Below are 57671 nucleotides of genomic sequence, written 5' to 3'. Positions count from 1 at the left end.
AGCGTGTGACGGACCGTGCGGCCGGCCGGTACCGGAGGGAGGGTGCGGTCGACGGTGTTCAGCGCCGCATGCGCCTGCGTCTTGACCGTCAGCCTCCCCACCCCGTGGGTGGCATCCGCAGGGCGCGCTCCGGCAGACTGAGCCGCCTTGATACCGGCAGCGAGGTCGCCGCCCGGGGGCACGTTGGCGTACCCGGCGTACACGGTGGTCATGTCGGGTACGTTTCCGCGTACCTTGAAGTCGAAGAACATGAACGGCGCCGAGGGGCTGTACTCACAGGTGTAGACAGCCGTGAGACCCGGTACCGCCTTGCAGTTGCCCAGCGCGAATTCTTCGACGAGGGCAGCAGGGTCGCCCACGGGTGAGGCGCCGTCCAGGACACGGGTGGACAGCGCGAAGACCATCGTTCCGCGGACCAGGTCGCCCTGGACCACGTCGGGGTACGGATACCAGTACCCTCCGGGAGGCGCGACCTCGTCGCGCGCCACGACCTCCAACGGCTCGTCGGCGGAAACCGCGCCCGCGGCAGGGACAGCACTCGCCGCTCCCACGACCAGCGCGACAACGGCCGCGGCCGACAAGCGGCGCAGTGAATTCAACAAGAGAGACCCCCTCCAAGACGGCCCCCGGACGGAAGTCCTGCCGGGGGCCGTCAGTGACATGCGTTTCGAAAAGGTGGCGTCAGAAGATGCCGGTGATCACACTGCTCCACGCACCTGTACCGACCAGCCGCGGCTGCCGGTGGGTCGTGGCTGCACCCGGGTAGAACAGTAGGCAGCCCGTCGGGCAGGTACGCGTGGCGGGGTTGCCCGCACCATCGAGGTAGCTCACGGTGAGATCCGGGTCGGCCGGTGTGGTGGCCCACAGGTCACCGAGCTGCTCCCCGCTGGTCGGATGGAACTGCAGGGCCGACTTCGTGATGCCGTCCTCCGGGTACGGCGTGGGCTCTACCTTCCCCTGAGCGTTGCCTGCTGAGGTGACCAGGGGGCGGTTGCCGGGGTTCCAGCCGGGGTTGCCGTAGACCTTCGGCGAGCCGTGCTTGTACTGGCCGGACCCGTCGATGACACCGGGGTACAGGTAGAGCTTGCCGGAGCCGTCTCGGGCGAGGAAGTCGATGACGCCGTCGGGGGCATTCTCACTGGCTTCCGACCCGGTCTGGTCGCCGACCGCGAGGAGGTCGAAGTCCTTCCACCCCCCTGAACCGATTTCCTTCCTGGCGCCCGTGTCGAACGGTCGGATCTGGTTGGCGTGGATCCCCGCCCCTGTTCCCTCGGTTCGGCCGGGGTACAGCCACAGCTTGGCGTTGGTGCAGTTCTCCTCGACATCAAGGGCTGAGCATTCGATGGTGATGAGGTCGTCGCCGCGCTCGTAGCCGCTGTCGGTGCGCTTGTCCACGTCGCCGGGCAGGATCATCTGGCGCAGGTTCTTCCAGCCGCCCGGGAGGGTGCTGGAGGGGGGCGTGATTTCCTCCCTGGACCAGGTCCAGGGGTCTCCGAGTCCGTTGCCGGGATACTTGTAGAGCTTGTTGTCGGCGAGCCTGACGAGCATGTCCTCGTAGCGGTCTGCGATGGCACCGCGGGCGGCGAAGCCGGTGAAGTCGCCGCCGTGGGCGATCAGGGCGTCCTTCCAGCCGGCGGTTCCGACCATCCGGCCGCCAGCGAGGGATCCGGTGCCTCCGCCGGCGTAGAAGTGGAGCTTGCCGGTAGTGTCGGTGGCCAGGATGTCGGGGTGGCCGTCGCCGTTCAGGTCGCCTCGGCGGTCGTGCGGCGCGACGGGGGTGAGGGGGTTCTCACCGGGGTTGTAGACGACTGCCGCGGCCGAGAGGCTGAGGTTGGTGCGGAAATCGATGCTGTGGTTTCCGGCCAGGTCGTAGGCCTGGACACGGAGGTAGCTGGAGTTGACGCCGGTGGCGGTGACGTCGAACGTCGCCGCGGTTGCGCCCCTCGGCACGGGCACCCAGGTACCGTTCGAGCAGCGGGTGCTGGAGACGGAGAACTCACGGTCGACGATCCAGCAGAACCCTGCCAGGTCGGCGGCGCCGTGGGTGGCCTTGACCGGGAACTCGGTCCGCGCCTGATGGGTGTTCAGCCCGTCCGGGAACGTGATGGCCGGTGCGCCGCTGGGGCCCTGGCGGTCGATGCTGAACGAGCAGGGTGTGGTGGCCGGGCTGCTTGTGCCTTCGTCAGTTCCGATGTCCTTGGCCGTAACGGACCATTTGTGGGTGCCTGTGGCTGTGTCGGGCAGGTCGATCTTGACGCTCGCCGTGCCTTCGCTGTCGACTTCGTCACTGTCCCTGGCAACCACGGTGCCGGCGGCATTGGTGACGGAGAAGTTTGCCTGGACCTTGCCGCCGTCACGGTCGCGGACACGTGCGGTGAGGACGAGAGTGTTGTTGCCGATCACACCCGTGGTGCAGGGCACGGGCTTGTTGCCGTCGCCGCCGGGGACGTAGTTGCCCTCATAGGCGTCGGAATCGAGAACCTCGGGCTTGTAGTTGTACGTGACCTCAAGAGCGGGGGTGTTCCTGAAGCGCTTGAAGCTGTTGACGTTACCAAGGTAGGAGTCGGGGACTCGAAGGCCGAAGACCAGCGGGTCCCAGCCACCATTGGCGGCGTCCTGGACGTACTTGGTCAGGGCAGCCGACTTGAAGTCGACTCCCTCAGTCGCGCGGCAGTTGGGGTGGCCGCTGGCGAACGACTTCGAGGCGAGTTTGGTGGACCCCCAGTAGTTGTTGCGGGTGGCCCAGGTCGGGGTGGTGCTGATGTCCTTGGAGGTCCACAGCTCTGTGGGGCCTGCCAGGTCCGCGTCGCATCCCCAGGAGTATGTCGGCTCGACGGCGAAGGTGGCATCGAGGATGGTGGCGCCGTGGATACCGGCGGTGTTCATGGCGAAGAAGGACTGCGTGTTGCCGGTGCCGTTGAAGCCCACGCGCGGCTCGTCGGCGGGAGTGTCGGAGTTCCAGCCGGAGCCGTTGGGGTAGTCGGCGGTCGGGGTCGCCGAGTAGACGACGGCCCACTTCTCCCGCTCGCCGCCCGCGAAGTCCGGGTCGATGACCAGCGGGAACTGGTCGGCCGAGGCAAGAAGCTTGGCGTCGGGAGTGAGCGTGAGGGTGCCACCTGCGACATCGGCCGCAACGGGGGCACTTTCAGGCCGGGTGGCGGTGGTCGATCCCGTGGCCACGGCTCCGGAGGTCTGGAGCCTGCTCGCCGTGCTGGTCTTCTGTGCGGCCGGCGCCGGGGCAGCGGAGGCGGCTTCGCCGGCGGTGGGGTGCTCCCACATCTTCGGCCTCGGAGACCGGAAGACGACGGCTCCGGCTGCATCCTTGGCGACGAGCTCGTCGGCTGCTGTGTCGTCCAGGGTGACGCCTTCGGCGGCGACGCCGAGCTTGATGCTCTTGATCGCAGGGTTGGCCGCGGCTTCGGGCGTGTTGACGATGAGGTGTTCGGCGAAGCCGTCGACCTTCGCGATAAGCTTGAGGTCGACGCCGGGCAGGACGGACTTGTAGAGCGCGGTGTTCCCCTCCACCACCGGCTCGGGAAGTGCGTCGGGCCATCTCAGCGTGAGCTTCTTGCCGTACTTCTCCAACGTGGCCAGCGGGACCGTGCCACCGGTGGAGAAGCTGACGCCGTACGTTGCCGCCTTCGGGCCGAGCGAGCCGTCGGCGCGCCGCACGACCGTCGGGTCCGTCTTGCGCCACGTCTGGTCGTAGCGCGTCCACACGGGCTGGACGTACTGCTTGCGGCTCAGGGAGCCGTCGGGGTTGGCGAAGGTCTCGGTGTACTCGGTCCGGCGGTCGAGGATCTCGACGCGCTTGCCGGTCTCGGCCGCCAGGGCGAAGGCGTCGATCTCCGACGCCTCCAGGCTTTCACCGGCGCTAACGTCCGGAACCGGGTTTGCTTGGGCGTCCTCGGCGGGAGCGACGGCGACGAGCGCGGCCACCGGGAAGGCGAGGGCGAGCAGCGTCGCCAGCGACTGCCTGGCACGGCTGCCGCGTGGCCTCATTTTTTTCATGTGGGTGCTTTCTCAGAACGGCAGAATTGCCATCAGGGTCGACAGAGTATGCACAGGAAGATCACTGCTTGGCGAGGGCCGATCCTGTTATTTGCACCACGGAGAACAATGTCCGCTTAAGCAGGCTTTGAAGTGGGAAGTGATCTTTGCTGGCGAATGGTTCAGACCTGCCACTTCCGTGCACAGCCTGGGCGTTTCGGCTGGTCACGGCGTTACCAAACCGAGTCTTGCTCTTGCGATCTTGAGCAGGTTGCATGTGGAACGTTCTACGTAAATTTGCACTCGTATCATGGGGTGGGGCATGCAACCCGGCCATTCGGCTGCGCCTTTTTCCAGTCCGCATAAACCAGAGAAAGCGCGCAGACGCAGACTGCGCACATCTCTCATCGGCGCCGTCTCCGGCGCGCTCACCGTTTCCCTGCTGTCCGTTCCGGCGCGGGCTGCCGCGAAGCCGGACTTCAAGCTGCGCGAGACGCAGAAGACCCGTTCCGTCGACGGCCATGACCTCAAGCCGGCAGGTAGGGCCGCGCAGCGCGGCTCCACGCCGAAGTGGAAGCCTGCGAAGGTAGTCTGGCCGGCGGCAGGCGCGGCCGACGTCGCCCTGAACTCGCCGGCCGCTCTGGCTTCGTCATCGGGCAAGAGCGCGTCTTCTGCGCGGCAGGCCGGCACGCTGCCGGTCCGGGTGGCTGCATCCGGCAAGGCCGGCTCCGCGCCCTCGAAGGTCCGTGTCGCCCTGGCCGACCGCAAGACGGCTCGTACCGCGGGCATCGACGGTCTGCTGTTCTCGGTCCGCCGGACCGACGGTTCGGCCGCGGCCGGCTCGGCCCGGGTCGAGGTGGACTACTCCTCGATCCGCGGTGCGTACGGCGGCGGCTGGGCCTCCTCGCTGCGCCTGGTCGCCCTGCCCGGCTGTGCGCTGACCACGCCGGGCAAGCCCGGCTGCCTGACGCCCACACCTCTGCCCACGCAGAACAACCCGGCGAAGGGCACGCTCACCGCCACGGTCCCGCTGCCCAAGGCGAACCAGGTCTCGACGGCCAAGGCCGCCCCCTCGCCGTTCCTGGCCCAGGCAGGCGGGATGACCGCCCTGGCCGCCACCGCGGCCGCGGACGGCTCCGAGGGCGACTTCAAGGCCACCTCGCTCGCGCCGTCCGGGTCCTGGTCGGCCGGCGGCAACTCCGGCAGCTTCGGCTGGAGCATCCCCATCAGCGTCCCCCCGGTGCCGGGCGGCCTGGCACCGAAGATCAACTTCTCGTACAGCTCCTCCTCGATCGACGGGCGCACCTCCGGCACCAACAACCAGTCCTCGTGGATCGGTGAGGGCTGGGAGTACTCCCCCGGCTTCGTGGAGCGCAAGTACGCGGCCTGTGAGAACGACAAGCAGGGCGGGAACAACACCGAGAAGGTCGGCGACCTCTGCTGGAAGTCCGACAACGCGACCCTGTCGCTGAACGGCTCCAGCAACGAGCTCGTCTGGGACGCCGGCAAGAAGGTCTGGAAGCTGTCGAACGACGACGGCTCCCGCGTCGAGCACCTGAACGGCACCGCCGCGAACACCGGCAACGGCGACAACGACAACGAGTACTGGAAGGTGACCACGGCCGACGGCACCCAGTACTGGTTCGGCAAGAACCGCCTGCCCGGCTGGACCACCGGCAAGCCCGAGACCAACTCCGTCAACCGCGTCCCCGTCTTCGGCAACCACCCCGGCGAGGACGGCTACAAGGCCGGCGACTTCGCCGGATCCTCCGTGGACCAGGCTTGGCGCTGGAACCTCGACTACGTCGTGGACCCGCACGGCAACGCCATGACGCTGACGTACGCCAAGACCGGTGGCTACTACGCGAAGAACATGAAGATCGATTCGCCGGTCATCTACACCCGCGACGGCATCCTCGACCAGATCGACTACGGCCTGCGTGACGGCAAGGTCTACGACACCGCGCTGCCGGCCGGCCGCGTCGACTTCATTGCCGGCGACCGCTGCGATGCGGCCACCTGCGTCTTCGACAAGGAACACGCCGCCGACTGGCCCGATGTCCCGATGCACCTGCGGTGCGAAGCCGGCAAGCAGTGCCTGCAGGCCTCGCCGAGCTTCTGGTCCGCCAAGCGCCTGACGAAGATCGTCACCTACGCCCTCAAGGGCACGGCGCTCAAGTACGTCGACAAGTGGGAGCTGAAGCAGTCCTATCTGCCCACGGGCGACACCGCTGCGCCGACCGTGAACCTGGACGCGATCAGCCGCACGGCCCTCGCCGACGGCCTCAAGGACAGTGAGCCGCTGACGACGTCGTTCGAGGGCATCCTGCTGCCCAACCGCGTCGATGCCGCCGAGGGCCGCCCGCCGCTGTTCAAGCGCCGCATCTCCAAGGTCACCAACGAGACCGGCGGCGAGACCCTGGTCTCGTACAGCGCAGAGGAGTGCACTCCCGCCAGCGTCGCCACGCTGGCACCGGACACGAACACCAAGCGCTGCTATCCGCTGTGGTGGACCCCGCAAGGCGCGATCGATCCGGTGAAGGACTGGTGGCACAAGTACGCCGTCACCAAGATCATCGAAGATGACACGAAGGCGGGCTCCGGCTCCACCTCCAAGACCACGAGCTACGAGTACGTGGGCGGCACGAACTGGCGCCGCGACACCGGCGAGTTCACCCTCGACAAGCACCGCACCTGGAGCAACTTCCACGGCTGGAAGACAGTCCGCACCCTCGTAGGCAGCACCAACCGGACCAAGTCCGAGACCGACTACTACCTCGGCATGGCCGGCGACACCCTCGCGGGCGGCACCGCCCGCACTGTAGCGAAGATCAACGGTGTCACCGACCGCGAGGACTTCGCAGGCCAGGTCGCCCAGAGACGCACCTACGACAAGGACGGCACCGGCAGCAAGACCGTCCTGCGCACCTACGAAGTGCCGTGGATCTCTCCAGAAACCGCATCCCAATCGGTGAAGGGCATCACCGACCCGGATCCCGGTCCCGACGGGAAGCCCGTCCCGGCGCCCGTCCTGCCGAACAAGACGGCGCACCTGTCGGGCACGGCCCAGACCTGGGACGAGAGCCTCGCCGACGACGGCACCACCTGGCGCCGCAACACCACCACCCGCGAGTACGACGACACCTACGGACTCCTTCAGTCCGAAGGTGACGACGGCTGGGCCGGCGCGGTCGAGGCGAAGTGCACCCGCACGCTGCACGCCGCCCCCGACACGACGAACTGGCTGATCGCCTACCCGGCGCAGGTCACCACGAGCAGCCACCAGCCGTGCTCGGATCCCCTGCAGCCGAACAGCACGGTCACCGCCATCACCCGAACGTCCTACGACGACCAGGCCCACGGACTGGCCCCCAAGGCCGGCTTCGCCAACGCCACCAAGGTCGAACAGGCCGCCAAGCTGCAGCAGGACAACTCCTTCGTCTGGGAGACCACCGCACAGAGCACGTACGACCAGTACGGCCGGCTGCTGACGGTCAATGGGCAGGACGGTCAGCCGACCACCACGGCCTACACCCCCGACGAAGGCGCACAGCCGACCACCGTCACGGTCACCAACAGCAAGGGGCACGTCACCTCGTCCCTGCTGGACGGCATCCGCGGGCTGACGCAGAGCACCACCGATGCGAACGGCCGTACGACCACGATGACGTACGACTCCCTCGGCCGCCTCACCCAAGGCTGGGCCACGGGACGCAACGCCGCCACAACGGAACCGAACGTCACCTACACCTACAACCTCAGCAACACCGCCCCCTCCACGGTGACCACAAAGAAGCTGTACGAGGACGGCACCTACGGCACCTCCATCACCCTCTACGACTCCCTCCTGCGCGCACGCCAGACGCAGGCCGATGCGATCGGCACCACCGGGCGCATCATCACGGACACCTTCTACGACGACCACGGCCGCGCCTATCTGACCAACGCGCCGTACTTCAACAGCTCTGCGGTCTCGGGAACGATGTTCTCGGCCCTGGCGAACCAGGTGCCCGGCGCCACGCGCGACACCTACGACGGCCGCGGCCGGGTGCTCACCAGCACCCTGCTCAGCCTCAACACGCCGAAGTGGTCCACCACCCACACCTACGGCGCCGACTGGGCCGCCAGCGTCCCGCCGAACGGCGGCATCGCGACACTGCAGATCGACGACCTGCGCGGCCGGGTGACTGAGCGCCGCCAGTACAAGGACCGCACCCCCCTGATCGGGGCCGCCGCCACCCAGTACGAGAAGCACACCTACACCTACGACACCACCGGGCAGCTGGAGGAGATCAAGGACACCACCGGCCGCAACACCTGGTCGTACAAGTACGACCTGCGCGGCCGGCAGACATCCTCAACCGACCCGGACAAGGGCACCGTCAGCACCGTCTACGGGTCCGACGGCCGAGCCCAGACCGTCACGGACGGCCGCGGCATCACGCTCGCCACCACCTACGACGAGCTCGGCCGCAAACGCACCCTCCGCAAGGGCACCACCACCGGGACCAAGCTCGCCGAGTGGACGTACGACACGGCCACCGGCGGGAAGGGCCTGCCCGCCACCTCCATCCGCTACGACGGCAGCGTCAGCTACACCACCGCCGTCACCGGCTACGACGGCGGCGGCGACCCCACCGGCACCAAGGTCACCGTCCCCTCGGTCGTCGGCGAGGAGGAGCTCGCCGGCACCTACACCGTCACCGCCACCAACACCCCCGTCAGCGGGATGCCCGCCACCTCGGCGTACAGCACCACCAACACCAACGCCACCACCGCCCTGCCCGCGGAAACGGTCACCAACAAGTACGGCGGCCAGGACCTCCTCAAAATCGTCACCAGCTCGCTGCCGCAGACCTACCTCACCGACGCCAGGTACACCCCCTTCGGCGAACTCGCTCAAGCGCAGCTCGGCGACTTCTCCAAGCGCGTCTTCCAGACCCTCTCCTACGACACGACGACCCGACGGCTCGACAACGCCATCACCGACCGCGAGGCCAGCGGCCCCAAGACGCTGTCGGACATCACCTACACCTACGACGACGCCGGCAACATCATCCGGATCACCGACAAGCAGAACGACGCCACCGTCGAAGACGACCAGTGCTTCACCTACGACTGGGCTCGCCGTCTGACGGAGGCCTGGACCTCGGGTGACGAATGCGCCACCAAGCCGGTCAACGGCTCGGGGACGCCGAACCTCGGCACCGTCGACCCCTACTGGACCAGCTGGACCTTCACCAACACCGGCCAGCGCGCCACCGAAAAGCAGCACAAAGCCGGCCCGGTCACGGCCGACACCACCCGCACCTACACCTACCCGACCGGCACCGCCCCCGGCCACGAACTCAAATCCGTGACCGCCACCGGCGGCGCCACCGGCACCGACACCTACGCCTTCGACGACGCAGGCAACATGACCACCAGGGACACCGCGGCTGCCGCCGCCCAGACCCTGACCTGGAACGACGAAGGCAAACTCGCCAGCTCCACCACCTCCGGCGCCACCACGTCATTCCTCTACGACGCCGAAGGCACCCGCATCCTCAAGCGCGAGCCCACGACCACCACGCTCTACCTGCCCGGCGGCCAGGAACTCATCCTGACCAAGTCCACCAACACGGTCACCGGCAACCGCTACTACACCGTCCCCGGCGGCTCGGCCATCCGCTCGAGCACCGACGGCCGAATCCGCCTCCTCATCGCCGACCACCACAACACCAACACCCTCTCCGTCAGCGCCGACAGCCTCACCTTCTACCGCCGCAAGTCCCTCCCCTACGGCGCCCAGCGCGGCACAGCGCCCGGCTTCTGGCCCGGCCAGAAAGGCTTCGTCGGCGGCGACACCGACAGCACCACAGGCCTCACCCACATCGGCGCCCGCGACTACGAACCCACCACCGGCCAGTTCATCAGCGCCGACCCCCTCCTCGAAGTCGACAAACCCCAAACCCTCAACGGCTACAGCTACGCAGGACAGAGTCCTGTAACGAAATCCGACCCGACGGGTATGTGTGAGGACGCAGGAAACGGCCACTGCATCGGGGACACGGCCTGGACTCTCGACGACAAGAAAATCAAGCAGGACGGCGGCAGCACCGGAGGCGGCGGAGGCGGCGGAGGCGGAGGAGGCGGCGGCGGAGGCGGAGGCGGAGGCGGAGGCGGCGGCGGAGGCGGAGGCGGAGGCGGAGGCGGAGGCGGAGGCGGAGGCGGAGGCGGAGGCAAGCGCCCCGGACACGAAAAGGTCACCTGCAACCGAGCCGGGTGCACCAGCACCTGGGTCGACCAGCCCCTCGGCAACGACCGCGACCTCGCAGCAGGCATTGCCACCGGAATCGTGGACGGCCTCACTTTCGGGTGCTACTTCCTCAAGGTCTTCGGCGAAGTCGAATGCGCCGGCGACGCCATGCGAAAAGAATTCGCATCACACGGCGTCGACCCCGGCTCCGCAGCCTTCGAACAAGGAAGTGGCCTCGGCGGCGCGGTCGCCTCACTCCCACTCGGACCAGTAGCCCCCGAAGTCCTCGCAGGCAGGACCTTCACTTCCGTTCTGCTCCGCAAGGGCCCCGTCCGGCGTCAGTGCTTCCTAGCCGGGACGCTCATCCTCATGGCCGACGGATCCACCAAGCCGATCGAAGACATCAAGGTCGGCGACAAGGTCGCATCCACAGACCCCGGAACCGGTAAGACCCAGGCCCAGCCTGTCACCCAACTGATCCGCAACGAAGGAACTGTCCAGCTCCACAAGTTGGAAATCCAAACGCCCCTCGGGAGAAAGAATCTGACAGCAACGGCCGAGCACCCGTTCTGGTCACCGTCGGAACAGGCTTGGATCCACGCCAAGGACCTCACGCCGGGCATGACCCTACGCACCGAGGCGGGCGCAACGGTCATGATCCGCAGCAACACGAAGCACACTAAGCACGTCAAGACATACAACTTCACCGTCGACCACTTCCACACGTACTATGCACTGGCGGGACAAACTCCGATCCTCGTGCATAACAGCAACTGCACCGTTGGAAGGTGGATGTCGGAAGATGAGTATCAAGCAATGCGCGACACAGGGAAGGTACAGGCCGGAAGCGGTGGAACTTCCACGTATGTAGCGAATCCAGCCAACCCTGAAGCATACCGGAAGCAGGCTGCACCGGGATCCGTCTATGCGGAATTCAATGTGCCTTGCTACTGCCTCAAGCCTGCTGGCGAACCTGGGTGGGCTCAAATACCTGGACCCCAGCATCCGATTTACGCAAAGCTAAACGCGAAACGCGGACTTCCGCCGCCGGAGATGCCCTCCTTCGAGAACCTCAGGATTGTTGATCGAAAATGAAAGAACTTCCACCTGACGCCCTGAAGGCAATGGTTGATGAAATCCGACCCAGATTCGAAAAGCCCGGGCTAAAATTGGAGGTTTTCGAGTCCTCAGAGCACATGCAGAAGAGGTCTTTTGGAGTATATATAGAGAGAGGGGAAAGGGGAGGCTATCTGACCGCTTGGGACTCAGGCGAGGTTCAGGTGTCAGCTATTGACTACGAAGTCGACACTTCTCCCCGGGAGAAGCAGTTGCCAGCAGTACAGGTCGACCAGCTGAACACAGAGATCAACCGCCTGGTCGCCTGGGTCCTTCAGATCAGCGACCAAGGCTCAGCAGGTTCGTGACACAAGCGCCATGCACACTGAACGCAGAGGCCCCTCGAAACCTTCAGTTCTAGCGGTCGTTGCAACCACCGTCTGCTTCAGGTGGTGAGTAGATCACGTAGACGCTCGGTTGGTGTATTCCAGCCGAGCGTCTTGCGTGGGCGGCCGTTGAGTTCCTGAGCGACGTGTTCGAGGCCCCCGGGACTGTGCAGGCTCGGGTCGGCGAAAAGCCGACCTGAACGTCATCAACTACAGCTACGGCGACTCGGGCCCGGCCACCTGGGCCTACCAGCCCTCGCGCGACAGCACCGCGAGACCGAGGCCCGGTGGCTGGCCAACGCCGAAGAACAGCACGGGGTGCGTCAGCTGCGGAGTTTGGAACTGCGAATCGTGCGCACGGTGATCCGTACCGCTCGGGAGCACTTGCGTGCCTGCGGCCGGCATCGGACCACACGTGTTCTCGCGCTGGCTTCGGCGCTGCGCGCCGAGCTGCAGGAACGGGGCCTCAGGCGGGCCTGGGAACCTGTGCCGGTGGGTGTTGAGCGGGCGGGGCAGGCCCTGGGCGGTATGGGCCCGCCTCGCGGGAACGGGCTGACCGGCCGGCTGTGCATCAGCCTCCCAGACGACCGGTGGGAACCCCTGCACCGGGGCGTCCACTGGAGCAACCGGCCCCACATCCGGGCCCTGGAGACGTGGACCGACCGGGGAGGGCACTGCCCGGCAGCAGGGCAACACGCCGCCCCGCCGAAGGCCTTGGAGGAACGGGCCCGGCACACGGCGCAGCCGGTCACCACCGGAGCCATCATCCGCGAGGCCCTGCACCGCACGGTCGACGGCCGTTCCTGACCCCCTGTGGCGGGGTGTGCCTCGGGTTCCGCTCTTCAGGCTTGCTACTGCTTTACCGCCGGCTGAATCGTTCGTGGGCGGACTGCTTGGTGGGGCCCAGGGCGACCGCGATCTCTTCCCATGAGTAGTCGGCCCTGGCGGTCTCTACGGCCTCGGTCTGCAAGGCGCTCGCCGCCGAGCGCAGCAGGGTGGCGGCATGGATCGCGGCCAGCTGACGGACGTCGTGCTCGCCGTCGTTCTTGGCCGGTCCGATCAAGCCCGTCACGGAGTCCGGGCTGCCGGTGAGTCAGGGGCGTCGTATGCTGAAAAGTGTCACAGAGTGCCGATCCCGGGGTAGGTCCGCGGTGAGGACGCACGCATGCAGACGCTTCCGCTGGACACGATCCCAGAATTTCCTTCCGTGCCGGGGCGGTTCTCGTCTTCGTTCCCTGGTACCCCGTTTCTGGAAGGCCCGCGCGATGCGACGCGCCGAACTGATCCAGCTGCTCATGGCCGAGACCGGTGGGCTCAGCCCCGGTGTCGGGACCACGCAGTCGGAGCTGGCCGAACTGCGGGCGACACTGGTTCGGGCCGGCGGCAGCGTTGCCGGCGGAGTGGGGTCCAGGTGGCCGCCTTCTCGGGACGATGTTCTGCGTGCCGAGATGGACTATCTCGTCGGGCGTCAGCTCGGCGAAAGCGACGGGCCTGACGTTCGGATCGTTCGCCGCGCGTCGCCCCTTCCCGGACTCGATGTGACCGTGCCCGACTGGGCGTCGGCAGCCCGGCCCGACCGCAGTTTCGGGCCCTTCGAAGAACCCGACGGGCGCCCTGTCTGGTTCGACGTGTTCCGTCCGGCCGCAGGCTGGTTCCTGGTACGGGTCGGGGCTGCAGGGCCCGTGCTGGCGGCGCTGCCACCGCCCATGGGGCAACGCCCTTACGGCGGGACACTGGTCGGGGACATCAGTCCCGGAACGGTGTGGGTCGCCGCCCGGCGGCTGGCCCCCGGGGCTCCTGCTCAAGGATGGGTCGGACTGCGTGTGACGGGCGGCACCATCGAGGTCGGGGGAGCCGTCCAGTTCACGCCCGGGCAGCTAGCAGTGGCCAACGGTGCCCGGATCGCCCTGACCCTCGACCTGGAGAGCGCGCCGCCGAGCGGCACCGCGGAGGACAGTGCCGGTGCCGAAGCCGTCGCGACCGTCTGCCAGCTGCCACGGACCGCGACCCTGCGCATCAGGCCCGACGGCCCCGGAGCCGTCGACGACCTTGACGCTTCTCTCTCCGTCTACGGCCAGGAGATCGCCCTCCGTCGCCGCTCGGGAGCCACGGGGCCGCCGGCATACGGCCCCGTCGGCAGCCGCGTCCTCGTTCCCCTGGCCGCAACCCCCGACCGGCTCACCGTGGCGGAGACCCGGTCCACGCTCTTCGCTCCGTCCGGCACCGCGCCGATTCGGAAGGCCCACTGGAGCCTCCCCGTCACTACCGACCCCATCGGCCTGCTGGGCGAGGCGGCCGGCTGCGGCCGAGTGGCGCTCGACCTCGCACCCGGCCTCCGTGCCTCGTGGTACGGGCTGGAGGGCGGACCCGTCTCCCTCGGCTGGGCCGACCTCTTCGCCGACGGCGCCTCCCTCCGTGTCAAGGCGGTTCCGGCGGAAGGAAGGCGCGCCCGCCAAGTGTTCCGGCTGTGGGAGGAGACCGCGCAGGAGCGGTCCCGGGTGGAGGTGACGTTCCCCGGGCCGTTCGCTCTCAGCTACGTCAGTCACAGCTCGGGAACGGACGAGTTCATCTCGCACGGCCTGGCACACCCGTGGCTGGACCGGCCGCGGACGGCTGCCGGCCAGCGCGTCGACACCGCGTTGTGGGTGACGTACCGACTGGTCCAAGAGGCCGGTGGCATCCGGCTGGCGCTCGACTGTGAGGCATCGAACGACGGAACCGGAGAACAGCGCCCCCGCATGGCCCTGGCGCTCTCCAACGCGCTTCTCACCGTGGCGCCCCCTCGCGGCCTGAAGCTCGACGGACCACTGGCCGGACCAGGTCGGCTCGATTCCGGCGAACTGAGCCTGCCGTTCCTCCTTCACCATCTGCTGCCGACTCTCCCCGACCCTTACGCGGCCAACTTCCCTGCCCCGACAACGAGGCCCGCCCACCACGACGTCCCCGAGGTATGGGCGCGAGTCCTGTGGTCCACCCCCTCAGAGGCCACCCTGTCACTCCGGGTTGCCCACGACGGCAGGGGCGAGGACCTGCCGGCAGAGCTCGTACCCGCTCCCGAGGCGCTGCCCCTGGAGACGGAGGACGAGCGGATTCTCCTCACGTCCTTCGAGGAGTGGCTGGGCGCCCGCCCACGGCGCAGCGGCCTTGCTCTGCTCGACGTCTCCTCGTTCGCCGATCAGCTGGGCGTCACCATCACCCTCACGGCCGGTCAGCGGCGGGTGCCGCTCACCGTGGAAGACCTCGCTCTGCGCACCGCGGCGGAGAACACGCTGGTGTTCCTGCTGCCGCAGTTCCAGTGGGAGCCGGTCCGCAACCTCGCCAACCCCCTGACCGGGGACCAGGAGGACGTCCTCACCTTCGGTAGCGACGGCGGACCGACCCTGATGGGCACCCGCTCCGTGACACTTGTACCGTTCACCCCGGTGCCGGTGGCCCAAGAGCTCGTCCGTGCCCATGAGGAGGACGACGCTCCTGCCGCCGTGCTCTTCACGCTGCCCTTCGGCATGCAGGCATTGGTCTGGCTCGACCCCAGCGACCGGGCATTCAAGGAGCCGGCCACGCTGCGTATGCTCCGTGCCCGGTTCCCGGGGCTGGCCGGTGTCCGGCGGCTCAGTCTGCGGGCCGGCGTTCCGGAGGGCACGGAGCACGCCGCATCCGGCGGTTCGCCACTGCCGCCCCTGCTGACCGGCCGGGCATGGCAGGCGAGGACCTTCGACGGGACAGGTTCCCCCAATCCCGCCCTCCACTCCGTCCTCGGGCCGCTCCGGTCCGACTTCAACAGCACGTTCGAGCGTACGGTCCCGCTGTCGCGCATCGACTTCGGCGGTCACGGTGCCTCCCTGGTGAGCCGCTGGGTGAACGACTCCCAGGAAGGGGTCCACATCAGCCAGGTCACCTTCGACGGCTTCCATGGGCGTACCGCCTTCGAACGGATCCAGCTCACCACCCTGCTCTTGCCGTGCTTCGCCGTACTCGTACGGACCATCACGCTCGAGCGTTACGGCAGTGGGGCAGTCGTGCGCTGGGACAGCGGCTGGACCGCCACCACCCCCGGGCTCTTCCGACATCCCACGGCCGGCCGTATCGGTCATCCGGGCGCCGTGCGCGGCCTGTTCAACATCCGCGAGATCCACGACACTGACAGGTACGCCGAACTCGCGGCGGACGGCGCCGCCCCCGCTGCCCGTATGCAGGCGGTGCACTTCGACGCCGATGTCGACATCTCCGGTGTGCAGGACGGTCAGGGCACGGACGGCCTCGTACCCGCTCACGGTCACGTGGGTTTCGTCCAGCGGATCCCGCTCGGCCAGCAGGTCTCCACGACGGAGGTCGGCGCGCTCACCCCGGGACAGCTCAAGGAGCTGTTCGACAGCCAGGGGCCGTTGGGCGGACCGGTCGACTGCACCGTAAGGATCGGGTCCTCGCCCCACACCATGGGTGTGCACGGGGTGTACGCGGCGAGAGCTGGCGTCAATCCCGGCACGGGCGACGAGGAGTTCGCCGTCGCCCTCTACGGCAGCCCGCACCTGCCCGGAGCCGGCCAGTGGAGCGTCGTCCGCGTCGACAACGCCACCGGACGTGTCGAGCCGGTGGGCGCGGGGCCGGGGGTACCGCTCATACGCCGGAACAACGCCGTGCCGCACTCGCCCAATAGGTATCCGCTGCGCTGGGCCGAACCGCGGCACCTCTTCGACTCCTCACCGGACATGGACTTCGCCCTGCTGTTCGCCGGCGAGAGCCAGCGGATCCTCTACTCGCGTCCCCGGGTCACGTACGAGGACACGAACATCACCAGCGCTCTCGCCCCGTGGCTCGCGGGCCCGTACACGATGCTGCGGTCGGGCGGGCTCTTCCCGTCGCTCGACGAGGCCATCGCGCTCGACCAGCCGTATCCGCTCTCCGTGGCCTCCGGTCGGCTGGCCTTCGTCCCGGACACCGTCTCCGTTACCCCTGGCCCGCGGAACCAGCGGCTGGTGGAGGCCGCCGCGTGGAACGCGGAAGCACGGTATGAGGAGGCGGAGTTCACGATCGACACGGCCGACGACTGGAGTATCGGCGCCTCCCAGGTCTGCCAGCGGCTCGCCTTCGGTCCACTCCAGGAGATTCTGGTCTTCGTGCACGACATCGCCTCCCCCGCCGCGGGCGGGACGCGGTTCCCACAGCCGGAGGTGCGTCCCGGTGCGTCCATCGCTCCGGTTGCCGAGGTGCTGGACCTGCTCAGGAAGCTGGTACCCGGAACCGACGTGGCGGGCGGGCGGACGGAGCCGGGGCTGCCGGGCCCCATGCATGTCACCTCCTCGTTCACTGGAACCGCTTACCGGCTGACCGCCGTCGCCGACTTCATGCTCCAGGGAGAACAGGGAGAGGGCGTGGACTGCGGCGTCGGGAAGGTCCGCGGCGGCCTCAAGCTCGGCGCGGACCTCGTCGCGGATCCGCGGGCGGGCGACATCGGCGGCTCCGTCTTCCTGGAGATCACCGGGAGCTACCAGCAGCTCATCTTTCCGGCGATCTACGCCGGCGGGGAGATCCGTTTCCGGATCCGGGGCGACGCCTCCGGCACCGCCGAGGTGGAGCTCGATGCCTGCGCGGTCGGGTCGGTCGGCGGCAACCTCATCCCCGGGCTCGTAGAACTCGAGGCCAGTGTCAAGTACGGATACTTCATCGGGATCGGCGACACCTTCAGGCCTGGCATCGTCCTGGGCATGTCCGGGCGCGCCCTGCTGCTGTCCGGACTGCTCGGCTTCAGCCTCTCTGTCGAGGGCCGTCTGATCGTGGAGCGTCTCGCGCTCGCCTCTAGCCCGGTGAAACTGCGCGGCGACATCCTCGTCGCGGGCACCGTCACCCTCGCCTGGGCGGTGAAGAAACGGAAGTCGTTCCACACGACCTACGACGTCGAACTCGACTGGAAGACCCTTCTCTTCGCCGCCAAGGCCGGCATCCTGCCCGCGCCCTGACCCCGCCTACCCCCCCAGGGGAGACAGGGAGTGCCCCATGGCTATCAGCAGCGCCCCACTGAACCTGCTGCTCCTCCCCCGGCGCTGGCAACCAGGGGCAGGCTCGACCTCCCTCACCCTCGCCGTGCTCGTCGTGCCCGAGGGCGACCCCCGGGCCCCCTTCCTCGGCACGGCGACCGCCTTCGCCGACGCCGACCTGTCCTTCGACGCCGTCATCGTGCCCACCCTTGACCAGCTGCCCACTCCCGACGGGCCCTACCACGACCGACGGCCGCTGACCACCATGCGCCCCACCCGCAAGCGGGCCCTCTTCGACGCCCTCGCCGACAACTTCACGATCCGCGCGGCGGCGAAACCGTCCCAGCCCGGCCCTGCGGGAGTCAAGAAGTTCCTGCCGCCGAGTTACCGCCTGGCCGCCCACTACGCGGAGGGGGATTCGCCGTACTTCGTGACCGACCGGTCGTACGAATGCGAGCTGAGGAAGGTGGCTCCGCCGTCGCCCGATCCGGGCGAGCCGGAGACCGGGCTCGAATGGGAGGAGATCCTCTCGTTGGTCCTGCGTCAGCCGCTGCTCGCCTCCGCGCTTGGGCTGATCCACGTGGCGACGCTCGACCTCTCCGGCGGGAACCCCTTCCCTCGGGGCGGCTACCTCTTCGCCGACCTCGCTGCTGGGAGCGACTACCGCCCGGAGACGGCCGCCGTCACCGGCCGGCTCGCCCGGTTCGCCGCCCGCGTCTCACCCCTCGACGACACCAAGCAGCGCCCCGTCTTCGCCTCCGTGCTGTTCCCCGTCGACGGCGCCGGAGGTGACACCTTTGACGAGGTCTTCGTCGAAGCCGACGCCTATGACGGCGGCTTCGCCCGTGCCGTGCACGGCTCGCAGGCCCGCAGCTCCGCACAGGTCGACCTGGAGGACGTGCCGCCGGCGGACGCACTGCCTCCGGTCAAGGACACCGGCATCCGGCTCGGCTGGGACGACGAGCAGGTGACCATCTGGCTCAACCGGCAGTTCGACGTCAACGCGTACGGCCCCGGGCCGTCACCCGACTCTCCACTCGGCGTGGGTGGCTACCGCGTGGACGTACAGGAGGAGGGGCAGCCCGACACCGCCTGGCACTCGCTGACGGCGGTTCACGGCGACCTCGACCTGGACGGCATCCCCCTCGGCGCCTTCGACGGCGAACTGGCCGTCGAGACCGTCCCCGTCAACCACACGTTCAGCGCGGACGGCGACTTCTGGCTGCCGAGCTACTTCACTTCCTGGACCGGTGGCTCGACCGTGCTCACCGACCCGAGGGCCTTCCAGATCACCGGCGACCCTGGCATCGGTGCGGACCCCGTCTACCAGGCGGTGACGACCGGAACGCCCCCGCTGCGATACGGACGCTCTTACCGCTTCCGGGTCCGCCTCATGGACCTGACCGGCGGCGGACCCACCGCCGACGACGAGCACGACGACACCGCTGGACCCTCGCCGACGGCCGCCGTGGCCTTCCGGCGCTTCGTCCCGCCCGGGCCCGTCCGGGTCGCCCCCGGCGGCGGACTGCTCTCGGACGGGAAGACCGCCGTCCACCACGTGCGGCGACCGCTGCTCGGCTACCCCGACATCGTGTACACCGGTCTCCCGAACGCCATGGACGGACTGCTCGCCGACCGCGCCACCGCTGTGCAGGAGCTACGGGAAGCAGCCCTGCCCGATCCGGACGTCACGCACCTCCGGATCGACGTGCTCGTGCGCACGCTCGCCGGCGATCCGGACGCCGACGGCCGTTCCCAGGCCGGCTCCGGCACAAGCCTGCCGTACGTCCCGCTCTACTCCGTGCTCCGGGAGTTCCCGCCCGGCGTCGACCAGCCGCTGGTCCTGGGCGCGGTCTTCGAGGACGTACACCTCGTCGGCGTACTCAAGAACCGCGTCCTGGGCCCCCTCAGCCCTCTCCCCCTGCCCACGGCTCGTGACGTCCGGCTCGTCCTCACGCCGGTCGGCAGCCCGGACCCCACGCTGGCGCACTGGGGCTCGCAGGAGGCACGCACCGGATCGGCACCCGTACCCCTCCACCTCCGCGTGCCGTCTGGAGACGAACGAGCACTCCTGCGGGTACCGGCCGACGGCCGTGACATCCAGGCTGTGTTCCTCCAGCCGGACCCGCCGTCACACCCCGTCCCCGCGAGCGGACCGGCTCGCCCGCCAGCTCGGGCTGGTCCGCTTCGGGCTCACTCTCGCCGCGCCCGACGGCACGCGCCTCGTTCTCGGCGCGTCGAACGGGGTGCGGCACACGCTCAATCCCGACCGCTCCTCCCTCACCTTCGGCACCGAGGACGACCTCGCCCTGCGCTGGCTTGTCTGTCTCCGGCTCACCCTCGAACGGGACTGGACCTGGGACGGCCTCGAACCTGCAGCCTTCACCGTCCGCCGCGACGGTACGACCGTGGGCGAACTCGTCCTCCCAGCGACCGTCAACCCGGACGCGACTCGACTCGCCAAAACCGCGGAAACGCCCTCGACCACCGACGCGGGTCCGGACCGCGACCGCACCGAGCTCGTCTTCCTCGATGCCTACGATCCGAAAACCGGCGGAGGAGCACCGCCGCAAGAGATCCAACTCACCTACACCCTGACGCCTGTGTTCCGTGCCGCCGAGCAGCCGCTCCAGCGGGATCGCGACCCCGCCTGGGACCTCACTCTCCCCGTGACCACCCCGCCCACCCAGGTCCCCCGCCTGGTATCCGCCGCCTTCGCTGCGTCCGCTCCCGTGCGCGACCCGCTCCGGTACACCTCCACCGCGGAAAGGCAGCACCGGCTCTCCGCCGAGCTCGACTGTCCCCCGGCGGACGAGCACGACCGGTACTTCGCCCGAGTCCTGGCCTACGGCCCCGACCCGATGCTCCTGGAAGACGGCGTCGCTCTGCCCGAGCCCGGCGAACCGCCTCTCGACGTCGACGAGCCCGTCCGGGTCGTCACGCCGAGCAGTTCCCGGGACTGCGCCGGCCTCACCGCGATACAGGAACTCGTCCCGGCCGAACACCCCCTGGGGGGAGAGTCTGTGGAGGGGTACCACTACCTGCTGCCGCTCCCCGAAGTCATGGCCCCTGATGCTCCGGAGATCTTCGGCATTACTTATCCCCCGATGTGCCCGATTTCAATAGTTGACACCGATACATGTCGGCCGGCCCGGTCGCTTGATGGTGCCGTGGATGCAGAGGATGCACCGGCCTCCTGAAGGGGCGCTGAAGCTGCCTTAAGAAGCGCTGAAGGGCTTTCGGGATGAACACGCATAAACGCAGGACGCTGCCCACCGTGCCAAGGCACCCTGTCGTCATGCGAATATTGATCATCGAGGACGACAAGCGGCTCGCCGAGCTGCTGCGGCGAGGGTTCATCGCCGAAGGTTTTGCCGTCGACGCTGCGTACGACGGCAGGCAGGGCCTGGAACTGGCGTCTCACCACGACTACGACGTGATCGTTCTCGATGTGATGCTGCCTGGACTCAACGGCTACCGGGTGTGTGCCCAGCTGCGGGCCGCCGACATCTGGACGCCAGTGCTCATGCTCACGGCCAAGGACGGCGAGTACGACGAGGCCGAAGGCCTGGACACCGGGGCGGACGACTACGTCACGAAGCCCTTCTCCTTCATCGCCGTGACGGCCCGGTTGCGCGCCTTAATCCGGCGGGGCCGGCCCCGCCGACCTGCGGTCATCCGCGTCGGTGACCTGGAGATCGACTCGGCTTCCCACCGCTGCAGCCGCGGCAACGATGTCCTCGCTCTAACGGCTCGCGAGTTCGCGATCCTGGAATACCTAGCACGCCGCCAAGGTGAAGTGGTTACCAAGAATGAGGTTCTTGAGCATGTCTGGGACAGCGCCTTCGATGGCAATGTGAACCTGGTCGAGGTTCACGTCAGCTCCTTGCGCCGTAAAATTGACCAGCCGTTTGGGCGCTGCACTATCAAAACAGTGCGGGGCGTGGGATATCGAATGGAAATGCCTCCACTCAACTCTCGGGACGTTCCATGAAGTTTCCTGGAGTCAAAGTATCCCTGTCTTTGCGCCTACGCCTGTGTCTCCTGACTCTGCTGGCTGTTGTCCTGCCGCTCGGGGGAAGTGCAGTCATGGGGGCGCACGCCCTACGGGAATACATTTTGCAAAATTCGGTCGAATACACTCGCGCCCAAGTGGCGCTGGCCCGCGACGATAACCTAGATGGAGGCGGGGGGCTCGATAGCATAGCGGCGCGACTGCGCAAGAATCCAAGGCTGAAGGTTCATGAAGAGCCTGCCTCGTCGTTCACAGGCGACTTCCGAGTACAGAAGGGGTCTCTGTCGCTGATCCCATGGACAGATTCGAACAGCACTCGATCGGTTGTCCATTCCGGGTTCCACGAGCAAGACAAGCCATTCGGATGGGTAGTCAGCAATCGCCTGCACTATGATCAGAAACTGCTCAACCGCGCGATCTGGGCGCTGACCGGAGTGGTCCTGGTGCTTAGCATGGCGGCAGCAGGAGTCACATGGTTCGTTGCTGGCCGAGTCCTGCGACCCGTCGAATCCATACGTTCGCGGTTCGCGGAACTCACGGTACACGACCTCACACACCGTGTTCCGGTCCCCGACACGGACGATGAGATCAGCCGACTGGCTGCCACTATGAATGAAACGCTAGATCAACTGCAGCACTCCATGGAGCAGCAGCAACAGTTCATCGCCGACGCCTCCCACGAACTGCGTAGCCCGCTTGCTGCACTCCGCGCTGAATTGGAGATTGCTCTGGCGCATCCAAGTAGGGCGGACTGGCCTCAAGTCGTGGCAGACGCCTTCGGTGACACCCAGCGCCTGCAGGATCTCACAAGCGATCTGCTACTCTTGGCCCGCCTCGACTCGAGCGCACACCGTCACCCCTGTGATCAGCTGGTTGATTTGAAAGCCCTGATACGCGAGGAAGTCGCCGGCCGGAAGCTGGCTGCCCCTCTAGCAATAAAGACGGCTTTGGGGAATGAGCCGATCGTGATCGCAGGCCACCACGGGCTCCTGGTGCGCATCATGGCAAATCTTCTTGATAACGCCGAACGCTACGCATCCACTTGGATTTCTATCACTCTCTCCGTGGTCGGAACGAGCGCTGAGCTGGTGGTGGAGGATGATGGTCGAGGAATTTTACCAGACGACCGACAGCGGGTCTTCGAGAGATTCACGAGATTGGATGACTCGCGTACCAGAGATACCGGAGGAGCCGGGCTTGGGCTGGCCATCGTACGTCACATCGTCACCCTCCATAAGGGTTCTATCGTAATCACTGACGGCGCTAGCGGTGCCCGTTTTCTGCTCCGCTTCCCCCTAAGCGCGCGACCTGGATCGCTTCATATTGGGTCCGTAGCTCCTTGAGGTGCTGCAGCAGCGGCTTCAGGTCGTCAATAACCAACCCGTACATGGTGAAACCGGGGATCTCGCAGCCCAGGACATCTTCGGCCTGCTCCAGTTCCAGCTCGGAGGCCCATGCGCTACTGACCGTTGAGCTGACGTATCACGCTGGCCAGGTCCTTGGTGAAGTTCGCCCCGACAGCGGATAAAACCACCCGCTGGGGTGTGCGATGTCCACGGCGAAGCCATCGCTGGTCAGTCCCCACCGGAGGAGGTCGGCGAGCCGCCGGTCGTCCTCAGCAATCAATATCCGCATGACCTCAGGGCGCCTCAGCGGGGTTGAAGGAACCCTGAAGCACGATCAGGAGCCTTCAGCGTTCTTTCAGTTGGCCGGTGACAGCATCTGCACCACCGGCGCCCTCGGCCGCAGACGCGGCCGTACGAGCCGACCCATAGGACGCAACTCGAAGACAAGGATTCTATCATGACAGAATGTCGCACGGTTCGCCACCGCAGTCTGTGGCGGATCGCTCTCGCCGCGCTGACCGCAGCGTGTGCACTGGCTTTCGGCATGACGACGGCCGGAGCCGCGGCCGGGTCCGCCGCGGGCACGCCGTTCGCCTCGCAGGCCCGGCAGGCGGGCTTGACCACCGCCCAGGCCAAGGCGCTCCAAGCGCGCGTGGACCGCTACCTGGCCAAGACGGGCGGCAAGCAGACCGCCGCGAACGAGATCACGTACGACGGCAGCCGTCTCACGCTGGTGCTGCCGGGCGAGCACAAGGCGCGGAGCCTGGGATCGGCTGCCGGCCCGGCGCCCATGGGGTGCCTGTACGGCTACTTCTGCGCATACCAAGGTCCCTGGTTCACGGGGGACCAGATCGACGCCTGGCGCTGCAACGAGCTGAAGTTCGTGCCGTGGAACGAGATCAACGGCTCGTGGTACAACAACCAGACCCGAGGTACCCAGGCTCGGTTCACCAACCCTGGCCAGCCGGATGTGTACGTGCCCGGCGCTCCCTCGGAACAGCGTCAGGGCATGAACTGGACCAACGTCTACTACATCGACCCCTGCTGAGCGTCCCACCGCCGCAGGGACGAACCCCCGGGAATTCTTCCCGGGGGTTCGTTGCCACACGGGCAGCCGGCCGACAGCGACTCATCGTGATGTGTGAGAGAGGGCACCGGCGGAGAACGGGACCTCATGGCCCACCGGGCACCGGTTCGCCGACCGAACCGTCCAACGGCTGGCCGACGCAGCCAGGCCGGAAGACCTGTTCCAGGGGCAGTGGCAGAACCGCCCCACCAAGCTCGACGACTTCAAGCCCTACCTGCACGAGCGATGAGTCGAAGGCTGCACGAGCGCCTGGACCCTCCGGGAAGAGATCAAGGCTCACGGCTACACCGGCGGCTAGCCCCAACCGCACCAGCAGCCCGCCCGCCGTCCCCACGCACGGTCACCAGCTGGATCCTGACCTACCCCGATACCCTGCCGGAGAGCGAGCGCCTGAAGCTCAAAGCCGTCCTCGCCCGCTGCCCCGAACTGGATGCCCTCACCGGGCACGTCCGCGCGTTCGGGAAAAGGCTCACTTCCAGCTCCAGGGCGACCAGCTCCCGCAATGGATCAAGGCGGTCCGCGCCGACGACCGGCCCAGCCTCCACACCTTCGCCAACGGCCTTGAACGCGATCTCGTAGCCGTCACCGCCGGCCTCACACTGCCGTGGAGCTCCGGCGTCGTCGAAGGCCACGTCAACCGGATCAAAATGATAAAGCGTCAGATGTACGGCCGGGCTGGCTTCGGCCTCTTGCGGAAACGAGTCCTACTGGCGTCATGACGGTCCGTCACGAGTTCTGCTGGAGTCGCTCCGCAGCCTGAGCAGGGGTGTCGTAGTAGCCAGGCCGTGCCAGCAGGACCGAGCTGAAGTGGTAGCCCTGTTCTTCCTCGGGCTCATCATCGGCCGCGAACGGACACCTCGCGAAGTTGCCCTCCGTTTCTTGGCTCCGCCGGCGGCCCGCCGTCACCCCCGGGGCAGCGCCGCACAGCGAAGACCGCCGCCAGGGTGTCACTCCATCACCGGGGCCGCGGCGTCCCCGGTGCCCGGTCAGTTCGGCCTTGGGGACGGCGATCTTGTCGTGGGCCACGCCCGGCGGCTGTCCAGTGGAGGAGAGTCGTGCAATGTCCTCGTCCCCGGATCTCGGGGCCCTCGGCGCGGAGCTGGGCGACGGCGGCGTTGGGTTTATGAGCCCCCGGGCAGTTTCGGCGGGTGTCGGCACAGCATGCCAATGGCTCGTGCGTAAATGGAATTTTTTTTATCGTCCTATTTGAAGGTGCTCTCTGCTTCTCCGCGCCTCGCTGAATCCAACAGTGCGCCCGCGCTGTCCCACTCGCGCGCGGGAGGCAGTGGGTAGTCTTGCAACGACGTCGTGGACATCATTTCCACCTGGCTGACCGCGAAGCGGAGTTGTCATGCCTGTGCTCGGATTCGTGCTGCTGATCGGCCTCACCGCGGCAGCAACCACCGCCGTGTATCCCACTGCCCGACTCCTCCCCGCCTCATCGCGCCAACGACACAATGACGTCCTTGGGTTCGTGTACGCGGAGATCGGCGTCATCTACGCCGTTGTTCTGGCAATGATCGTAGTCGGCGTCTGGGACACGCACTCCCGCGCGCACACGAACACCTATACCGAGACCAACGCCCTGCTTCAGATCTCCTGGTACGCCCGCTCCCTGCCGCAGCCGGACCGCGCGACCTTGACCCAACTCACCGAGTCCTACACCTCCACCGTCATCGGTCAGGAGTGGCCCCGGCTGGGCCAGGGGAAGGACAGCGCCGCTGCGTGGACCCTCTTCACCAGCCTGCGCGACTTCGTCAACACACGCCAGCCTCAGAGCGGAGCTGATCAAGCCCGTTACCAGGGCGCCCTGGAGGCGGTCGGGCAGCTCGGTGACGCGCGGCGCGAGCGCGTGAACGAGGCCGCAACCGCCGGGGTCCCACCTCTGCTGTGGGCCGCACTGCTGGTGGGCGCGCTGATGACCGTGGGGTTCGTGTATCTCTTCGAGGTCGGCAGCCTCCGCGTCCATGCCGGCGCAGTCTGCGCGCTGACGCTGACTGTGGGGGTCATGTTGCTTATCGTCTACGAGTTCAACTACCCGTTCAGCGGCCCGCTGAGTATCAAGCCCACCGCGTTCGAGCTCGCCCTGCAACGCATGAGGACAGTAGGCACATTGGGTCCCGTGTAGCACCAATTTCTCGCCGTCGGCCGGCCTCGGAAAAACGCCGGCAACCAGGAGGGAGAGATCGCGACCATGGCCGCCGACTCCATGGCCGGGAAGCACGCATCCCAAGCGGCAGGCACGCGCGGCCACATGCGGCGACATTGGGACTCACCGAGAATCAGTATGCCTTCAGGCCGTCCCGTCGCGCACGCGTGAAAACGTAGTTGCAGGAGGCCAGTCCGCGGATCGCGGAAGAACTGGGTATCGGCCCGGGTGAGCTTGCCGGGTCCACGCCGAACCTGCCGCCGCCATTCCCGTGCATGGCTGCGCAGCGTCTGCGCGGAGCCGGGACCACCGGCCGCTACTCGGCCCCGTGCCTGCGCGCGCAGCACCCGGCGTGCTCGTGGACGTGGCCCTCGTCTCCCCGCCGGACACCTCCTCGTCTGCGTCCCCGGCGGCTACCGCGCCGGGGGAGCTCGACCAGGGCTGCCGGCCCGACCTCGTCGCGCGGCCCGAAGACCGGGACGCTCTACCGCCACGGCTTCGGCGGCGACGGGAAGGCGGGCGCCCGGATCCCGCTCGGCACCGGCTTCAAGGGCTACAAGAAGCAGCGGCAAGGGCGCCTGCGGGCCCCGCAGGCTGGCCGCACCCGGCTGGGGAGCCCCGTACGACGCGGTGGCCGGGGCCGGGGAGCCGACCGGGGACGGCCCGCGCCGACCTGGTCGCCCGCGACACCGCCGGCCGGATCCGGCGCCATGACGGCACCGGCAGGGGCACGTTCCGCGGCGGCACCCGCACGGGGGGGTGGCAGCGCAACGAAGGCGCGCGCCGTACAACCATGGCCGCCCCCGGGCAGTCACACCTCATGGTCGTGAAAGCTCTTGCGGGGGAAAGGACCTCTCCATGGGCGCATCCGCCCGCCGCGGCCGGCTGGCCACCGCAGTGACCACCGTCGCCATGCTCGTCTCCGGGGGTCTCGTCACCCCCCTGCTCACCGCCGGCGGTGCACAGGCGGTCGTGCTGCCGCCGTGGAACACCCCGGCGCAGGTGGCCGGGGGCGAGTTCCAGGCCCAGGACATGCAGCTCGTCGCCCTGCCGGACGGCTCGGCGGCCGCGCTCTGGCGGGACCGGAACGGCGTGTACGGGGCCGTGCGGCCCGCGGACAGCGACAAGTGGGGCGGGCCGCCGAAGCTGCTCTCCCAGAACGCGGCCGACCGGCTCCGGCTGCGCCTGGTGGCCGGGGCGGACGGGGTGGTGACCGCCGTCTGGGCCGAGGCCGCCGCGGACGCGCCGGCCGGGGCGGCCGGTGCGGAGCACGCGACCTGTCTCGTGTCCGCCTCCTGACCGGCTCCGGGCCGGCCGCGAACCGGCCCGGCACCGCGAAGGCGGTGCTCTCCACGACGGTGGGAGCACCCCCTTCGCCCCTCCAGGCGATCGTCAGGAGGGCGGGGTGACACCGGCGCGCAGCCGGGTGCGGGAGGTGGCGCGCGAGGTCTTCGACGGAAGTGTGCTCCTCGGGCAAGGGCGCTGGGGTGCGCGGACGCCCGGGGAGACCGGGACGCGCAGAGGAGGGAAGGCAAGAGGGAGCGCAGCGGGGAAACGCGGAGTCGTCGGCACCGGAGTCGGCGCACCGGACGCGGCGCTGCGTGCCGCCCAGGAGAGCGACGAGCCGAAAATCGGCAACGCCTCGGCCGCCGCGCACCGCAGCCCTCCTGCCCCCCCCGTCCGTCCCGCCGTCCCGTGCGCCGCCGTGGGACGGGGGGAAGCCCCTTGCGCGCCCCGCCGCAAAGCCCGGCGCGCCCGCCGACTGACCGTTTTTCAGGCGCGGCGGGACACGTCCTCAACGTTCCCCTCTGAGCCCATCCGCACCTGCGTCCCGACCCTCGACGGGGGTCCCAGAAGCGCCTGCGGGGCATCCCGAGTCGCGTCCCGGTCCGGCCGGGACCGTGCCGGGGACGGCCTCGGGACGCCTGGCCCACCCCGACCGGCGGCCGCAGCCCGCCCGTCCGTCCCGAGGCCGCGTGCGCCGTCTCGGGACGGACGGGAAACTGCAGGTCAGCGGCCGGTTGAGGAAGAGGGGACGTCTCGGGCGTCCCGAGCGCAGGGGTGCCTCCCGCGACATGGATACGGTGCGGTCAGTAACCGGCCGGACCGGCTCCCTCGCCGTCGCCACCACCACCCGCGCACCGTCTCCGGTAGCGCGGCCACCGGGCGTTCCACCCGGTGGCCGAAGTGGCCGCGCCGACAGGAGAACACGGCCCCGCAGCAGGACGTACGGCATACGGCGTCCGTGCGCGCCCGCCCCACCCGTACCCGTCCGGTCGGGGGCGCGGGCGTGCGGCCCGTGGTGGTTTCCGGCCGCCGGTCCACACCCCTGACAGAGGAAGAGCGTGAAGATACCCAGAGGACGCCTGCGCGTCCCGGTGGTGGCGGCGGTGGCCACGGCCCTGTCGATACCGCTGGCCCTGCCCGCCCTGGCCAGCTCCCCCCAACCCCCCGGCGGGGCTGCGGCCGGCTGGAGCGCCCCGCCCGTGCCCGCTCCCGCGAAGCCGTCCGCCATCCCGGCGGCGGACCGGGCGAAGACCCTCGGCGCCGGCTACGCCGCGTCCCGGGACATCGCGTTCACCACCACCGGTGACGCGACCGGCTTCCACCTCCTGACGGCCGCCGAGGCCAAGGGGTACGGCTGGAAGACCGCGGCGACGCTCCGCGAGAAGGACTTCGACGCGGACACGTGGATCGGCAACGCCTGTGTGACCGCCTCGGGCCGCCGCGCGGCCGTGGCCTACGCCCCGCGCACCTTCGCCAACAAGCCCGAGCTGATGGTGCGCGGGGCGTTCACCGCCGTCGTCGACCTGGTGACGGGCAAGGTCACGAAGCTGCCGTTCACGGCGGCGCTCGCGTACTTCAGCCCCGGCTGCGGCAACGGCGAGCAGGTGGTGTTCACCCAGCTCACCCACGACGGCGACAAGAAGCAGCGGACGCGCCTCCTCAGCGTCGACGCCGCCACGGGCCGGACGGTCCGCACGACCGTGCGCCCCGGCCAGGTCACCTCCGCGATCCCGGCCGGCCAGGGCATCGTCGCGGCGCGCGGGAACCGGCTGGTGCGGTTCGACGGGGACCGCGAGACCGAGCTGGTGCGCACCCGTACGGTGCCGTTCCAGCTGACGGCGGACGCGGACGGCGGGGTGGCGTTCATCGAGCGCGACCCGGACCGCAAGGCGTCCGGTACGCCGCAGTCGCGCGCGAAGTACCTCGGCGCCGCGGCGGCACACGGCGTACGGCCTGCGGGCGCACGCGCCAAGACCTCCGCGGCCACCGCCGTGACAGTCGCCACCGGTGCCCTCGACGCGTGGGACCTCGCCGGCAGCGCCTCGGGCCGGGTGTTCATCACCGGCAACGCGAAGACCACCGGCACGCTGCCGGTACGGATGGCCAACCCCGGGCGCCTGGCGAAGGGCGCCCGGATGTCCACGCTCGGCCACGCGGCGACCGCGACGGCCTGGGCGGACGGCCGGACGAGCCTGATGACGCCGCAGGAGGCGGGGGGCGCCCGTACCGCGCGGACGCAGCTCACGGTGCTGGCCACCGGCCGGACTCCGGTGCTCGACGCCACTCCGGCGGCCGCCGGCGGTGACGCCGCCTCGGGCACGGCCCCCTCCCCCGCCCTGCCCCGACCGGCGAGGAAGGCATCGGGCGGCCCCGCGAAGGGCGCCCTCGGTGCCGTGCGCAGTGCGCCGGAGAGTCCGACCGAGGAGGCCGACGAGCGCTTCTGCGCGGTCGCCCGCAACAACCCGCGCAAGCAGGCGTTCCAGCCCACCCCGCGCCAGGTGGAGTGGGCGGTCGACCAAGCGGTGATCGGCCGGCTCAACCTCACCCGCCCGGCCGGGTGGAAGAACACCGACATGGGCGCGTACACGCCGCAGTCGCTGTTCCCGGCGACGGTCCTGGACGGCGACCCGAACGGCACGCTGGACAGCGAGGACGGCGCCAGCGACAAGTGGCACATCCCGTCCCAGATCCTGCTCGGCATCACCGCGCAGGAGTCGAACATGTGGCAGGCCACCCGGTTCGCGGTGCCCGGTGTCACGGCCAACAGCCTGATCGGCAACTACTACGGCGTCCAGTACACCTCCAGCGGTCAGCAGGCCGACGCGTGGCGGATCAATTGGTCGGACGCCGACTGCGGATACGGCATCACCCAGGTCACCGACGGGATGCGGCTGGCGGGCAGGACCAAGAAGGGCGAGACCACGCTCAGCCCCCTCACCCAGGAGGCGGTCGCGCTCGACTACACCGCGAACATCGCGTACGGCGCGCAGATCCTCTCGGAAAAGTGGAACACCACCCGCCGCGCCGGCATGAAGATCAACGACGGTGACCCGCGGTGGATCGAGAACTGGTTCTTCGCGCTGTGGGCCTACAACTCGGGCTTCTACCAGAACGCCGACGACGCGGGCCACAAGGGCGTGGGCTGGACCAACAACCCGGCCAACCCGCTCTGGAAGGCCAACCGCACCCCGTTCCTGGAGAACCCGCTGGGCGGTGACGACTACAGCCACGCGGCGCAGCCGCAGAACTGGCCGTACCAGGAGAAGGTGATCGGCTGGGCGGCCCGTCCGATCTCCGCCATGTTCGCCCCCAACAACTTCCAGGCCGGCTACAAGGCGGCCTGGTGGAACCGGACGGCCGACCGCACCACCGCCAAGCCGCCGATCGACCTGTTCTGCAACGCGTCGAACAACTGCGACCCCGGCAAGATCGGCGACAAGGACTCCAACGACCCCGGGATGGGTGCCTGCACCCTCGACTCGGGCGACAAGGCGAGCAACCCGCACTGGCTGCACTGCTGGTGGAACCAGTCGGCGTCGTGGAAGAACTGCACCACCGGCGCGCAGTGCGGCAACGCCGTCCACCGCTTCGACACCACCCACCCGGAGCAGCCGGACGGCACCGCGTACCCGCCGCGGTGCACCTCCGGGCTGCCGGCCGGCACGCTGGTTGTCGACGACCTGCCGAACGGCACCGTGCCGGCGGGGTCGGCGTCACGGAGCTGCGGTGCGGTGAAGTCCGACGGAACGTTCACGTTCACGTACCAGCCGTGGACCCTGATCGATGCCGACACGGGCCAGAACACGGTGACGTATCCCGGCAAGATGGACACCCACCAGATCGGGGCGGGGTACCAGAACCACTTCTGGTTCAGCCACGGCCGCAAGGCCGAGTCGTTCCCGCCGCCGGGCGACCGGATGAAGGTCATCGGCACCTGGCGGCTCGACCGGCCGCTGACCGCGTTCGACGGCCAGGCCAGGGTGTACGCGCACATCCCCGACCACGGGGCGCAGACGGACAAGGCCGAGTACGTGATCCGGCACGCGGCGGGCGAGACGGTCCGGACGGTCTCGCAGACCGCGAACCAGTCCAACAAGTGGGTCGACCTCGGCGCGTACGTCTTCGCCGGCACGAACGCCGAGGTTCGCCTGAGCAACTTCAACGGCGGTGACGGGACCAAGGACATCGCCTGGGACGCAGTGGCGTTCGTGCCGGGCGACTACTCCGGCATCCCGTCGGACTGGACCTTCGGCGACCCGGACCCGTTCGTGCCGGACCCGGACCAGGTGCAGCGGCCGGAGACCATTCCGGGCCGGTTCCTCGAACCCCCGGCCGCCGGGTCGGCCGCGGCGCGCTCCGGCAAGGCGTCCGACGCGGGCCGGCCGACGCTGACCTCCGCCCCCGCAGCCGTGCCCTTCGTCGCTCCCGCGGCCGCCCCGCCGCCCGCCGGCACCTGCTCCACCACGCAGATCTCGATGACGCTGACCCGCAGCACGGCCTGCATCGTCTCGGAGCTGACCATCACGCGGCCGCGCAGCGGTCTGCACCAGGCCGCCATGGCGACGTTCAACTACGTGCACGACATCTACACCGACCCGCGGAGCAAGGTCGTCACGCAGAAGGTGACGGTCAGCCTGAAGAGCCTCGTCGGCGCGGCCACCACCGGCATGGACGTGAACTTCCAGTGCAGCGGCAACTGCACGATGAGCACGCCGGTCAAGACGGGCATCGAGGTCTTCGCGCCGGGCGACCGGCACACCTTCTCGATCGAGTCGAAGATGACGTGGACCGGTTCGTACGAGCAGAACATCCGGCCGCAGTGGGTGATGCTGGGCCAGATGGACGGCGTGCCCACCAAGAGCACCCCGCTGGTCGAGAAGGACGAGCTGACCGTCCGCTGCGACGAGACCGTCCTCAGGGCGACCGCCGGATGCGTGTTCTCGCGCTACCGGCCGACGTACACGATGAACTCGAAGAAGTTCCCGGCCGCCGCGGCGCACGTGCTGCTCGTCCAGACCAAGCTGCCCCATCACTTCGGACTCAAGGGGCAGGGCGACCCGCTGAAGTACTTGGGACCGGACGTTCTCAAGCCGGGCACGGACAGCACGAAGATGAGCACCTCGAACCGGAACACGATCTGCCCGACCGGGTGGGCCAAGCAGTTCAGCCCCACGCTGTCGCCGCAGCTCGTCGCGTCCAACACCGACGAGCCGAACTGCGACGAGTTCCCCTTCGCCTCCACCACCCAGAGCGCCGGGATGCCGGCGGCGTGGGGTGGCGAGAACCCCCGGCCGGTCAAGTCGGGTGACGAGTGCATCAGCACCATCGCCATGAAGGACCCGGACGGCGTGTGGCGGCTCCACCTGGCCGTCGGCCCCGGCTCGATCGTCCCGACCTGGACGGAGACCTGCGGCCGTTCGGCGATGTCGGGGAACCAGAACCAGGGCTCCATGCAGCCGTTCGGTGCGTTCCGCAACGACAACCGCCTGATCGACGGCGACCAGTACTGGCTCGACGTGCCGAAGCCGTGACCGCGGCCGTGACCGTGGTCCCGACCGCGGTCCTGGACGAGAACGGCAGCTGTACGTAGTACCCGCGAGGCCCCCGGTGCATCCGCCGCCGGGGGCCTCGCCGGGTTACGGCGCAGCCGGCGCCGAGGTCGTGGACCGCGCCCGGCAGCCCCGGCACGGTGGCGGCGGAGGGGACGAGAGCGGAAGAGCAGCGGAGCGGAAGGGGTGGTCAGGCCTTGGGGAACGAGATCCGGATCCGGTAGCGCTTCTCCAACTCGGCTATTTTCTGCGGGAGTTGCACCCGTATCTTTGCGATTTCGGCGGCATGGGAAGCCCTGAACCGGAGGGCCGCCCGGGCACGCAGTGGCTGCCGCACGGCCTCCACCGGTTTCATGCAGATCGCGTAGACGCTCCCGAGGCTCCGGGCGGCGGTGGCGTCGGCGGCCTGGAGTCGCTGGTCGACGAGGTCGAGGAAGGCGCTCTCATCACGCGCCTCCACCTGGTGGGCGGTGAGGCAGTCGCCGAGGCCGGCGAAGGCCTTGCGGACTTCGGGGGTTCGGTCGACCGTGGAGATCTCCGCGAACCAGGCCGACTGCAGCGGGCCGTATACCTCCACGAGTCCCTGCCCGACCGCGCGGCCCCGGCCCAGGCACGTGCGGAGCCGGGGAGCCGGCCCGGCAGGCGTGTCGGTGCCGGATCGGGCCGTGGGCGGCGTGCCCGGCACGACGTTGTCTCCCGCGAAGCCGTGTGCGGCGAGGTGGGCCAGGTCGGGAAGGGCCTGATACCGGGTGAACATCGGGGGCGGGGAGTCCGGCAGGCTCTCGCCGAGACCCCGCGCGCAGCCGTAGGCCTCCCAGGCGGCGGCGAGGCTGCCGAAGGCGTCGAGGCCCTGCGTCCACCGGGTCTCCTCCCCCGTCGTCGGCAGCACCAGGGAGGCGGTGTCCGCGGGCATGCGGTAAGAGACCGCTGCGGTCCGCAGGTCGGGACGGCCCTGCGGGACGGCCGGGGCCGCCGCTCCCGGGTGGCTCGCGGGGGCGGTGCACGCGCCGACGAGAGAGCCGAGCACAGCAGACAGGACGACAGCGCGGAGGCGGCGCGGGGCGCGTGGTCGGCGGGCGGGACGGGTCATGCTGTGGCTCTCTTCGGGGAACTCGGGCGTGGTGGGGGGGCGGCTCGGGGCGTGGTGGGGAGGAGGCGGCAGGGTGGGGCCCGCCGCTCGGCGCGGTGGGCCCCACGACACCGGTCAGTGGGTGATCTCGACCCAGTCGCCACCGTCCCTCTTGCTGGCGACGCTGAACTCCCGGCCACTGCTGAGGTTGGACACCAGGACGATCTCGTTGAGGGCGTGTCCGCCGTCGTAGGCGTGGACGTAGCCGCGCGATCCGATGGTCCAGTAGCCGAAGGCGTCCCGGTAGAAGCCGGCGTAGTCGTCGCCGTTGTAGTCGCTGCTGTTGATGGAGTGGGTGAGGTTCACGTCGCGGCAGCCGCTGCTTGCCTTGTGCTCCGACTGGCCGGGGCCCAGGAAGCCCGTCCAGAGCTCCGAGGTCACGCAGCCGGCCGCCGAGGCGGACGGGGCGGCGGTGAGCAGGGAGGCAGCGACGATGGCGACGGTGGCGAACCCGGCGAGGGACTTTCTCATGGAATTCTCCAAAAAAGGGTTGGGTGTGAGGCTCTGTCAGGTACTGACCGGCCGACCCCGTCGATGGAGGTCCTCACATCGGCGGAGTCGACGAGGGGGCGGGGGGGCGGGGGCCCTGCTGCTGCCCGGTCTACTCGAAGCCGACCGTGGCGATCAGGTGGTGCCAGGTGTAGCGGCCGACCACGCCGTCCGGACCGCCCTGGGTCGAGTTCTTGCGCTGGAAGTCCACGACCGCGTTGTACGTCTTGGGGCCGAAGCTGCCGTCGACGAAGCCGGGCCGGTCCTCGGCCCTCACCGCACCGGCCTCGATCAGCGCGTCCTGGAGCCCGCGGACGCACACACCGGACGAGCCCTTGGCGAGCACCACCGTGGGTATCTCCCAGGCCATGTAGACCTCGGAGCCGTAGGCGCTCTTGCAGGCGTTCAGGTCCTCCACCCAGTGCGCCTGTGCCGGGGCGGACGCGAGGCCGCCGAGAAGGGCCGCGGTGCTCGCGACGACCACGCCGGCCCAGAACGTGCGCTTGCGCGCTGCCTTGTTCGCCATGGCGATCAGTCCTCGTTCCGGGAGGTGACGGCCTGCCCGGCGCTGCCGGAGCGGGAGTCGCGGTGGTCGCCGGCCGAGGCAGCGGGCGCGAGGGCCGCGAGAGGGTGTGCATGGCGCGCTGACAGCATGTGGATCGTCTCCAGACGAAGAAGGAAGAAGGAACAGCAAGAGGAAGGGCGACCGGAAGGGCCGGACCGTCGGCCGGGGAGGGACGCGGCGGGGCTCAGCCCGTCACGAGCTTCTCCCAGGTCCGCGGCCCCACGATGCCGTCGGCATCGAGGCCGTGGGTGTTCTGGAACCTGCGGACGGCCGAGTCGGTCCGGGCGCCGAAGACGCCGTCGGCGAAGTTGCCGCCACTCTGCTCCCACGCGGTGAGGCCGAACCGGGAGACGAGCTCCTGGAGCCCGATGACGCAGATACCGGAATCGCCCTGTGCGTAGTTGTACCGCGGGACGGTCTGCCCACCCGGGGACAGCCGGGTGCCGTACGTCTCCTTGCAGATCTTGTACGCGGAGTCGTCCGCCTGGGCGGTCGGCGCGGAGACGAGGAGGGCCGCGGCGGAGAACGCAGCGAGGAGGAGCGAGGTGGCGCCCTTCGCGGGGCGAGTTGTGCGCATGGTGCGAGGGCCTTTCGTAGCGGGCGCTTGAACACCACTGTGCCGACCGGCACCAACGACTCCCCAACGGCTCCCCAACGCCCCCAGCCCCTGGCACCGCGAGCGACCGGCGCGCGACACACGCACCGGTCGGGCCGGGGGCATCGGTCCCGGGTACGCCTCGCCCACCGTCCCCCGGGCCGACGGCAGCATGGTCTGCTGCCGTCGGCCCGCCGTCACCGGGACCTCTCGGGGTCAGTGGAGGAAGGTCACGTCCCAGTGGTTGCCCTCGTCGGCGTAGATGTTGCCCGAGGGGGAGGTGTAGAGCCTGGCTCCGTCCCCGCGGGTCCCCGTGTACGGGAAGGTCCCGGTGACGTAGCCGGTCAGGCAGGAGGTCCTGGCGAAGTCGAGCTTGTAGCCGTTCCAGTGGCTGTACGTGCCGCTTGCGTGCCCGGTCTCCGTACCGCCCGTGATGGTCAGGGCGCAGGAGCTCGACCCGCGCAGGGCGGTGGCGCCGTCGGCGGAGGTACGGCGGAGGCCGTCGAACGAGGTGCAGCTGCTGTTGTTGCGGTCGGAGCAGTTGCCGGACGACGTCCACGAGACGCCGGCGGAGGTAAAGATCGAGGCTGCCTGCGCGTGGGTCAGCAGCCCGTCGCCGCCGGAGCCGCCGGAGCCGGTGACCAGGGCGCGCCAGGTGTCCGGGCCGACGATGCCGTCCGCGGCCAGGCCCTTGGAGGACTGGAAGTCCTTGACCTTGCGGTCGGTGCCGTCGCCGAAGGCGCCGTCGACCGCGAGACCCGCGCCGTAGCGGTTGAGCTGTGTCTGAACGCCCTTGACCGCGGATCCGCTGTCGCCCTTGCGGACCGTGACGATCAGCTTGGACCAGGTGTTGGTGCCGACTATGCCGTCGACCGGGGTCAGGCCGTTGGCGCTCTGGAAGCTCTTGACCTTGGCCTCGGTGCCGTCACCGAAGGCGCCGTCGGCTCCGGTCGCGTGGCCGCGGGCGGTCAGCAGGTGCTGGACGGTCGTCACCTGAACGCCGGAGTCGCCCTTGCGTACGAGGGGCCAGTCGGCGGCGAGTGCCGGGGCCGCGGAGAGCAGGCCCGCCGCCAGTGCGGCGATCAGGGTGGTGAGCAGGGCGGCCACCCCGCCGGTGCGTCGTCTCGTCATGTCTTCGTCCTCGGAGTCGCGGTTGCCGTGCCGGTTGCCGTGTCTGCTTGCCGTGGCGGTTGCCGTGCCGGTGGCGGTCAGCACTGGTAGGAGGCGTTGGGGTGGACCGGCTCGCAGTACCGGATGTGCAGGTGGTTGTCGTGGTTGGGGTACTGGATGGTCAGCCCCTCCGAGATCAGCTGGGGGTCGTTGAAGTAGATGAACTTCACGTGCCCGGGAGCCGCCGCGCGCAGGGCCTTGACCAGCTCGCGCGTCGCGCCGCGGTCGTACGCGGACGACTGCCAGGTGATCCTGGAGCCGCCGCACTGGGCCGAGTCCGTGCGGACCGGCCAGAGGTCGGCGTCGAGTCCGACCTGGTGGCTGGCGTGGCCGGAGATGGAGCCGCCGTGCTCGAAGGCGACGTCACCGACCGGGACCTTGCCGCGTCCCAGGCCGGAGAAGCTGCGGGCGGCGGCCTCCAGCTGGGCGACTGCGGCCGCGGTTCCCCAGTCGGCGGAGCTGTTCCCGTCCGGGCTCTGGTTGCAGAGCGTGCCGGCGTTGTAGTCGACGTACTCGTAGTGCCACAGCAGGTTGGTCCAGGTGTCGGGGCCGACGACGCCGTCCGCGCCCAGACCGGCGTGGCTCTGGAAGGTGCGGACGGCCGAGGCGGTGCCGGAGCCGAATACGCCGTCGACGGCGAGCCCTGCGCCGCGCTTGGCGTTGAGCAGGTGCTGTACGGCCTTGACGGCCTCGCCCCGGCTGCCCTCACGCACGGTGGGGGTCAGCGCCCGCCAGGTCTGGGGGCCGACGATGCCGTCGGCGCCGAGGCCGTGGGAGGACTGGAAGGAGCGGACGGCGCTGTCGGTGCCCGAGCCGAAGACGCCGTCTGCGGTGAGCTGGGCGCCCTGCCCGTTCAGCAGGTACTGGAGGGCTGCGGTGTCGGAGCCCCGGTTGCCCTTGCTCTGGGACGGGATGAACGCGCCGGAGAACGCCTGCGCGGGGGCGCCCAAGCCGATGAGCAGGAGCAGGGCGGCGAAGGCGGCGAGGGCGGTGAGGGGCACGGCGCCGCGCACGGCGTGGCCGGCCCGGGTGGTCGTTGACATGGTGGTGGGTCTCTCCTGGGTGGGGAAGGGGGGTTCAGCCGAGCAGGCGGCTGAAGGTGCGGGCGTCGACCAGACCGTCGGCGGGCAGCCCCGTCGTGTTCTGGAAGCTGGTGACCGACGCCTGGGTTCCGGGGCCGTAGGCGCCGTCGACGCCGGTCGGGACCCCCTTGGCCGTGAGCAGGAGCTGCACGGCCTTGACGGCCTCGCCGGAGTCGCCCTGGCGTACGGGCACGACCAGTTGGTGCCAGGTCTGGTTGCCTGCGTAACCGTCGGAGGTCGCGGTCACGAGGGTCTGGAAGTCCCGGACGGCCTGTTCGGTGGCGGGTCCGAAACTCCCGTCGGCGGTGATCGCGGCGCCGCGGCGGACGAGGAGGTGCTGCAGCGCGCGGACCCGGTCGCCGGTGTCGCCGTTGCGCAGCAGCGGCCAGACGGGTGCCGTCGGGTTTCCGCCGACACGGGCCGCGATGTCCCGCCGCAGCTGCGGGAGCATCGCGTACAGGCGGTCGCCGGGGCACTGGGTGGCGTTGAAGTCCCGGTGGCCGTAGACCTGGTAGGCGCGCAGCCCGTACTGGCGGCAGAGGTGCGCGCAGAGCTCGACCAGCGCGGCGTACTGCTCGCTCCGCGGGTCCACCGTGGTGTACGTGCCCTCGTTCTCGATGCCGATGGCGACGGTGTTCTGCCCGCTGCAGTGCGCGGACTCGACGGTGCGGGTGCCGCTCTGGAGCGCGGCCAGGCTGCCGTGCCGGCCCTCCAGGACGTGGGCGCCGCGGGAGACGGTGAAGTGCTGGCCGGTGTCGATCCAGTGCCGGTCCATCGCCCAGTTCTGCATGGAGCGGGCCAGCTGGAAGGCCTGTGCCTGCGAATAGTCGGTGACGTTGGCCGTGGCGGTGTGATGCACGATGATCTTTTGCGGCGGGGTCGGCAGGATCCGCACGGGGGTGCTCGGTGGCCGGGCTCCCCAGGCGGTGGTGTCCGCGATGGCGGGGACCGACACGGCCAGGGCACGGCCGCTTCCCCACAGGGGGAGCGCGGCGGCGGCGCCGAGGGCGAGGCCTGCGGTGAGCAGGGAGCGACGGCCGGGGGTCGGTTCGTTGACCGGGGTCATGGTGGGGTTGTCCTCAGGTGGATTCGGCACGGGTCGGTGCAGCCGCTCGCCGTTCGGCGATGGCGTGGACGTGTCCGGGCCGTGGCGGCTCGACTCGTGTCAGGCGACGGCCGCGAGGGCCGCGGAGTTGGGGAGTCCAGGGAAGGTCGGGTGGCCCGCGGACAGCGTGTCCGGGCGCCTTCCTCTTTTCCGAGGGCGGATGGGCAGGGCACGCGATGCAGGTGACGTGCGGTCGACCTGGCCGGGTGCTCGCCGCCCACTCTCCCGACCGGCAGCAACAGGCCACCAACACGGCACCAACCGGCCGGGCGGACGGACGGGCAAGGCCGGAAGAGGGAGCCGCCACCACGATCCGGACACGGGGGCGTCGTCCGGAATGCTCCGATGTTTTCTCATAATCGATCTTGCTCCAGGCGTACGGAACAGCCGACGATGGAATGCCGACCAGGCGATCGACCGGATGTTCGACCTGGTATCGGCATGCGATCGGGGGTACGCATGAGATTCGGTGTTCTGGGCCCGCTGTCGATCCACGACGACAGCGGCGCCCCCCTGTGCATCAGCGCACCGAAGTCCCGTGCGCTGCTCGCCGCCCTGCTGCTCGAACCGAACCGGCCCGTGCACCACGACACCCTCGTTTCCGCCCTCTGGGGTGACGATCCCCCACCGACGGCGACCGCCTCCCTGTTCAATCACATCGCGCGCGCCCGCAAGGCCCTGGCGCCCCACACCGACCGCATGCGTTCACGACACGACGGTGTCGAACTGCGCGTTGAGGCAGGCGAGCTGGACAGCGAGGACTTCGACCGCCGGATGCGCCTGGCCCGGACCGCCCTGGCCGACGGCGACTGGGAGGCGGTCGACCGCGAGACCTCGGCCGCCCTGGCCCTGTGGCGCGGTGCAGCGCTCGCGGACGTACCCGGCTCGGCCGGCCACCCGTCCGTCGCCCGCCTCCACGAACAGCGCCTGGACGCACTCGACCACCGCTTCGAGGCACTGCTGTACCTCGACCGCCTCGACGGGGCGGCGGCCGAGCTCCGCGCGCTGGTCGCGGAGCACCCTTTCCGCGAGTCACTGCACCGCCGGCTCATGCTGGTCCTGGCCCGTACCGGCCGCCAGGCTGAAGCCCTCGACGTGTTCCGCGCCCTGCGCCGGACCCTGGTCGACGAGCTCGGGGTCGAGCCGTCGCCTGCCGTGCAGGACGCCCATCAGGAGGTGCTCCGGCTCGGCGAGGGTACGGCCGGACCGCCGCACCCCGGACCGCCGCAGGCCCGACAGGCCGCCCCACCGAAGTCCGTCGCGCAACTCCCGGCACCGCCCGCCACCTTCGTCGGCAGGACCGAGCAGATCGACCGGGTGCACGCGGCCCTCGAAATCCCCCGCACGCAGGCCGCCCTGGTGGTGATCAGCGGCATGGCGGGCGTCGGCAAATCGGGCCTGGCCCTGCACCTCGCCGACCGGCTGCGCGACTCGTTCCCCGACGGCCAGCTCTACCTCGACCTGCACGGCGCGACCCCGGGCGTACCCCCGGTGGATCCCGGCGAGGCCGTCACCCGGCTCCTGCTCGGACTCGGTGCGGACACACGCCGCATACCGTCGCAGACGTCCGCCGCCACCGCCCTCCTCCGGTCGACGCTGGCACCCACCCGCACCCTGCTCGTACTCGACGACGCCGCATCGGTGTCCCAGGTACTGCCGCTGCTGCCCGCCGGCGCGGGCTGCCTGGTCCTGCTCACCAGCCGCACCACCCTGGCCACCCTCGACCCCGCCGTCCACCTCGCCCTCGACCCGCTGCCCCCCTCGGACGGCGCCCTTCTGCTCGAACGCGCCTCCGGCCGGACCTGGACCGAGGCCGACCGGGCCGGGGTCGCCCGCCTCGTCACCCTCTGCGGCCACCTGCCCCTCGCGCTGCGGGTGGCCGCCGCCCGGCTGCGGACCCGCCGGACACTCACCGTGGCTCGCCTGGCGGATCGCCTGGCCCAGCCCGAGGACCGGCTCGACCACCTGGAACTCGAAGACCTCAGCGTCCGCAGGCTGCTCCGGGCCGCCTACGACGGGCTGCTGGCCTCCGGGGAGGAGCAGGACGACGACGCCGCCACCGCCCTCACCCTGATCGGAGCGCTCGACCTCCCCGAGTACCCCGCCCCGATGATGGCGTGGGCCATGGACACCTGCGAGCAGCGCGCCGAGCACGCACTGGAACGACTGGCGGACATCGCCCTCCTCCAGGAGGGGGCGAACGGACACCACACCCCGCACGACCTGGTCCGCGACTTCGCGCGGGAGATCGCCCGAGGACCGGACCTCCAGGCGAAGGGCGCGGCGGCCGCCGAACGCGCCCTGCATTGGTACGTCGACGGCGCCACCCTGTGCGCGGAGGCCCTCCGCCCCCGGTTCAAGCCCGCGCCGCTCGCCGCCCGCCGCACCCACCCGGGCCTCAGCGACGCCGCCTCCGTCACGGCCTGGGTGGAGAGCGAAGCGGCGAACCTGCTGTTCCTCGCCTCCCAGGGCACCGAGGGCCGGTGCCTCGACGCGGGGACGACCTTGGAACTCGTCAACGGCCTCTTCCCGTATCTCCAGGACCGCGGAAGGTTCCACGACCTGATGCGCCTGACCCGCCACGCCGTCGACCTCACCCGAGCCTCGGGCGACGCGACCGCCGAAGGCCAGGCACTGTTCCAACTGGCCGCCGCCCACTACTCCGCAGGCCAGCTCCGCGTGGCCTTGCGCCTGCTCGGCGAAGCCGCACAGCTGAGCCTGCGCCTCGGCGACGACCTCAACAGGATGCTGCACCTGGGCAATCAAGCGTCCCTGCTCAAGATCCTCGGGCGTGCGGACGAAGCCCGCGCCGCCCTGGCCGTATGCCTCGAACTGCGCCCAGCCGCCCTGTCGCCCCACCACGAGTGCCTCATGCTGGGACACCAGGGGCACGTCGCCGAACTCACCGACCCCCGGTCGGCGCTCGACTACCACCTGCGGGCCGCAGACATCGCGAAGGAGGCCGGCATCCCGGTCCTGCACCAGATGGCCCTGTGCAACGTAGGACTCGTCCACCTCGCACTCGGCGAACCGTCCGCCGCCCTGAGCAGGTTCGAGGAGGCCTTGGCCGTCACGGAACCCGGGGCCGCGCACTGGAACGCCGAACGCGAAGCACGACTGGGCAAGGCGAAGGCCCTACGCCTCCTGGACCTCCCCGCCCGGGCGGACGACGTGTGCGAACGGCTGGCCGCCGACGCGGCGCTGCGCGGCGACACGTACGCCCTCGCCCTCGTCGCGTACGAGCACGGCCACGTCCGCACGGCCCTGGCGGACCCGGTGGGCGCCCGCGCCCTGTGGCACGGCGCGCTGTCCGCCCTGGAGGGCACCGACGCCGACGTGCTTCCCGAGCTGCGCCGGCTGCTGGATCCCTGACCGGGACGCGGGCCGGGCAGGGGCGGGGCGGGCCGGGCCGGGCCGGGCCGGGCCGGGCCGGGGGCGAGCGAGGCATCCGCGAACGGACCGCCGTTGCCATGCCGTTGGTGAGCCGTTGACGGCGGTCGGCAGAGTCGTCCCCATCGCTCCCACGACAGGAGACACACTCCATGCCCTCGTCCCGCCCCACCAAGCCCCTGACAGCCCTCGCGCTCGCCGTGGCCACCGCCGGCACCCTACTGGCCACGGCCCCCGCCGCCACGGCAAGCGAGGAATACCGCGAAGCCTGCCACGACAGCGTCGGCATCCGCAGGATGCCCAGCGGCTGGATCATTCCCGCCCGCAACTTCCAGTACGGCTCGACGGGCGTGTGCGTGCGCGAGCTGCAGTCCGACGTCGCCTCGGCCGTGGGCATCGCCCCCGAGGACTGGCCCTTCGTCGACGGCGTCTTCGGTACGAAGACCGACCGCTACGTCAGGGAGTTCCAGCACCGCAACGGCCTGGTCGTGGACGGCATCGTCGGTCCCAGGACCTGGGAGGCGCTCGTCTCCCAGACCACGGACTGACCGCCATGGCGCACATGACGAAAGCGAAGAGGAAGACGAGGACGTACATGCCGGACAGCACGAACACGACGAGCAAGGCACCCCACACGCACACTCGCACCCGCACGCGGTCCCGAACGTTCTGGGCCGGCGCCGTCGTCGCGACCGCCGCGGCCCTCCTCGGCGGCCTGGCCTCCGCCCCCGCCCAGGCGAGCTGGTCCAACGAAATGCAGGCATGCAAGAACGCCTACGGCTCGGAGGTGTACCTGGGCATGGAGATTCCCACGGTCGTCCTCGCGAAGGGCTCGTCCGGCGTGTGCGTCCGGGAGGTCCAGGAACTCCTGCTGGCGGTCGGAGCGGTCCGCGACGAGGACCGGACCGGCTTCATCGACGGTTCCTTCGGCACCAAGACCTACCAGGCGGTCGTCACCTACCAACGCGCGAGAGGTGTCCGGGGCGGTGCGGACGGCGTCGTCGGCCGCAACACCTGGCAAAGCCTCGTCGCCGACGTCTACTGGCCGGAATGAGCGCCCCCAGGCGTGCGGCGGCCGGAGCGGCAGCAGTCTTGGGCGTGACGCTCCTCATGGCCACGGGGTTCGCCGCCCCGCAGGCGTCGGCCCAGACCGGCTACCTGGAGGCGTGCCGGAACCAGGTCGGTACGCGCTGGGCGTCCAACGGCTGGCCCGTCCCGGCCGTGGACCTCGCCAGGGGCTCCCGCGGCGACTGCGTACGGGCCCTGCAGTGGGCACTGGTGCGGACCGCGTTCGTCGACTCCGCGGAGGCCCCGACCTTCATCGACGGCGACTTCGGCCCCAAAACGGAGGCCGCCGTGCTGCGGTTCCAGTCGAAGTACCCACGGGAGACCGGCGGCCCTGACGGCATCGTCGGCATCATGACCTGGGGGTACCTCATCCCCGCCGCAGAAGGCTGACCCGACCTCCGACCGCCGAGCGGCCGGACACGGCGTACACGTGAACGTGCCCAGTCACGTACGGAGGAGGGGAACGTATTCAGCGGCCGTGCGTCTGCGGGACTCGGATTCCGGGTCCGGCCACCCGGACTCACGGGATGATGAGGACCTTGCCACGGATCCGGCCCCCTTGGCTGAGACGGTGGACGTTGGCGAGTTCGGGCAGGGGACGCGAGGAACTGATGTCGACGCTGACCGTACCCGCGTTGACGAGGTCCACAAGTGCCCTCAGGTCCGCCACATCGTTGCGGGCGACCATGTGCGTCGCGCTCACGCCGGCTTCGAGAGGAGGCTCGATCGGGGTTGCGATCGACACGATCCGCCCTCCCCGCCGCACCAAAGGAGCCAGAGCCGCAGCGTCCTGCGGGCTCAACGGCACCAGATTGAGCAGAAGGTCCACCGGGCCGTCGAGCGCGGTGCTCACCGGTCGGGCGGTGTAGTCGATGACGTGGTCCGCCCCCTGTCGCAGGACCGTCTCGGTACTTCGGGGGCCGGCCGTGGCGATCACCTCGGCCCCCGCGTACTTGGCAAGCTGCGTGACGAAGCCCCCGACGCCGCCACCCGCCCCGTTGACCAGCACCCGCTGGCCCGGTGCCGTCCTTCCGTGCTCGAACACCGCCTGCCACGCCGTCAGGCCGGCGACAGGAAGCGCTGCGGTGTGAGCGAGCGGGATGGATTTCGGTGCCGCGGTCAGCACGGCGGCGGGCGCCCGGACGTATTCGGCAGCCGCACCGCCGTCGAGCCGTCCGATGACACGGTCGCCCACGGCGAACCCTTCCGCTCCTGCGCCGATCTCGGCCACTGTCCCGGCGACGTCCCAGCCGAGCGCGTAGGGCAAGTCCACGGGGAGGAACGCCTGCAGCAGTCCGGCACGCAGCGCAGCCTCGGTGGGATTGAACGAGCTGGCGGCGACGCGGATGAGTACTTCACCGGAATCGGGGCGCGGACGCGGAACATCGTCGTAGTGGATCACGGAGGCATCGCCGAACTCGTGGATGCGTGCGGTCTTCATCGTCGTCATGCCGTGAAACTACGAGGGAAGACGAGGACGAGCCATGCGTAAAGACTTCCCCATTCATACGCGATCGTCTCGCGCTCTACGCTCGGGGCATGGACGTACTGAGCGATGTGGTCGCGGTGACGCGGACCGGTCGACCCCGGTCGGCGTATGTGCGATGGCATGCCCCGTGGGGACAGGAGTTCTCCTCCGTACCAGGGTCGGCAGGCTTCCAGGTGGTCCTGCAGGGCTCCTGCTGGCTCCTGTCCGCGGACGCCGAACCCGTCCGCCTTGGCACGGGAGACGTGGTGTTCCTGCCGCACGGCAAAGGGCACATCCTGGCCGACAGCCCCGATACCCCGGTGGCGGCCCCCGCCTGCGGCCCCGACGACCCGCAACCGTACGAGGTCTACGCATCGGACAGCGTCGACAGGAGCGGAGACGGCGGTCCGGTCACCGTATTGCTCTGCGGGGCCTATCAGCTCGATCCGTCCCGCGCCCACCCGCTGTTGCTGTCCCTCCCGGATCTGATCCACCTGCCCGCGCACCCGGGCCGCCGTCCCGAGTTGGGCTTGGCGGTGAAGCTGCTCGCCGCCGAGCTGGAGACCCCCCGCCTGGGCACGGACGCGGCCGCCCCCGCACTCCTGGACACACTCCTGCTCTACATCCTGCGGATCTGGTTCGACGAACGGCCCCTGAGCGGCGGCCACACCACCGGATGGGCCGCCGCGCTGAACGACCCCCCGGTCACCGCCGCTCTCCACGCCATCCACCGCGACCCGGCGGCACCGTGGACCGTGGCGGAGCTCGCCGCGCAAGCCGGGCTCTCCCGGGCACCCTTCGCCAAGCGCTTCGCCCGGCTGGTCGGCCGGCCACCCCTGGCCTACCTGACCTGGTGGCGGATGACCACCGCAGCACGACTGCTCAAGCCAACGGACGCACCGCTGAGATCGGTCGCCGCCCAAGTGGGCTACACGTCCGAGTATGCGTTCGCCCACGCATTCAAACGCGCGCACGGCGCCCCGCCCGGAACCTACCGCCGGAAGGGCTGACAGAGCGGCCACACCTGAGCACATTCAGTCGTACGCGCTTGGGCACGTTCCCGTGTACGCCGGCTCTCGGCCGACGCCATCCCTGACCGTGCGCCAGCCCGGCCCCGGGCACTGCCCCGAAATGGGACGGGACATGCCACAGCCACGACTTCACCGTCATTCGCCAGACGCCACCGGTGACTCCCAACGGCGTCCACAACCGGGCAAGCGCCCCCGAATCCCCCCACCAGGAGGCGTCCTGGAAGTGCTCCGGCCCCGTTCGCGGCGCAGCAGGCCGCGCGCCGGTTTTCCGTACGGGCACCGCACCGCTGGCACCCGTATCGGGGTCGTGCCAGGATTGATCGGGAGTGAGAGAAATGGTCAGGCAGGCCTGCACAAGCGCGGCGGCGCGGCGCTCCATGCGCATGGGGGCGCTGCTCACTCCATGGGAAACCGCCAGGCACCGAAACCAGACGCCCGGACCGTCCGTCCTGTGTGCGTGTTCGACAGGCATGTGCGCAAGCACGTCGGCCCTGCTCACCGCGCGAGGTGGAGTGATGGACCTTCAACGCTCCCGTCCGGACTCGAACGGGATCACCAAGCGGTCTGCGTCGCGAGCTGCGCGCCCGGGACGACGGGCGCGGTCGCGGCCGGGACGGCGGCGGACGCGTCCGAGGGCGCTGTCCGCGACCCTGGTCGCGGTGCTGCTCGTCGCGGGAGGTACGTCGGCGGAGGCAGCGTCCTCGGACCCCGGCGGTCAGGACGCACCCGCCGGCGCACGGGCCGCAGTGACCGTGCCGGACAGCTTCAGCCCCGTGGTCGTGACCCCGATCAGCGGTCCGACGTTCCCCTGGCCGGGCAGCGACCGCAAGTACCACGTCTCCTACGACCTGCAGTTGACCAACGCCTCGCGGCTGCCGGCCACGCTCACCGAGGTGCAGGTGGTCGACGCCGAACACCCCGACACCGTGGTCGCGACCCTCTCCAGCCGCCAACTGGTGGATCCCGCCTGCAAGTACGGAGCCTGCAACCTGCTGCGGACGCTGCCCTCGTCGAACGCCACCGACACCGTCATGCCCCCCGGCCAGTCCCGGGCCCTGATGGTGGACCTGGCCTTCGACTCGCCGGACAAGGCCCCCGCCGAGGTCATGCACCGGCTGTTCCTCACCGGACAGGCCGTGCCCCCGGCCACCACGCCGAGCCCGATCGACTACTTCGCCGCGCCGTTCGACATCTCCTCCGGCAAGCCGCGGGTCATCGCGCCCCCGCTCAGGGGGGACGACTGGGTCGCCGCGAACGGCTGCTGCGGCACCGGCGGAGCGCACCGTCCCTCGCTCAACTCGCTGAACGGCAAGCTGGACAACTCCCAGCGCTTCGCCATCGACTGGATGAAACTCACCGACGAGGGCACGTTCTACAGCGGCGACAAGACGAAGAACGAGAGCTACGCCGACTACGGCCAGGCGGTCTACGCGGTCGCCGACGGCACGGTGAGCTCGACGCTCGACACGGTCGAGGCAGGCACCCCCGGCATCCTGCCCGCCAACGACCCCGTTCTCGGTCCGAAGCTGACCGTGAAGAACGTGGACGGCAACCACATCATCCAGGACCTCGGCGGTGGCCTCTGGGCCATGTACGCGCATCTGATGAAGGGCAGTCTGCTGGTCAAGCCGGGGGACCACGTCAAGAAGGGCCAGAAGATCGCGGATCTGGGCAACACCGGCAACTCCAACGCCCCCCACCTGCACTTCCAGCTGATGGACGACCCGTCGCTGCTGGAGGCCGACGCCGTCCCCTACGTCATCGACGGCTTCACCTACAAGGGCCAGATCCCCTACCCGGTGTGGCTGGCCAGCGACGACTACCTCAGCGGCACCTTCCTGCAGGGCAGGCTGCCCGAGGCGCAGTCCCGCACCGATGAGCTGCCCCTCGTCCTCGCCGTCGTCGACTTCCCGGATTCGTAAGGGCCGGGCTGCCAACGGGAAGCCCCGGACCTGACGGTGCGGGGTTTCCTGCTGCGACCGGGCCGGACGGCCCGGCTCGTCGACCGTCCCCGGGGGTGAAGTATGGCGGGAGAGCCGCGAGACCGCAGCCGCCCGTCCCGCACCCCCCGGGGGATGCGAGGCGGGCAGTGGCGGCGATGCAACTCCGCTTCTCTGTCCGGCGTCGGGGCTGCTGCTACTTCAACAGGGTGCGGAACTCCTCGAAGTCGAGGACCCCGTCGTGGTTCGCGTCGGCCGCCATGGCCTTCTTGACCTCTTCGGCGAGGTGCCCCTGGGCGCCCTCGGCCTTGAAGCCCTGCGCCAGTTCGACGATGCTGATCCGCCCGTCGCCGTCGGTGTCGATCTCGGCGAACAGCGCCCTGAGCTCGGCCTCGGTCATGACATACCCCTCTCGCGTTCACAGGCCTCAAAGGCCCCCATGCCGCACCACCTTGCCACACGATCAACCTCCCGCTCGCGGCCTGGCACGGGGCTGCCGCCCGCTCGGGCCGGTGGGGTCCGGGGTCACGGACTGGCGGTGAGCCGACCGAAGCGGGCGGCGAGCCAGGGCTTGCGTCCGCCGGCCCGTATCCGACCGCGCGCGACCGCCTTCCACTGCGGAGTACGCCCGTAGGAGACCAGCAGGAAGGCGACTGGTGCCGCGGTGATCCGGCAGTCGTAGCGGCGGGGCGCGGCGTCCCGGATCACCGTCATCCTCTGGTCGGCGACGAGGACCGCAAGCCGCGGACCGCCCTCGATCGAGAGGTCGAATGCGAGGCTGACGCCCCGTGCCCGCGTCATGTCCAGGGTCAGCGGCATCAGCGTGGGCATGGTCTGGCCGATCACCAGGCGCGCCTCATCCGGGGCGATGCTCCACGGCAGGCCGGCTCCGCGCGCGATGTCCCGTCCGTGCAGGAGGCTCTCACTGAGCATCAGACCGGTCAGCGTCGCCAGCGTGAACGTCGCGTCCTTCCCGAACCAGGGCACGGCGACGGGGGTGTCCGGGGCGAGGCCGGAGGTGGCCCGCAGAAACGTCTCGCCGCGCACGGTGACGAAGTCGCCCAGCCGGGCGCGGTCCGCACCGGCGACGAGGCGGACGGACGCGGCGTTCACCGCCGTGATCCGCTCTTCGAGCGTGACGTCACCCGTGGGCAGGATGCCGTTCCAGTCCATGGCCCCGTCGCCGGTGGCGGCGGAGCAGTACGCGAGATACACGGCTGCGAGGTGCGAGCCGACGTCACCCACCGACCACACCGGAATGCCGGATGCCGCGTCCGGGTCCCGCACGTCGCCGAGGAGCCGTACGAGCCGCTTCATGGTGGCGACCAGTGCGGCACGGGTGTTTTCGTGCTCACCGACGGCGTCGAATTGCGCGGCACTGTCCATGCGATTCCCCCCTGGCACGCAGACGACCCCAGAGATTACCGCCGAGTAGCCGGGGCGCGCCGGAGAATCGTCCCATTCGCACGGGCGTACGCCCGACCCCCTCGCGCCGTCCGGATCCTGAGACGACCTTCTCACTGCCGAGGGGCTGTGGGAGTATCCGCGTATGCAGCGCCAGCTCATTACCAGTGGCAGCGTGCCGGCACCGAGGTGACCTGGAAGAAACCATTCCGGGCAGCTCACCGCCCGCACGCAGACCTCTCGCATTCCGCGAGAGGTCTTTTTGTTTGTCATCAACGGCTTTGACGCAGCGGCCCCACCCGGCCCGGCAGACCTGGACAGGAAGCAGTCGGCATGAACGACGATGTCTTTGACGCCTTCGACACGGCGTGCACCCTTACCGTGACGCTCCGAGCCGGCCATGGAGCACTGGGCCGGATCGCCGCCACGCTGAGCAGCATCCCCGTCCTGGCCATGTCGTACGCGGTGACGGGCGCCGACCGGGCGACCGTCCGGATCCAGGTGCCCTTGGCCCACGTCACGCGCGCACGGGCCAAGCTGCACCGCATGGTGGACGCCCTGGCGGTCACCGAGCCGAGCCGCGCCCTCCACTGAAGCCACGGTTCCGGACATACGTACTCCGGCGTACGTCCGGAACCGGGACGGGAGCTTCAGGTCAGGGGGTGGTCAGGGTGGGGTGCTTGACCACCTTCGCGCAGATCGCGTACGCCTTCAGGGTCCCCGCGTTGCTGGTGTCGGAGTTCGTGGCGAACGCCCACCAGCGTTCGCCGCTGATCGGCGCGCTCGCCGTCAAGTGGTAGCGGTCGGCATAGGAGTTGCCCGCGGTCACGATCGCGCCGCCGCCCGTCCGGGTCTCGCCCGCCGGGCACTCCGCCACCGCCGCCGCCCGGCCCGGGTAGCCGCCGGCAGCCGGCGGAATGGTGACCTCCGAGCCTTCCACGACCCGGACCACGTCATCGGCTTGCGCCAGACCTGCACCCCCGAACAGCATCGCGACGGCTACGGCGGCAACGAACGACTTCTTCAACACAGGGATCTGCCTTCACTCGAACCGGAACGGACAGCAGGTCGCGCACACCCGGCGCGGCCACACCTCCACCCAACCCCAGCCGGCGCGCCCTCCCGCACTCCCGCTCCCAGGTCGACTGCATGTTCACCGCAGAAACGATTGTCGTTACCGCAAACAGTCCACAGCGCGCGCCGGGGCGAGACAGCCCGTCGTGCTGCGTGCGGAGCCCGTGCCCCTCAGGCAGCGGCGGGGCGCTTTCGTCCGCGAGGAACTCCCCCACGAACTTCCGTGCCCGGCGGTCGAAGTCGGCGTACTGCGCCTGCCGTTCGGCGCCGGCGACCGCTTCGCCGACCAGCAGGTTGCCCTCGGCGTCGATACGCTGCGGCCGCTCCTCCGCGTCCAGGAGCAGTCCTACGGTGGAGCGGGAGAAGCCGCAGGAGTAGGCGATGCCCTCGCTCAGGTTGGCCTCGAGGACGGACTGCATCGACTCGGCGAGGGGGTCGTCGGCCGTGGCGCCGGCCAGGGCCAGCCACAGCATGCGCTTGCCCGCCAGGCGGGGCTTGCTGCGGCCGTAGGCGAAGCCGTAGTTCCCTACCCGGTCGATCCATCCCTTGAGGACGGCAGGCACGCTCTGCCAGTACACCGGGAAGACGGCGACGACGGCATCGGCGTCGAGGATCCGCCGCATGTGGGCGTGCGTCTCGTCCGAGTACGGCTTCTCCCGGTTGCCCCAGTCCGGCTGGTCCTCCGCGTTGATCCGCGGGTCGAACCCCGCGGCGTGCAGGTCGAGCAGGTCGATGCGGTACCCGGCGGCCTCGAGCCGGGCGGCCGCGCGGCGGCCTGCGCGATCCGTGCGTTCGGACTCGCGCTGTACCGACGGCGCCTCTCCGAAGCAGCGGCCCGGGACCTCGTCCCGCTCAAGGTCTCCCTCGCCACCAAGGCACCCCGCCGGCACGGCAACATGATCGAGCTCTGCGGCACCAGGAACATCGAGTTCGAAGCTCCGGCCAGCTCGATCACCTTTCTCGTCTCAGATCTGACGGCGCCCGCCCCGCACGCCCAGCCGGGACTGTCGGCGGTCCTGCGCCGGCACGCCGAGCACACCCTGACCGCCGCGGTCCCCCTGTACACCTGGCTGAACCTCTTGCGCGACGCGCTGGCGTCCTCCCGTGGCGACACGGCTCGGGGCTACGCAGGCGCCCGCGCCCTGCGCCGGGAAGGAACCTCGCGGTCACCTGCAAAAGTAGGTCGTGCATACTTTTGCAGGCGGATTGTGGCGTTCCGGCCGGCCGCGACGACCGCGACGACCGCACCACACCAGGGGACACGCAGACATGCACACCGGTACACCCGGCACCGGCGACTTCGGCACGCTCCTGCACCGTCTGCGGACGGAGGCCGGGCTGAGCCAGGAGGAGCTGGCACACGCGGCGGGGGTGAGCGTGCGGGCGCTGTCGTACATGGAGCGCGGACACTCGCGGGGGCCGCAGCGCCGCACCGTGCAGGCACTGGCCGGCGCCCTTCGCCTGGACGGGGCCGGCGCCCGGGAGCTGGAACGCACCGCGAGCCTGGGCCGTCCGCGGAAGGCCCGCACGGTGGACGTACCACCACCGGCGGTCGTACCGGACGCGGTCGAGCAGATCGCTGCGCCGGATCTGCTGCCGCGTGCACCGCGTGGGTTCTACGGACGAACGGCGCAACTCGACGCCCTGACCCGCGCCGCCGAAGGCGAGGCGCCCGTCTGTCTGGCCGTCGGGCCCGCCGGGGTCGGGAAGACGGCCCTTGCGCTGCACTGGGCCCACCTCAACCGTGCAGCCTTTCCCGACGGGCGGCTCTACGCCGACCTGCGCGGCTTCGCCGACGCGGGCGAGCCCACGCTCATGGAGGTGCTGCGGGAGTTCCTGCCCGCGCTCGGTGTGCCGCGCGAACGGATACCGGAGTCGGAGAACACCGCGGCTGCACTGTTCCGCTCGCTCGCCGCCGACCGCCGGCTCCTCGTCGTGCTCGACAACGCGCGGGACTCCGGGCGGGTCAGGCCGCTCCTTCCAGGGGGTCGCCGCTGCGTGACCGTCGTGACGAGCAGACACCGGCTGCCGGGGCTGATCGTCACCGACGACGCCCGGCCCGTTGCGGTGGACGTGTTCGGCCGGCAGGACGGCACCATGCTCCTCGCCGCGGTGCTCGGCACGGAACGCGTGGCCGCAGAGCCGGCGGCTGCGCGACGGCTCGCAGAGCTGTGCGACGGGCTTCCGCTGGCGCTGCGGGTGGTGGCTGCCCGGCTGACGCAGCGCCCCGGCCTGTCCCTGGACGCGATGGCTGCCGAGCTGTCCGACGAGGCGCGCAGGCTGAGCCTGCTGGAGGTGGAGGACACCGGCGTGCAGGCGGCGCTGCGACTGACGCTGCAGCAGCTGCCGCAGGACGTCTCCCGGCAGTTCGCCCACCTCGGCCTCCACCCCGGTACGCACGTGGACCGGTATGCGGCGGCAGCCCTGGCGGGTACGACCCCGGCGGCCGCCGAAGCCGCCCTGGAGGAGCTGGCCGCCGCGCACCTGGTCACGGAGACGGCGCCCGGCCGATGGACCCTGCACGACCTCGTGCGGCTCTACGCACGGAGCCTGGATGCCGCGCCAGGAGTGCTCACGCGCGTGCTCGACCACTACATCGCCACGGGTCTCGCGGCCGTCGCGGCGGCGGAACCCGGCAACGAGGCGTGCTTCCCGCTGCCGGCGGACCACCTGCCGCCGGCTGCCGTCCGGGAATTCGGCGATCGTTCCGCTGCCGTGGCCTGGTACGCGGCGGAGCGGGATGACCTCACGCGGGCGGTGGCTGCGGCGCAGGCCGCGGGGCTGCACGGCAGGACCTGGCGGATCGTGCTGACGCTGTGGCCGCTGATCGTGTGGCGGGTACGGGACGGCTGGGTCCCGCTCCTGGAGACCGGACTCGAGGCGGCTCGGGCCGACGCCGATCAGCACGGCGAGGCACGGGTGCTGAACGTGCTCGGCTGGGTGCTGATCGAGGAAGGGCGCATCGAAGAGGCGCTGACCCACCTCAGGGCGGCGTCCGCGCTCGCCTCCGCGGCAGGCGACCCGGTGGCCGAGGCGAATGCCCTGCTCGTGCTGGCCATGGCACAGGCGGCACTCGGCGGTTCGGACGAGGCGGCGCAGGGGTGCGAGCGGGCGGTGGAACTGGCCCGCGAGGCCGACGACCGGACCATCGAGAGGCTGGCCCTGCAGCACTTGGCCCGTCATTGGGCCGACGCGGGGAAATGGCGCGAGGCCCTCGACACGGCGACCGAGGCACTGGCCTTCGACGACCGGTCCGGAACGGCCGACGTCCCCCGGATACTGCTGCTCATGGTGAGGGGAGAGGCGCTGCACGCCCTCGGCCACGAAGCCGAGGGCATCGCGCAACTCGACCTCGCGGCCCGGGAGGCGGAGTCCTCCGGCTACGAGGACGGCGCAGTACGGGCACTCGGCGTCCTGCTGAAGGTCGCGGCGGACGAGGAACTCCAGGCACGCCACGACGCGGCAGTTGCGCGGCTCACCACGCGGACGTGACGCCGGTCGCCGGCATGCGCGCCGGGAACGCAGGTCGGGACGGGTCACCGGCAGGCAGTACGACGACGGCCCCGCGAGCGCTTTCCGTTCGCGGGGCCGTCGTACGGGCCGAGGTGGTGCCGGTCGCAGCGAGGGGGCACTGCGGCCGGGCACGCGGTGATCAGCCGTTGAGCGGGGTGTCGTAGTGGAGCCACTGGGACCAGTTGCCGTTGTGGTCGCGGTTGCGGCCCCAGTACTCGCCGGCCTGGTCCCAATAGAAGGCCCGGAAGGACCACGGGTCGCTCGTGTCGTAGTCGTGGACGTACACCTTGCTGTACGCCTTGCCGCCCATGGACATCCATCGCGACCAGTCCCCGTCGCTGTCGGTCCAGCGGGTCCACACCGCACGGTCGGTGCCGACGACGAACTCCTGCGTCGTGCCGTTGGGCAGCGGGTAGCTGGTCACCCCGTACTCGCAGAAGTAGACGCCGCCTCCGCGCGAGCAGTAACTCGCCTGCGCCGGCGTGGCCATCACCGCGACACTCGCGACCGCGGTGGCCGCGATCACGGCCGCCTTGAGCTTACGGACAAGCATGACTCTCTCTTTCGTACGTGCGACCGCCCGTCCGGGCAGTGACGCGGTGCTGACAGCAGACTTTCCGGCCGCCCGCCGGCTTCCCCCTGTGGAGCCTGCCGGATCGGTGTCGCTGGAATACCGACGGTGTGTGGGGACCTCCGCACCGCCTGGGCGCGGGGCGTGCGCCGACCGCCGGCCGACTCGTCGAGCGGGGCGGCGAGGCCGGAACCGGAGAGCCGGCAGCCGAAGACCACAGTCCCGTGCGGGGTGGGGGCGGAAACGGAGTGTCCGCGATCCCACCGGACGCCGGGCCGGTGGCCGCGGCCACGGCCGCGATGACGACACCGCCGGCCCTCACCAGGGCGCCGGCCCGCGCAGTGATCTTCCGCTTCATGCTGGCCCTTACCTTTTGCTCTGCTCGGGATTTCCCGCTCTTCCTTCCCGGACCGCCGAAGGGGCCGGGCCGGGGCGCTGTGCACAGGCGGTGGGGTGGTCCGCCCGTGCAGGGGCAGCGCCCCGGCGGCAGACACAGTCGATCACGGTGGAGGGGTGCCGTCCCAGGCAGTTCCACCCGCAAAAGTACGGGCGGGGCGGGGCCGCCGGCGCGACGGTGGTGTCGACCGGGGGGGAACCACTGCACGATGCCGGGGGCGGGGTGCTGCGTCCGGGGGGGTGCGGTCTGCGGCCGCACACCTGGCCGGGGTGGCTCCGGTGGGCGAACCGTGCCGGGCCGCCCTCCGCGAGGTGGGCGGGACCGCTGCCGGGCTGCTGCTGCGGCAGGCCGTCGGCCCCGGCGCCCTCACCCGCCGGTGCCGCACCCTCGGCGATCGGGCCACGCGCATGGAGTTCGAGCCCGAGGCCGGTGCCCGCGAGCGGCAGTGCAGGGAGGACACGACCGGTCCCCGCGCCATCGCGGGCGTGTGCGTTCGGCTCCTGCTGGGGCGGCGTATGGAGCCCGCCCGGCGGCGGCTCCGGTCCTCGACGGGCAGCGGCCGCCGGCGTCGGGCGTGCGGGCCGAGCGGGTGGCTGATGCGGCCCGCGACCGAGGCGGCCAGGGCCGCGTCCAGACCCTGCGCGGTGGTGTAGCGGACGTCGAGGCCGAAGCCCGGGGTGCCCGTCGTACCCATCCTGTGAGGAGTGGTAGTTCTCACCCACCGCCCCCGGCCCCGGTGCCCGGCCAGGGCACCGCTTGCGTGGGGCATGTCCCCCGGCGCGCACAGGGGCTTCTCCACGAGGAGGGCGGCATCCCCCGCCCAGGGCGCACGGGCTTCCCCATCCGGCCGTAACCGACCAGGGCGCAACGTCACGTCGTGGGGCAACATCACGAACTCGGCCGCCCCGGACCCTGCCGGGCGGGCACTCGGGGTCCCTCGGGCCTGTCCGCGGCAGGCCCGGCTTCACCCCGGCCACCGATCGCCACGCCGCACCCGGTCGGACCCCCTCATCCGTTCGGCCCGGCACGCGGTGCGGGCCGGGCCGAACGCGGTGATGCTGGCGGTGACCGCACGGACTCCGGCTACGGGCCCCGCCCGCCCACGCGCCGCAGGGTCCCACCCCCGGCGCGCGTCCGGTGCATCAGGGACGGGGCGCCTTCCGCCGGGCCGGCACAGGAGGCACGGTGGCACCTCTGGCACGGATTCCCCTGGACGGCGGGGGCTGGCTGCTGGTCGAGGCCCCACCCAGCGTCACGGAGGGGCCGGTGAAGGCGGGCCGCCTCAAGGAGACCGTGCAGGACCTGCCGGGGAGCCTTCAGGAGGCGCTGGGCCCGGTCACCGCGGCCATGCACGCCACGCTGGAGCAGCTGCGCAAGGCCGGCCCCGACGAGATCGCGGTGGAGTTCGGCCTCGATCTCGCGGTGGAGGCCGGCGCGGTGATCACCCGGACCGGGGCCCACTGCCACTTGACGGTGACCGTCACCTGGCAGAAGCAGCGCCGTGCCGATCCGGGGCCGCCGGACGCGCATGAAGGGCTGGGCTGATCCGATGGACGACACCGACAGCGGACCGGCCGCCGGGCACACGCCGGATCTGCCGCCCGCCATCGCGCAGGTCCTCGGACCGGACGGGAACGTGGCCGGCGCAGGTTTCCTGGTGGCCGACGGTGTCCTGGTCACCTGTGCACACGTCGTGGAGGCCGCGGGGGGTACGCCCGGCGGCCGGGTGCGGCTGGTGTTCCCGCACGTCGCGGGTGCGCCCGGCGCCGAAGGCGAGGTCCTGCACGAGTCCTGGCGGGCGCCGGAGGCCGAGGACGTGGCCGTCGTACGGCTTGACGCCGCGCCCGCGGGGGCGCAGGTGCTGCCACTGGGCTCGGCGGCCGGCTGCCGGGGGCACGGGGTGCGCTCGTACGGCTTCCCCGCGCAAGCGCAGGCGGGCGGCCACCACGGCTATGCCGTGGCCGGCGACCTGCTGCCCGCCACCGCGGGCGGGGGCGTGCACCTCCAGCTGACCGGCGCCAACGACCTGACCACCGGTTTCAGCGGCGGTCCGGTCCTGGACGACATGACCGGCCTGGTCATCGGCATGGTCACCGAGATCACCGCCCCCGACACGTACGAGCGGGGGCAGGGCATCGCCTATGTGACGCCGACGGAGGTCCTCCGGGAGATCCGGCCGGACCTGGCCGCGCGGGACGTGTGCCCGTACCGGGGCCTGGAGGTGTTCACCGCCGAACACGCCCGGTGGTTCGAAGGCAGGCGGGACGCCGTCCAGCAGGTGCTGGCCGGACTCGCCGGGCCGCACCGCCTGACCCTCCTCCTCGGACCGTCCGGCTCGGGGAAGTCGTCGCTGATCCAGGCCGGTGTGCTGCGCGCACTGGCCGACGGGGAGCTGCCGGGCAGCGACCGGTGGCTGCCCGTCCTCGCCCGCCCGCGGCAGGACCTGCCCGCCGAACTCGAACGGGCCGGGCTGGCCGGGGCCGCCTCCGAGGGCATCGCCGGGGCCGTCACCCGCCGGCTCGCGGCGGAACCCGCCGACCGGCTCATCGTCCTGGTCGTCGACCAGTTCGAAGAGCTCCTCTCCCGGCCCGCCGACGGGCCGGAC

General features: G+C 70.2%; 42 protein-coding genes and 3 pseudogenes (2 of these 45 cut by a window edge). 22 read left to right on the top strand and 23 right to left on the bottom strand.

All coding sequences use genetic code 11. From position 1 onward, the window contains the following. Nucleotides 1-581: the start of an FG-GAP-like repeat-containing protein gene (locus tag ACZ407_RS14085; RefSeq protein ID WP_468128305.1), read on the bottom strand. Its footprint begins 1138 nt before the window's first position; the window shows 581 of its 1719 coding nt (coding positions 1-581); the start codon lies at nucleotides 579-581; its stop codon lies off the left edge, out of view. 100 nt (nucleotides 582-681) lie between these two features. Next, nucleotides 682-4011, bottom strand: coding sequence for a hypothetical protein (locus ACZ407_RS14080; protein ID WP_468128304.1), 3330 nt, complete (start codon nucleotides 4009-4011; stop codon nucleotides 682-684). A 682-nt stretch (nucleotides 4012-4693) separates the two neighbouring features. Between ACZ407_RS14080 and ACZ407_RS14075 the strand changes: the two genes are divergently transcribed. The 3 genes from ACZ407_RS14075 (at nucleotide 4694) to ACZ407_RS14065 (ending at nucleotide 12477) form a co-directional block, all read left to right on the top strand. After that, nucleotides 4694-11323, top strand: coding sequence for a TreTu family toxin (locus ACZ407_RS14075; protein ID WP_468128303.1), 6630 nt, complete (start codon nucleotides 4694-4696; stop codon nucleotides 11321-11323). Continuing rightward, nucleotides 11320-11652 (top strand): hypothetical protein, encoded by a 333-nt coding sequence (locus ACZ407_RS14070; RefSeq protein ID WP_468128302.1) that lies wholly within the window; start codon nucleotides 11320-11322, stop codon nucleotides 11650-11652. The genes ACZ407_RS14075 and ACZ407_RS14070 overlap by 4 nt, the downstream gene beginning before the upstream one ends. A gap of 510 nt (nucleotides 11653-12162) precedes the next feature. Further along, nucleotides 12163-12477 carry a hypothetical protein gene (locus tag ACZ407_RS14065; RefSeq protein ID WP_468128301.1) on the top strand — a complete coding sequence of 105 codons (315 nt, stop codon included), beginning with the start codon at nucleotides 12163-12165 and terminating at the stop codon, nucleotides 12475-12477. Between the two features lie 52 nt (nucleotides 12478-12529). Here the strand turns inward: ACZ407_RS14065 and ACZ407_RS14060 are convergent, their stop codons facing one another. Further along, on the bottom strand, nucleotides 12530-12742 hold the full coding sequence (locus ACZ407_RS14060; protein WP_468128300.1) for a hypothetical protein: 213 nt from the start codon (nucleotides 12740-12742) through the stop codon (nucleotides 12530-12532). Between the two features lie 751 nt (nucleotides 12743-13493). On the opposite strand from ACZ407_RS14060, the gene ACZ407_RS14055 reads away from it, so the two are divergent. Next, nucleotides 13494-17624, top strand: a complete 4131-nt coding sequence (locus ACZ407_RS14055; RefSeq protein ID WP_468128299.1) for a hypothetical protein — start codon at nucleotides 13494-13496, stop codon at nucleotides 17622-17624. Nucleotides 17625-18360: 736 nt separating this feature from the next. Here ACZ407_RS14055 and ACZ407_RS14050 read toward each other — a convergent pair. The 3 genes from ACZ407_RS14050 to ACZ407_RS14040 all read right to left on the bottom strand — a co-directional run bounded on the left by ACZ407_RS14050 (nucleotide 18361) and on the right by ACZ407_RS14040 (nucleotide 19512). Next, nucleotides 18361-18498: a hypothetical protein gene (locus ACZ407_RS14050; protein WP_468128298.1), complete on the bottom strand. Its 138-nt coding sequence runs from the start codon at nucleotides 18496-18498 to the stop codon at nucleotides 18361-18363. A gap of 165 nt (nucleotides 18499-18663) precedes the next feature. Next, nucleotides 18664-18837 (bottom strand): hypothetical protein, encoded by a 174-nt coding sequence (locus tag ACZ407_RS14045; protein ID WP_468128297.1) that lies wholly within the window; start codon nucleotides 18835-18837, stop codon nucleotides 18664-18666. A gap of 462 nt (nucleotides 18838-19299) precedes the next feature. Further along, nucleotides 19300-19512, bottom strand: coding sequence for a hypothetical protein (locus tag ACZ407_RS14040; protein ID WP_468128296.1), 213 nt, complete (start codon nucleotides 19510-19512; stop codon nucleotides 19300-19302). A gap of 376 nt (nucleotides 19513-19888) precedes the next feature. Between ACZ407_RS14040 and ACZ407_RS14035 the strand changes: the two genes are divergently transcribed. The 4 genes from ACZ407_RS14035 (at nucleotide 19889) to ACZ407_RS14020 (ending at nucleotide 24051) form a co-directional block, all read left to right on the top strand. After that, a complete protein-coding gene (locus ACZ407_RS14035; protein WP_468128295.1) occupies nucleotides 19889-20842 on the top strand; it encodes a hypothetical protein in 954 nt (317 codons plus the stop codon). 98 nt (nucleotides 20843-20940) lie between these two features. Next, nucleotides 20941-21636 carry a response regulator transcription factor gene (locus ACZ407_RS14030; RefSeq protein WP_468128294.1) on the top strand — a complete coding sequence of 232 codons (696 nt, stop codon included), beginning with the start codon at nucleotides 20941-20943 and terminating at the stop codon, nucleotides 21634-21636. Further along, on the top strand, nucleotides 21633-23000 hold the full coding sequence (locus tag ACZ407_RS14025) for a sensor histidine kinase (RefSeq protein WP_468128293.1): 1368 nt from the start codon (nucleotides 21633-21635) through the stop codon (nucleotides 22998-23000). Before ACZ407_RS14030 ends, ACZ407_RS14025 begins: the two co-directional genes overlap by 4 nt. Nucleotides 23001-23460: 460 nt before the next feature. Then, nucleotides 23461-24051, top strand: a complete 591-nt coding sequence (locus ACZ407_RS14020) for a peptidase inhibitor family I36 protein (protein ID WP_468128292.1) — start codon at nucleotides 23461-23463, stop codon at nucleotides 24049-24051. Nucleotides 24052-24449: 398 nt separating this feature from the next. On the opposite strand, the gene ACZ407_RS14015 is transcribed toward ACZ407_RS14020, so the two are convergent. After that, nucleotides 24450-24722: a hypothetical protein gene (locus ACZ407_RS14015; RefSeq protein ID WP_468128336.1), complete on the bottom strand. Its 273-nt coding sequence runs from the start codon at nucleotides 24720-24722 to the stop codon at nucleotides 24450-24452. Here ACZ407_RS14015 and ACZ407_RS14010 point away from each other — a divergent pair. After that, nucleotides 24639-24809 (top strand): annotated as a pseudogene (locus tag ACZ407_RS14010) (ISL3 family transposase); the annotation flags it as partial. The gene ACZ407_RS14015 and the pseudogene ACZ407_RS14010 overlap by 84 nt on opposite strands. 7 nt (nucleotides 24810-24816) lie before the next feature. Here the strand turns inward: ACZ407_RS14010 and ACZ407_RS14005 are convergent. Beyond that, entirely contained in the window at nucleotides 24817-25116 is a 300-nt protein-coding gene (locus ACZ407_RS14005; RefSeq protein ID WP_468128291.1) for a hypothetical protein, read from the bottom strand. Nucleotides 25117-25441: 325 nt separating this feature from the next. Here ACZ407_RS14005 and ACZ407_RS14000 point away from each other — a divergent pair, with 325 nt between their 5' ends. The 3 genes from ACZ407_RS14000 (at nucleotide 25442) to ACZ407_RS13990 (ending at nucleotide 33057) form a co-directional block, all read left to right on the top strand. Then, nucleotides 25442-26218: a bestrophin-like domain gene (locus tag ACZ407_RS14000; RefSeq protein WP_468128290.1), complete on the top strand. Its 777-nt coding sequence runs from the start codon at nucleotides 25442-25444 to the stop codon at nucleotides 26216-26218. Between the two features lie 879 nt (nucleotides 26219-27097). Then, nucleotides 27098-27538, top strand: coding sequence for a hypothetical protein (locus ACZ407_RS13995; protein ID WP_468128289.1), 441 nt, complete (start codon nucleotides 27098-27100; stop codon nucleotides 27536-27538). A gap of 1046 nt (nucleotides 27539-28584) precedes the next feature. Continuing rightward, nucleotides 28585-33057: a golvesin C-terminal-like domain-containing protein gene (locus ACZ407_RS13990; protein WP_468128288.1), complete on the top strand. Its 4473-nt coding sequence runs from the start codon at nucleotides 28585-28587 to the stop codon at nucleotides 33055-33057. A 208-nt stretch (nucleotides 33058-33265) separates the two neighbouring features. On the opposite strand, the gene ACZ407_RS13985 is transcribed toward ACZ407_RS13990, so the two are convergent. The 9 genes and pseudogenes from ACZ407_RS13985 to ACZ407_RS13945 form a co-directional block, all read right to left on the bottom strand. Continuing rightward, a complete protein-coding gene (locus ACZ407_RS13985; RefSeq protein WP_468128287.1) occupies nucleotides 33266-34102 on the bottom strand; it encodes a hypothetical protein in 837 nt (278 codons plus the stop codon). Nucleotides 34103-34279: 177 nt separating this feature from the next. Then, the gene (locus tag ACZ407_RS13980; RefSeq protein ID WP_468128286.1) at nucleotides 34280-34675 is read right to left on the bottom strand and encodes a hypothetical protein; all 396 of its coding nucleotides are present in this window, start codon (nucleotides 34673-34675) and stop codon (nucleotides 34280-34282) included. Between the two features lie 130 nt (nucleotides 34676-34805). Beyond that, nucleotides 34806-35219 (bottom strand): peptidoglycan-binding domain-containing protein, encoded by a 414-nt coding sequence (locus tag ACZ407_RS13975; RefSeq protein WP_468128285.1) that lies wholly within the window; start codon nucleotides 35217-35219, stop codon nucleotides 34806-34808. A 5-nt stretch (nucleotides 35220-35224) separates the two neighbouring features. Further along, nucleotides 35225-35347: a hypothetical protein gene (locus ACZ407_RS13970; RefSeq protein ID WP_468128284.1), complete on the bottom strand. Its 123-nt coding sequence runs from the start codon at nucleotides 35345-35347 to the stop codon at nucleotides 35225-35227. Nucleotides 35348-35442: 95 nt separating this feature from the next. Further along, nucleotides 35443-35835 carry a peptidoglycan-binding domain-containing protein gene (locus ACZ407_RS13965; protein WP_468128283.1) on the bottom strand — a complete coding sequence of 131 codons (393 nt, stop codon included), beginning with the start codon at nucleotides 35833-35835 and terminating at the stop codon, nucleotides 35443-35445. Nucleotides 35836-36069: 234 nt separating this feature from the next. Then, on the bottom strand, nucleotides 36070-36687 hold the full coding sequence (locus ACZ407_RS13960; RefSeq protein ID WP_468128335.1) for a peptidoglycan-binding domain-containing protein: 618 nt from the start codon (nucleotides 36685-36687) through the stop codon (nucleotides 36070-36072). Between the two features lie 12 nt (nucleotides 36688-36699). Further along, nucleotides 36700-36984: pseudogene (locus ACZ407_RS13955) on the bottom strand (peptidoglycan-binding domain-containing protein); the annotation flags it as partial. Nucleotides 36985-37061: 77 nt separating this feature from the next. After that, nucleotides 37062-38066 (bottom strand): peptidoglycan-binding domain-containing protein, encoded by a 1005-nt coding sequence (locus ACZ407_RS13950; RefSeq protein ID WP_468128282.1) that lies wholly within the window; start codon nucleotides 38064-38066, stop codon nucleotides 37062-37064. A 34-nt stretch (nucleotides 38067-38100) separates the two neighbouring features. Beyond that, complete coding sequence (locus tag ACZ407_RS13945) at nucleotides 38101-39171, bottom strand: peptidoglycan recognition protein family protein (protein ID WP_468128281.1); 1071 nt, start codon at nucleotides 39169-39171, stop codon at nucleotides 38101-38103. 498 nt (nucleotides 39172-39669) lie between these two features. Between ACZ407_RS13945 and ACZ407_RS13940 the strand changes: the two genes are divergently transcribed. The 4 genes from ACZ407_RS13940 to ACZ407_RS13925 all read left to right on the top strand — a co-directional run bounded on the left by ACZ407_RS13940 (nucleotide 39670) and on the right by ACZ407_RS13925 (nucleotide 44058). Further along, entirely contained in the window at nucleotides 39670-42582 is a 2913-nt protein-coding gene (locus tag ACZ407_RS13940; RefSeq protein WP_468128280.1) for an AfsR/SARP family transcriptional regulator, read from the top strand. Between the two features lie 170 nt (nucleotides 42583-42752). Beyond that, nucleotides 42753-43148, top strand: a complete 396-nt coding sequence (locus ACZ407_RS13935) for a peptidoglycan-binding domain-containing protein (RefSeq protein ID WP_468128279.1) — start codon at nucleotides 42753-42755, stop codon at nucleotides 43146-43148. 14 nt (nucleotides 43149-43162) lie between these two features. Next, complete coding sequence (locus tag ACZ407_RS13930; protein ID WP_468128278.1) at nucleotides 43163-43654, top strand: peptidoglycan-binding domain-containing protein; 492 nt, start codon at nucleotides 43163-43165, stop codon at nucleotides 43652-43654. A gap of 44 nt (nucleotides 43655-43698) precedes the next feature. Continuing rightward, on the top strand, nucleotides 43699-44058 hold the full coding sequence (locus ACZ407_RS13925; protein WP_468128277.1) for a peptidoglycan-binding domain-containing protein: 360 nt from the start codon (nucleotides 43699-43701) through the stop codon (nucleotides 44056-44058). Nucleotides 44059-44188: 130 nt separating this feature from the next. On the opposite strand, the gene ACZ407_RS13920 is transcribed toward ACZ407_RS13925, so the two are convergent. After that, entirely contained in the window at nucleotides 44189-45118 is a 930-nt protein-coding gene (locus ACZ407_RS13920) for an NADP-dependent oxidoreductase (RefSeq protein ID WP_468128276.1), read from the bottom strand. An 89-nt stretch (nucleotides 45119-45207) separates the two neighbouring features. Here ACZ407_RS13920 and ACZ407_RS13915 point away from each other — a divergent pair, with 89 nt between their 5' ends. Continuing rightward, nucleotides 45208-46146, top strand: coding sequence for an AraC family transcriptional regulator (locus ACZ407_RS13915; RefSeq protein WP_468128275.1), 939 nt, complete (start codon nucleotides 45208-45210; stop codon nucleotides 46144-46146). A 680-nt stretch (nucleotides 46147-46826) separates the two neighbouring features. After that, nucleotides 46827-48089, top strand: a complete 1263-nt coding sequence (locus ACZ407_RS13910; RefSeq protein WP_468128274.1) for a M23 family metallopeptidase — start codon at nucleotides 46827-46829, stop codon at nucleotides 48087-48089. Between the two features lie 214 nt (nucleotides 48090-48303). On the opposite strand, the gene ACZ407_RS13905 is transcribed toward ACZ407_RS13910, so the two are convergent. Further along, nucleotides 48304-48507: an EF-hand domain-containing protein gene (locus ACZ407_RS13905; protein ID WP_468128273.1), complete on the bottom strand. Its 204-nt coding sequence runs from the start codon at nucleotides 48505-48507 to the stop codon at nucleotides 48304-48306. Nucleotides 48508-48632: 125 nt separating this feature from the next. After that, nucleotides 48633-49493: a maleylpyruvate isomerase N-terminal domain-containing protein gene (locus tag ACZ407_RS13900; protein WP_468128272.1), complete on the bottom strand. Its 861-nt coding sequence runs from the start codon at nucleotides 49491-49493 to the stop codon at nucleotides 48633-48635. Between the two features lie 351 nt (nucleotides 49494-49844). Between ACZ407_RS13900 and ACZ407_RS13895 the strand changes: the two genes are divergently transcribed. Then, nucleotides 49845-50105, top strand: a complete 261-nt coding sequence (locus ACZ407_RS13895; RefSeq protein ID WP_468128271.1) for a hypothetical protein — start codon at nucleotides 49845-49847, stop codon at nucleotides 50103-50105. Between the two features lie 61 nt (nucleotides 50106-50166). Here the strand turns inward: ACZ407_RS13895 and ACZ407_RS13890 are convergent, their stop codons facing one another. Then, nucleotides 50167-50451 (bottom strand): hypothetical protein, encoded by a 285-nt coding sequence (locus ACZ407_RS13890; protein ID WP_468128270.1) that lies wholly within the window; start codon nucleotides 50449-50451, stop codon nucleotides 50167-50169. Between the two features lie 325 nt (nucleotides 50452-50776). Then, a pseudogene (locus ACZ407_RS13885) lies at nucleotides 50777-51358 on the bottom strand (NAD(P)H-dependent oxidoreductase); the annotation flags it as partial. A gap of 496 nt (nucleotides 51359-51854) precedes the next feature. Here ACZ407_RS13885 and ACZ407_RS13880 point away from each other — a divergent pair. Next, nucleotides 51855-54077 carry a helix-turn-helix domain-containing protein gene (locus tag ACZ407_RS13880; RefSeq protein ID WP_468128269.1) on the top strand — a complete coding sequence of 741 codons (2223 nt, stop codon included), beginning with the start codon at nucleotides 51855-51857 and terminating at the stop codon, nucleotides 54075-54077. 160 nt (nucleotides 54078-54237) lie between these two features. On the opposite strand, the gene ACZ407_RS13875 is transcribed toward ACZ407_RS13880, so the two are convergent. Continuing rightward, on the bottom strand, nucleotides 54238-54651 hold the full coding sequence (locus tag ACZ407_RS13875; RefSeq protein WP_468128268.1) for a hypothetical protein: 414 nt from the start codon (nucleotides 54649-54651) through the stop codon (nucleotides 54238-54240). Nucleotides 54652-56251: 1600 nt separating this feature from the next. On the opposite strand from ACZ407_RS13875, the gene ACZ407_RS13870 reads away from it, so the two are divergent. Continuing rightward, nucleotides 56252-56611, top strand: coding sequence for a CU044_2847 family protein (locus ACZ407_RS13870; RefSeq protein ID WP_468128267.1), 360 nt, complete (start codon nucleotides 56252-56254; stop codon nucleotides 56609-56611). A gap of 4 nt (nucleotides 56612-56615) precedes the next feature. Next, a protein-coding gene (locus tag ACZ407_RS13865) for an nSTAND1 domain-containing NTPase (protein WP_468128266.1) crosses the window boundary here: on the top strand, nucleotides 56616-57671 show its 5' end (the start). The gene runs 3099 nt beyond the window's last position; only the first 1056 of its 4155 coding nucleotides appear in the window; it begins with the start codon at nucleotides 56616-56618; its stop codon lies off the right edge, out of view.

The sequence above is a fragment of the Streptomyces sp. NPDC030809 genome (assembly GCF_055572195.1).
The sequence above is the reverse complement of the archived record's forward strand: the minus strand, read 5'-3'. Positions and strand labels throughout refer to the sequence as shown.

Coding starts and splice junctions, on each gene's coding strand:
- ACZ407_RS14080 (WP_468128304.1), bottom strand. CDS start 4,011: ATGAAAAAAATGAGGCCACGCGGCAGCCGTGCCAGGCAGTCGCTGGCG.
- ACZ407_RS14070 (WP_468128302.1), top strand. CDS start 11,320: ATGAAAGAACTTCCACCTGACGCCCTGAAGGCAATGGTTGATGAAATC.
- ACZ407_RS14030 (WP_468128294.1), top strand. CDS start 20,941: ATGCGAATATTGATCATCGAGGACGACAAGCGGCTCGCCGAGCTGCTG.
- ACZ407_RS14025 (WP_468128293.1), top strand. CDS start 21,633: ATGAAGTTTCCTGGAGTCAAAGTATCCCTGTCTTTGCGCCTACGCCTG.
- ACZ407_RS14020 (WP_468128292.1), top strand. CDS start 23,461: ATGACAGAATGTCGCACGGTTCGCCACCGCAGTCTGTGGCGGATCGCT.
- ACZ407_RS14000 (WP_468128290.1), top strand. CDS start 25,442: ATGCCTGTGCTCGGATTCGTGCTGCTGATCGGCCTCACCGCGGCAGCA.
- ACZ407_RS13995 (WP_468128289.1), top strand. CDS start 27,098: ATGGGCGCATCCGCCCGCCGCGGCCGGCTGGCCACCGCAGTGACCACC.
- ACZ407_RS13980 (WP_468128286.1), bottom strand. CDS start 34,675: ATGAGAAAGTCCCTCGCCGGGTTCGCCACCGTCGCCATCGTCGCTGCC.
- ACZ407_RS13975 (WP_468128285.1), bottom strand. CDS start 35,219: ATGGCGAACAAGGCAGCGCGCAAGCGCACGTTCTGGGCCGGCGTGGTC.
- ACZ407_RS13970 (WP_468128284.1), bottom strand. CDS start 35,347: ATGCTGTCAGCGCGCCATGCACACCCTCTCGCGGCCCTCGCGCCCGCT.
- ACZ407_RS13965 (WP_468128283.1), bottom strand. CDS start 35,835: ATGCGCACAACTCGCCCCGCGAAGGGCGCCACCTCGCTCCTCCTCGCT.
- ACZ407_RS13950 (WP_468128282.1), bottom strand. CDS start 38,066: ATGTCAACGACCACCCGGGCCGGCCACGCCGTGCGCGGCGCCGTGCCC.
- ACZ407_RS13945 (WP_468128281.1), bottom strand. CDS start 39,171: ATGACCCCGGTCAACGAACCGACCCCCGGCCGTCGCTCCCTGCTCACC.
- ACZ407_RS13940 (WP_468128280.1), top strand. CDS start 39,670: ATGAGATTCGGTGTTCTGGGCCCGCTGTCGATCCACGACGACAGCGGC.
- ACZ407_RS13935 (WP_468128279.1), top strand. CDS start 42,753: ATGCCCTCGTCCCGCCCCACCAAGCCCCTGACAGCCCTCGCGCTCGCC.
- ACZ407_RS13930 (WP_468128278.1), top strand. CDS start 43,163: ATGACGAAAGCGAAGAGGAAGACGAGGACGTACATGCCGGACAGCACG.
- ACZ407_RS13920 (WP_468128276.1), bottom strand. CDS start 45,118: ATGACGACGATGAAGACCGCACGCATCCACGAGTTCGGCGATGCCTCC.
- ACZ407_RS13915 (WP_468128275.1), top strand. CDS start 45,208: ATGGACGTACTGAGCGATGTGGTCGCGGTGACGCGGACCGGTCGACCC.
- ACZ407_RS13905 (WP_468128273.1), bottom strand. CDS start 48,507: ATGACCGAGGCCGAGCTCAGGGCGCTGTTCGCCGAGATCGACACCGAC.
- ACZ407_RS13900 (WP_468128272.1), bottom strand. CDS start 49,493: ATGGACAGTGCCGCGCAATTCGACGCCGTCGGTGAGCACGAAAACACC.
- ACZ407_RS13895 (WP_468128271.1), top strand. CDS start 49,845: ATGAACGACGATGTCTTTGACGCCTTCGACACGGCGTGCACCCTTACC.
- ACZ407_RS13880 (WP_468128269.1), top strand. CDS start 51,855: ATGCACACCGGTACACCCGGCACCGGCGACTTCGGCACGCTCCTGCAC.
- ACZ407_RS13875 (WP_468128268.1), bottom strand. CDS start 54,651: ATGCTTGTCCGTAAGCTCAAGGCGGCCGTGATCGCGGCCACCGCGGTC.